This window comes from Halomonas sp. NO4 (genome assembly GCF_010994375.1).
Taxonomy (GTDB): Bacteria; Pseudomonadota; Gammaproteobacteria; order Pseudomonadales; family Halomonadaceae; genus Halomonas.
This window is the reverse complement of the sequence record NZ_WHMA01000001.1, coordinates 252281-309951: the sequence shown is the minus strand read 5'-3', so window position 1 is coordinate 309951 and position 57671 is coordinate 252281. Positions and strand designations below refer to the sequence as shown.

The following is a 57671-nucleotide window of genomic DNA, read 5'->3' as shown; positions in this document are numbered from 1 at the left end:
AAGCGTCCCGCGGGGCGCCATTCGCCGGTAAGCCGCAGGCGGGACGGCACTTCGTGGTGGACAAGCCGCCCCTGACGGTCCAGCACGGGGTAGTGTGCGAGCTGTACGCCTTGCTGCAGGGCCGCGTCGAGCGCGGCTCGCCAGTCGCTGTGGCTGGTGAAGAGGGCATCCTGCTCCGCGCTTTCGATGATGACTTGCCCCTGGTCGCCCTGATCCTCGGCGCTGGCCAGGGCGCCATCGAGGCTGGCCAGCAGTTCCTGGCGGCTCCGGCCCTGGTGATACTCGGTGATCGCCGAGGGCAGGGCGAGGGTGTTGTCTTCATAGCGGCTGGCGAGATCCTGGAGGCGCGACTGGATCTCGGCTCCCACGGCTTCCAGATCGTGGGCGCGGGGAATCACCATGGCGAAGTCGCTGCCGTTGAGGCGAGCCACGCGACCGTCGCCGTTGAGGGTGTTGAGCTGTTCGAGTTCCTGGGTGAGCGCCACCAGCAGAGCGTCGGTCTGCTGGTGGCCCAGCCGTTCGTTGAGCCCGGCGAGGTCGGTAACGCGTACTAGAGCCAGCAGGCCGCTGGCGTCATAGCCATCGCTCTGCAGGTGCGCTTCCAGCCGAGCCAGGAATGGCTCGCGCCGCAGTACGTCGGTGACGGGGTCGTGTTCCAGCCGGCGCCGCAGCTGATCGAGTTTTTCCCCCTCCTGGCTGAGCATGTCGCGCACCGCGGATGAGAGGCGGTTCATGGCCTGCACCGCCTGGCGAAGCTCTAGGGTGCGCGGCTCGGGCGAGGTGACGAAGCGCCGCTCGCCGATGGCCTCGGCTTGCGCCACCACATGGCGCAGCGGACGTCTGACGGTGCGCACGATCCAGGCAGCCAGCAGCAGGCTGATGAGGCCCGCGACAGCGAACCAGCCGGCCAGGTTGAGCGTGTTGCGCCACAGCGAGCGATAGGCGTAGCTGTGGTGGCTCTCCAGGGTCAGGGTCCCGAACTGGCGCCAGCCGTCTTGGATCACGGCCTGGCCGGGTGGTACCTCGAACGCCACCAGGTCGACGAACCAGCCGGGGACTCCCTCGATGGCCACGTCGTCCACGCGTCGGTCGATGAGCTCGCCCTCGGCGTCGCGCAGTTCGATGCGCCGATAGTGGCCGGTGTCGAACTGAGCGGCGAGCAGCAGTTCCAGGGTCACGGGCTCCTTGTCCAGCTGGCTCATCGACAGGGCCAGCGCATTGGCGTTGTCGCTGTTCTTGATGCGCACTTCCTGTTCAATGTAGTGGCGGCTGGTACTCACACCCACCAGCAGGCTGCCCGCGAAGGCCAGCAGCAGGACTACCACGACGGTCAGCCATAGCTGTTTGATCAGTGACATCTCGGTGCTCCCTGGGGCAAGCCTGCCCGTGTTCTTGTAACCTTCAGATGAATCCCTGCTCCTGCATGCGGCTGATGGCGTTGCGCCAGCGTGACAGGCGAGCCACGGGGTCGGCGCGCGACTGCGTCGAGCTGCCGGTCCACAGGCCGCTGCTGTTGAAACTGAAGACCGGGTCCAGGTCGCTGCGCTGCGAACCTGGGCGTATCGACTTGACGAGGTTGTCGAGGATGCGCGGATCGGCGCTCGGCGTTGCGTAGTAGCCCACCACCATATGCGCCTGAGTGATCCCCCCGCGTCCGAGGCGGGCCCGCACGTAAATCATACGCAGTTGGTCACCCGGCACGCCGAGTTCCTTTAGCGTCACGTACTTGGCGATGGAGTAATCCTCGCAGTCTCCCTCGCGCCGGCCCATTGTCTCCAGTGGCGTGGCCCAGTAATCCTCCTGCCCCCAGATCTCGATGTCGTCCAGCCAGCGTACCCGCTGGTTGAAGAAGTCGTTGACGTCGCGCAGCTGGCTTTCCAGATCGGCACCGGCCAGTCGGTCGAGCAGGGCAAACCACTCTTCCAGAATACTCAGCCCGTTCGAGCCGTACAGGCGCTGCATGCTCTGGCGGAGGCGAGCCCGGTCGATGCCGGCTTGAAGTGGCCTGGGCGAGAGCCCCAGTCCGGCCACTAACAGCAGGCCTCCCAGCCCCGCCAGGAAACGGCGGCGGCCGAGAAGCGCAACAGACTGGGCCGGTGCTGGGGGCATATGGGCTCGTCGGCTGAATGAGCGTTTGCTGAAGTTTAGAAGCCCTGATGCTCGAAGGCGAGACCCCCTCAGTCGCAGGGGGTCAGGCTTCGATACGGCCTGCCCGGTTGCGGACCGGATTGGCGTACTGGGCGAGCCACCACGTGCGGAGCTCTTCGGGCACGTCCGCGAGTCGCGCCTGGAAGCGGCTGCGGTCAGCATCGGTGACCTCGCTCAGGTCGACCAGTTCGGGGGCGTCGCCCAGGGCCTCCAGGGCGAGGTAGTGGCTGGGGAAGAGATGGTAGCCGGCGATGATCTGGCGGTTGATCTCCTCGGCGACGGCCTCGGGAGTGTCGAAGCCGCTGTCCAGCGGGTCGCCGAAACGCAGGTGCACACGCCCCTTGTGGCCGGTGATGCCGGTAACGATCGACTGGATGTCCTCGAATTCGCGCTTCTCGTAGCGGCCCTCGGTATGGACTGCATGCAGCTCGCGGGCCTTCTGCAGGTCGCAAGGGTCGTACTCGTAGCTGATCGAGACGGGCACGATGCGCAGTTCGGCAATGGCCTCGCCGATCAGGGCGTTACGTTCTTCGCGGCGGCGTGCCATGGTCAGCATCTTGATGATGGCGGGGTCGGTGCGGTCGATGCCATCCTTGGCGCGCCCTTCACGCTGGGCCATCCAGATGGAGTGGTTATCCGTCGTGATGGAGTGGCGGATGTAGTCCGAGAGCATCTGGTAGGCAGCCAGCATGGCGCGCTTGCCGCGTAGCGCCCGGGGCACGATGAAGCTCTTGTTGAGCCGCATCAGGTCGGTGACATAGGGCTTCTTGAGCAGGTTGTCGCCGATGGCGATGCGTACGGTGTCGCGCCCGGCGGAGTGCAGGGCGTAGTTGACGAAAGCCGGGTCCAGAGCGATGTCGCGATGGTTGCCGATGAAGAGGTAGGCGCTGTCCGGTGCCAGGTGCTCCAGGCCGTCGATACGGAAGTCGTCGGTGGAGGTGCGGATCATGTGCGCCATGTAGTGAGCCACGCGCTGCTGGAAGTCGCGCACGCTGTTCACCCCGCGCGTCTGGCGGCGAATGGCGTAGGCAGCCAGGGTGCGCGCCAGCGGGGGCGCCAGGCGGCTGAGCCGCGGCAGGCGGTAGCGGGTCAGGGCATCCAGCAGCTCGCGGTTGGCGGCCAGTCGTGCCAGTACCTCGGCCACTTCGTCGTCCTGGTAGGGGCGTATGTCGGCCCAGGGGTCCTTGGAGTCGATAGCCATCGCGGTGTCGGTCATTGCGTGTCGGGGTTGCCTGGGTCGGTCACGGAGACGTGGGTTGAGGGGCGGTGTCGGCCTCGCCGTCGAGCCAGCCTACCAGCTGTTCGATCTGCTCGCGCAGGGCCTGGGCCATGAGCAGAAAATCGGCCTCCAGGCGCACCAGGGCGTCGCCGTCGTCCTCGATGTCGTTGGCCTGGTCGATCAGCGCATCGTCGAAGCGTAGCGATTTCAGCGCCAGATCGTCGTGCAGGACGAAGCCGAGACGCCCCTCCATGGCCATGGCCAGCTTGCTGGCCTGGCGGCCCTTCTCCAGCAGCTGCTGGATCTCGTCGCTGTCCAGGTCGACCTGGCGCGCACGCAACACGCCGTCGTCGCCCTTGGCTTTGAGCTCCACCTGGTCGCCCAGCTGCAGGTCGGCGGGACGACTGTCGGCGTCGGTCAGCCACTGCGTCATGGCGCGCATCGGCAGCGTGCGGGTCGCCAGCGGGGTGACCTTGAGGCTGCCCAGGGTGTCGCGCAGCAGGTCGAGCACTTCCTCGGCACGCTGTCGTGAACTGGCATTGACGGCGATCAGGTCGCGGTGCGTGTCCCACCACAGGTCGAGACGCTGACGGCGCACGAAGGCTTGGGGCAGAAGCTCCTCGAGCACCTGCTCCTTGATGCCCTGTTTCTCCTGACGGCGCAGCTTGCGGCCTTCCCGCGCCTCGAGGTCGGCGCTGCGCTCCTCCACCTCCTCGCGCACCACGGACGCCGGCAGCAGGCGCTCCTGGCGCAGGGCGGTGAGCAGGCGGTGGCCTTCCAGTTCGTGGAGCAGATCCGTGCCGGCACGACCGGCCGGTGGGCACCAGCCCAGGCGCCGCGCCTCGTTGCCACCTGGCGAGCGAGCGGCTCGCTCGGCGAGGGCCGCCGCCAGGTCCTCAGCGGCGAGGCGCGGCGCCCCGTGCAGGCGGTAGAGGTGCAAGTGTTTGAACCACATGAGGCATTCCCGAGCAAAAAGGAGGCATATTATGGCCAAGCGAGCGATCGGGTTCCAGTGGCGTGACGCGGAGACTCGGTTTGCCACAGATTCAAACTTGCGTTTGAATTTTTCCCAGCGGCCGACCTAGAATCAGGCCTTCCCCTTGTGCGACCTGGAGCCTGCCATGGATTCTCGCCAGTCCCGTACCACCTTGCGCGTTCGCGGCTATCACCTGGACGGCTACGGTCACGTCAACAACGCTCGCTATCTGGAGTTCCTCGAGGAGGGACGCTGGAGCTACTTCGACGACCGTCCCAGAGTGGCGGCGCTGTTCGCTTCGGGCAAGCATGCCTTCGTCGCCGTCAATCTCAACATCGACTTTCGGCGTGCGGCCGTGGCCGGCGACGATCTGGAGGTAATCACCCAACTGGCCGAGCTGGGCACGCGTAGCGCCCGCATGCACCAGGTGATTCGCCGCTGCCGCGACGGCAAGAGCGTGGCCGATGCCGACCTCATCTTCGTGCTGCTCGACGTGGCCGCCAACCAGGCCGTGACCATCGACGGCGAGATCCGCCAGGCTCTGGCTCCGCTGGTGATGCCGGCCGAGTGACTCTCCCTGCCTTTGCACGCCTCGCAGTGGTATGATGGCAGGCTGTTGCGGCGAGCCATGCGCCCTGCGTGGTGACACGCCAACCTGCTGCAGTGCAAAGGATTCGACGACCCATGGGTGACATCGCCAGAGAGATTCTGCCAGTCAACATCGAGGACGAACTCAAGCAGTCGTATCTCGACTACGCGATGAGCGTGATTATCGGCCGTGCGCTGCCCGACGTGCGTGACGGCTTGAAGCCGGTGCATCGGCGCGTGCTGTTCGCCATGCACGAGCTGGGCAATGACTGGAACAAGCCCTACAAGAAGTCCGCCCGCGTGGTGGGCGATGTCATCGGTAAGTATCACCCTCACGGTGACAGTGCCGTCTACGACACCATCGTGCGCATGGCCCAGGACTTCTCAATGCGCCACGTGCTGGTCGACGGCCAGGGCAACTTCGGTTCGATCGACGGCGACAACGCCGCGGCCATGCGCTACACCGAGGTGCGCATGGCGCGGCTCGCCCATGAGCTGCTCGCCGATCTTGAAAAGGACACCGTCGACTGGGTCGACAACTACGACGGCACCGAGCGCATTCCCGACGTGCTGCCCACCAAGGTGCCCAACCTGCTGATCAACGGCTCCTCGGGCATCGCCGTGGGCATGGCGACCAACATCCCGCCCCACAACATGGGCGAGATCATCAATGGCTGCCTGGCGCTGATCGACGACTACACTCTCTCCGTCGACGACCTGATGGAGTACATCCCGGGGCCGGACTTCCCCACCGGCGGGATCATCAACGGCCGGGCGGGCATCCTCGAGGCCTACCGTACCGGTCGCGGACGCATCTACGTACGTGCCTGCCACACCATCGAGCATGACGACAAGTCCGGCCGCGACCATATCATCGTCACCGAGCTCCCCTACCAGGTGAACAAGGCGCGGCTGATCGAGAAAATCGCCGAACTGGTGAAAGAGAAGAAGATCGACGGCATCGCCGAGCTGCGCGACGAGTCCGACAAGGAAGGCCTGCGCGTGGTGATCGAGGTGAAGCGCGGCGAGTCCGGCGAGGTGGTGGTCAACAACCTCTTCGCCCAGACCCAGCTGCAGAACGTCTTCGGCATCAACATGGTGGCGCTGGAAGACGGTCAGCCGAAGATCCTCAACCTCAAGGAGGTGCTCGAGGCCTTCATCCGTCACCGTCGCGAGGTGGTCACCCGCCGCACCCTCTACGAGCTCAAGAAGGCCCGCGAACGCGGCCATATCCTCGAAGGCCTGGCCGTCGCCATCTCCAACATCGACGAGGTGATCGAGCTCATCAAGGCCTCGCCGAATGCCACCGAGGCCAAGGAGAAGCTGCTGGCCCGCAACTGGCAACCGGGGCAGGTCACCGGCATGCTGGAGCGCGCCGGGGCGACCTCCTGCAAACCCGAGGACCTGGAGGAGGGCTTCGGCCTGAACCCCAGCGGCAGTGAGTATCGCCTCTCGCCGGCGCAGGCCCAGGCGATTCTCGAGCTGCGCCTGCATCGCCTCACCGGTCTGGAGACCGAGAAGCTTCTCGACGAGTACCTTGGCATCCTCGAGAAGATCGCCGAACTCTCCGCCATTCTCGCCTCGGCCGACCGACTGCTCGAAGTGATCCGCGAGGAGCTGATCGCCGTGCGTGACCAGTTCGGTAACCCTCGCAAGACCGAGATCCAGGCCAGCCACCTCGATCTCTCCATCGAAGACCTGATCGCCGAAGAGGACATGGTGGTGACGGTCTCGCGGACCGGCTACGCCAAGACCCAGCCGCTCTCCGACTACCAGGCCCAGCGTCGCGGCGGGCGCGGCAAGTCGGCCACCTCCATGAAGGACGAGGACGTCATCGAGCACCTGCTGGTAGCCTCGACCCACGATACCGTCCTGCTCTTCTCCAACCGCGGCAAGGTCTACTGGCTCAAGGTCTATGAGATGCCGGCGGCCAGTCGCGGTTCGCGCGGCAAGCCGCTGGTCAACCTGCTGCCGCTGGACGAGGGCGAGGCGATCAACGCCATCCTGCCGGTGCGCGACTACGACGCGGACAGCTACATCTTCTTCGCCACCGCCAAGGGCACCGTCAAGCGCACCAGCCTCGAACAGTTCTCGCGGCCGCGCAGCGTGGGCCTGATCGCCATCGATCTGGAAGAGGACGACCGCCTGGTCGGCGCCGCCATCACCTCCGGTTCCGATCACGTCATGCTGCTCTCCTCCAACGGCAAGGCGATCCGCTTCGAGGAGACCGACGTGCGCGCCATGGGGCGGACCGCCCGCGGTGTGCGCGGCATGCGCCTGCTGGGCAAGGCCGAGGTGATCAGCCTGATCATTCCCCAGAGCCAGCAGATCGACGCCGAGGACGACGCCGAGACGGTGGGCGAAGACGGTACCCTGATCGAGAACGGCAACGGCGGCCAGATCTACATCCTCACCGCCAGCGAGAACGGCTACGGCAAGCGCACCCGGCTCGAGGAGTTCCCGCTGCGCGGCCGCGGTGGCCAGGGCGTCATCGCCATGCAGACCAGCGAGCGTAACGGTGCCCTGGTGGCCGCGATGCAGGTCTACTCGAGCGACGAGATGATGCTGATCACCGACAAGGGTACCTTGGTGCGCACCCGCGTCGACGAAGTCTCGATCACCTCGCGCAACACCCAGGGCGTGATGCTGATACGCCTGGGCAACGACGAGAAGCTGGTCAAGACGGTGCGCATCGACGAGCCGGGCGACGACTCGCCAGTCGACGCCTCGCCGGGCGACGCCTCGCTGGATGACAGCGCCGTGGAAGAGGCCTCCTCGGACGAGGCCGGTTCGAACGATACGCCGGATGCGAACGACGAAAACTGATTCGGAAGCCAACGCTGATGACACGTCACTTCAATTTCTGCGCCGGGCCGGCGGCGCTGCCGACGGCCGTGCTGGAGCGGGCACGCGAGGAGTTGCTCGACTACCAGGGGCGCGGCCTCTCGGTGATGGAGATGAGCCATCGCAGCCCCGAGTTCGTGGCCATCGCCCGGCGAGCGGAAGCCGACCTGCGCGAGCTGCTGGCGATTCCCGACAATTACCGGGTGCTCTTCCTGCAGGGCGGGGCGAGCCTGCAGTTCGCCATGGTGCCCATGAACCTGCTGGGGCGCGGGGGGGCGGCGAATTTCCTGCATACCGGCATCTGGGCCAAGAAGGCCATTGCCGAAGCGAAGCGTCTCGGCTACCCGGTGCACCTGGCGGCGAGCGGCGAGGCCAATGGCCACACCCGGGTGCCGAGCCAGGCGGAGATCGTGCTCTCCGACGACGCGGCCTACCTGCACTACACCGCCAACGAGACTATCGGCGGGCTCGCCTTCGACTACATTCCCGAGGCCCGACGGCCCGACGGCAGCAAAGTGCCGCTGGTCTGCGACATGTCCTCGTCGATCCTCTCCGGGCCGCTGGATGTCAGCCGCTTCGGCCTGATCTACGCCGGGGCGCAAAAGAACGTCGGGCCGGCGGGGCTGACGCTGGTCATCGTGCGCGAGGATCTGCTGGGGCAGGCCGTGGCCGGCACACCGACCCTCTTCGACTACCGGGCCCTGGCCGACGCCGACTCCATGGTCAATACCCCGCCTACCTTCGCCTGGTACCTGGCGGGGCTCGTCTTTCAATGGCTCAAGCACGACATCGGTGGCCTCGAGGCGATGGCGGACATCAACGCGCGCAAGGCCGAGGCCCTGTATGCGGCGATCGACGCCAGTGGCTTCTACAGCAATCCCATCGCCGGGCCCAATCGCTCGCGCATGAACGTGCCCTTCGTGCTCGGTGACGAGCGTCACGACAAGGCGTTCCTGGCCGAGGCAGAGGCGGCGGGGCTGCTCAATCTCAAGGGGCATCGCAGCGTCGGCGGCATGCGCGCGAGCCTCTACAACGCCGTGCCGGCATCGGGGGTGCGCGCCCTGATCGACTTCATGGGCGACTTCGCGCGACGCCACGCTTGACCACACGGCTTAACGACACGAGAGGCAGGGGACAACCGCATGACCGACACCCCCAAGAACCTGGATGCGCTGCGTGAGCGCATCGACAGCCTGGACAATGACATCCTGCGCCTGATCAGCGAGCGGGCCAACTGTGCCAAGCAGGTGGCCGATGTAAAGAGCGAGAGCGATCCCGGCGCTGTCTTCTACCGTCCGGAGCGCGAGGCCCAGGTGCTGCGTCGCATCATGGAGCTCAACCCCGGGCCGCTGAACAGCGAAGAGATGGCACGGCTGTTCCGCGAGATCATGTCCGCCTGTCTGGCGCTGGAGCAGCCGATCAAGGTGGCATACCTGGGGCCGGAGGGCACCTTCACCCAGCAGGCGGCCCTCAAGCACTTCGGCGAGAGCGCGGTGAGCCTGCCCATGGCCGCCATCGACGAGGTGTTCCGCGAGGTCGAGGCCGGCGCCGTCAACTACGGCGTGGTGCCCGTGGAGAACTCCACCGAGGGCGTGATCAGCCACACGCTGGACTCCTTCATCGACTCCTCGATCCGTATCTGCGGCGAGGTGGTGCTGCGCATTCACCACCATCTGCTGGTCGCCGACACCACCCTGCGTGACAAGGTCTCGCGCATCTACTCCCACCCGCAGTCCTTCGCCCAGTGCCGCAAGTGGCTCGATGCCCACTTCCCTCGGGCGGAGCGCGTTCCGGTGTCGTCGAACGCCGAAGCGGCGCGCCTGGTCAAGGGCGAGTGGCACAGCGCGGCCATCGCCGGTGACATGGCGGCCAAGCTTTATGGCCTGGACCGCGTGGCGGAAAAGATCGAGGACCGTCCCGACAACTCGACCCGTTTCCTGATCATCGGCAGCCAGCACGTGCCCATGTCGGGTGAGGACAAGACCTCCGTGGTGGTGGCCATGCGCAACCAGCCCGGCGCGCTCCACGAACTGCTGGAGCCTTTCCACCGCCACCAGATCGACTTGACGCGCCTGGAGACGCGCCCGTCGCGCAGCGGCGTATGGAATTACGTCTTTTTCATCGACTTCAAGGGCCACGTCGATGAGCCCAAGGTCGCGGCGGTGCTCGAGGAAGTTCGCCTGCGCGCCTCCGAGCTCAAGGTGCTTGGCTCTTATCCCATCGGCGTGCTGTAGGCCATGGCGGCAGGCAAGGTGACGGAGTCACGCATCCTGATCGTCGGCCTGGGCCTGATCGGCGGCTCGCTCGCCGCCGCGCTGCGAGCCGCCGGCTACGGGGCGGACGGCGAGGGCGAGATCCTCGCCTGCGACCCAGACGAGCGGGAAATCGAGCGCGGCATCGAGATGGGGCTGATCGACCGCGGTGGCACCCGGCTCGCGCCCCTGGTCGAGGATGCCGGACTCGTGGTGCTGGCCGTGCCCGTGCTGGCCATGGAGTCGGTGATGACCGAGTTGGCCGAGGCTTTGCCGCAAGCGGCATCAGACGTCGTCATCACCGATGTGGGCAGCACCAAGGCGGCGATTCGCGATGCGGCGGTGGGCGTGTTCGGTGGGTTGCCCGCCAACCTGGTGCTGGGTCATCCCATCGCCGGTTCGGAGAAGAGCGGCGTGGCGGCGGCCAACCCCGAGCTTTACGTACGCCACAAGGTAATCCTGACGCCCACCGTAGACACCGACCCGGTCGCTGTGGCGCGCGTTCAGGCGCTCTGGGCCGCCTGCGGGGCCGAAGTGCTGGAGATGACGGTAGAACGTCACGACCAGGTGCTGGCCAGGACCAGCCATCTGCCGCATCTGCTCGCCTTCTCGCTGGTCGATACCCTGGCGCGCCAGGACGAACGGCTCGAGATTTTTCGCTACGCGGCAGGGGGATTTCGCGACTTCACGCGCATTGCCGGCAGCGACCCGGTGATGTGGCGCGACATCTTCTTGGCCAACCGTGAGGCCGTGCTTGCCTCGCTGGATGACTTCGAGGCCGGCGTGGCGCGGCTGCGCCGGGCGGTGGCGCACGGCGACGGTGACGACCTGCTGGCCACCTTCGACCGCGCTAGCCATGCGCGCCACTATTTCGAATCCCTGCTCAACCAGACTAGCTATCAGGCGGAATACCAGATGCAACAGCAAGGCAAGCTGACCTTCCGGGCGAGCCCCGGAGGGCGCGTGGCCGGGCGCATCCGCGTGCCCGGCGACAAGTCGATCTCCCATCGTTCCATCATGCTCGGGGCGCTGGCCGAGGGCATTACCGAGATCACGGGTTTTCTCGAAGGGGAGGACAGCCTGGCCACCCTCCAGGCCTTCCGCGAGATGGGCGTGGCCATCGAAGGCCCACACCAGGGGCGGGTGACCGTCCACAGCGTGGGTCTGCACGGCCTCAAGGCGCCGAGCGGGCCACTCTACGTGGGCAATGCCGGTACCGCTATGCGCCTTTTCGCCGGGCTGCTGGCGGGCCAGGCTTTCGACACCGAGCTCACCGGCGATGCCTCGCTCACCAAGCGACCCATGGGGCGGGTCGCCGACCCGCTGCGCCTCATGGGTGCCGAGATCGACACCGCCGAGGGAGGCCGACCGCCGCTGCACCTTCACGGTGGCAAGGCGCTCCGGGGGATCACCTACGACATGCCCATGGCCAGCGCCCAGGTGAAGTCCTGCCTGTTGCTCGCCGGCCTCTACGCCGAGGGTGAGACCCGGGTGCGCGAACCGGCGCCGACCCGCGACCACACCGAGCGCATGCTCCAGGGGTTCGGCTATGAGGTGCAGCGCCAGGGCGACACTTGCTGGCTCCGGGGCGGGGGCCGGCTGACCGCGGCGCCCATCGACGTCCCCGCCGATATCTCCTCCGCCGCGTTTTTCCTGGTTGCCGCCGCCATCACGCCGGGCGCCGATCTCGTGCTCGAGCACGTGGGCATCAATCCCACGCGGATCGGGGTGATCAACATACTTCAGCAGATGGGCGCCGACCTGCGCCTCGAGAACGAGCGCGAGGTGGGGGGCGAGCCCGTGGGCGACCTGCACGTCCGCTATGCGCCCCTCAGGGGGATCGATATCCCCGTGGATCAGGTGCCGCTGGCCATCGACGAGTTTCCGGCGCTGTTCGTTGCCGCGGCCAATGCCACCGGCACCACGCGGCTGCGGGAGGCCGCCGAGCTGCGTGTCAAGGAGTCCGATCGCCTGCAGGCCATGGCCGACGGCCTGGCGGCGCTGGGGGTCGACAATCGCCTGCACCCCGACGGCATCGATATCGTCGGCAGCGGCCGGAGCGAGGGGGCGAGCTACGCCGGCGGGCGCATCGACAGCCTTGGCGATCACCGAATCGCCATGGCCTTCGTGGTGGCCTCGCTGCGTGCCAGCGAGGCCATCGTCATCGACGACTGCGCCAACGTGGCTACCTCCTTCCCGGGGTTCGTGGAACTGGCCAACAAGGTCGGGCTGAGCGTGTCACAGGGCAGCGAGGAGGAGGCATGAGCGAAACGCCGGTCGTGACACTCGACGGCCCTGGCGGGGCTGGTAAGGGCACCATCAGCCGCCTGATCGCCGAGCGGCTGGGCTGGCACCTGCTCGACAGCGGTGCGCTGTATCGCCTCACGGCGCTGGCGGCGCTGCGCCACGGCGTGGCCCTGGACGATGCCGCGGGGCTGGCCGAGCTGGCCAGGAACCTCGATGTGGCTTTCCTTGCCGAAGGGGAAACGACGCGGGTGCTGCTCGAAGGCGACGACGTCAGTCGCGCGATTCGCACCGAGCAGGCCGGGGATGCCGCCTCCCAGGTGGCGGCGGTGCCGGCGGTGCGCGAGGCGCTGCTCAAGCGCCAGCGCGACTTTCTCCAGCCGCCCGGCTTGGTCGCCGATGGCCGAGACATGGGCACCGTGGTATTCCCGGAAGCCCCGCTCAAGGTCTTCCTCACGGCCACGGCCGAGGAGCGCGCCCGGCGGCGTTACCTTCAGTTGCAGGAAGGGGGTGTGGATGCTAGTCTATCGAGTCTTTTAAAGGAGATTCAGGCGCGCGATGCACGCGACATGCAACGCAGCGTGGCTCCGCTCAAGCCGGCCGATGACGCCATCATGCTTGACACCACGCGCCTGACGATACCGGAAGTGGTGGATCGGCTGACGGAGTGGCTGACCGAGCGCGGTCTGGCTTCCGCCACCTGAAACTCCCTTGCGGCGCTCTCGACCGGATGTCATGGCATGGCCGGGCCACACTTGGAAAGCCCGACCAGGTCCAACCAGCGTTAACATCCCCGAGGGCTTGGTAAATAAGGCCCGCACTTGCTGGTGGTGCGGAGAAGGCGGCGACGCCTCTAACCGTTGATCACGTAGGAACATCATGAGCGAAAGCTTTGCTGAACTTTTCGAACAATCGCTTCAGGACATCAACATGGAGCCGGGCGCCATCGTTATGGCGACCGTCGTCGACATCGAGGGTGACTGGGTCACCGTCAATGCCGGCCTGAAGTCCGAAGGGCAGATTCCCGCGGCGCAGTTCCGCGATGAGAACGGCGAACTGACCATCGCCGTGGGCGACGAAGTCAAGGTCGCTCTGGAAGCCGTCGAGGACGGTTTCGGTGAGACGCGTCTGTCTCGCGAGAAGGCCAAGCGCGCCGAGGCCTGGAAGGTACTGGAAGCGGCCTTCGAGAAGGAAGAGATCGTCAAGGGCGTGATCAACGGCAAGGTCAAGGGCGGTTTCACCGTCGATATCGACTCGATCCGCGCATTCCTGCCGGGCTCGCTGGTCGACGTGCGTCCGGTGCGCGACACCACGCATCTCGAGAACAAGGAACTCGACTTCAAGGTCATCAAGCTCGACCCGAAGCGCAACAACGTCGTCGTGTCGCGTCGCGCCGTGCTCGAGGCCGAGAACAGCGCCGAGCGTGAAGCGTTGCTCGCCACCCTTCAGGAAGGCCAGCAGATCGTCGGTATCGTCAAGAACCTCACCGACTACGGCGCCTTCGTCGACCTGGGCGGCGTCGATGGCCTGCTGCACATCACCGACATGGCCTGGAAGCGCATCAAGCATCCCAGCGAGATCGTGGCCGTCGGCGACGAGATCACCGTCAAGGTGCTGAAGTTCGACCGCGAGCGCAACCGCGTCTCCCTCGGCCTCAAGCAGCTGGGTGAGGATCCGTGGGTCAACATCAAGGATCGCTACCCCGAGGGTACCGTGGTCACTGCCCAGGTCACCAACCTCACCGACTACGGCTGCTTCGCTGAGCTGGAAGAGGGTGTCGAGGGTCTGGTCCACGTCTCCGAAATGGACTGGACCAACAAGAACATCCACCCCTCCAAGGTCGTGCAGATCGGCGATGATGTGGATGTCATGGTGCTCGACATCGACGAGGAGCGTCGTCGTATCTCCCTGGGCATCAAGCAGTGTACCCCGAACCCCTGGGAGACCTTCAGCGCCACGTACAACAAGGGCGACCGTGTTTCCGGCACTATCAAGTCGATCACCGACTTCGGCATCTTCATCGGCCTGGAAGGCGGCATCGATGGCTTGGTTCACCTCTCCGACCTCTCCTGGACCGAGACCGGCGAAGAGGCCGTGCGCCGCTACAAGAAGGGTGACGAGGCCGAGGCCGTGATCCTCTCCATCGATCCGGAGCGCGAGCGCATCTCGCTGGGCATCAAGCAGCTCGACACCGATCCGGTCGCCGAGTACCTGGCCGTCAACGACAAGGGCTCCATCGTCACCGGCCGCGTGGTCGAGGTCGATGCCAAGGAAGCTCAGGTCGAGTTGGCCACCGATGTCATCGCCGTGCTCAAGGCCTCCGAGATCAGCGCCGACCGCGTCGAGGACGCCCGCAACGTGCTCAGCGAGGGTGATACGGTCGAGGCACGCATCATCGGCGTCGATCGCAAGAACCGCCAGATCAGCCTCTCCATCAAGGCCAAGGAGCAGGATGACACCCGCCAGAACCTGAAGAAACTGCGCGAGCAGGACGTCGACACCGGTGGTCCGACCACCATCGGCGACCTTATCAAGCAGCAGATGGGTCAGGACTGATCCGCACTCTGGTGAACGCCGGGTGAGATGACCCCAGTACCAACGCCGTCCCGTTCCGGGGCGGCGTTGTTGTTTGTCGGTCCGTTATGCGAAGCTGATGTACGAAGCAGATCGCCTGGGGACCATGGAGAGCGGAGCGCGAGCATGGCTACCATCGAACACAGTGCCATCGTCAAGGCGTCCCCGGAGCGAGTCTTCGCCCTGCTGGAACGAGTCGAGGACTTCGTCGACTACTCCGACATGATCCAGTCGATCGAATCGCTCGGGGATGCCCGCTACCGCTGGCACGTGCACGCCGTGGGCATGGACTGGACTTTCGACGTGGCGATCACCGAGCGCCAGCCGCCGGAAGTGCTGGCCTGGGAGTCCCTGGACGGGGTGCACAACCAAGGCTGCTATCGTCTGACCCCGGTCGAGGAGGGTACCGAGGTGGCGCTCACCCTCACCTATGCGATCCGCAACCGCTTGGTGGAGAAGGCCGTCACTCGGGCCGCGAGGCCGCTGGTGGGCAAGGTCAGCCAGCAGATACTCGAGCGGGTCGAGGCCCGGCTGTGAAAGGCTCCGTTTACCGGCGTTGGGTCGCCATTGCCGCGGCGGCGATGATGGCGGGCTACCTGTGGGTCTGGTACACCCCGGATCTCGCCGATGTGCAGCGCTGGGCGCAGCAGACCTCTGAGCACCCTGCGACGATACTGGGCGTCATGGCGATCATGGCCATTACTCTGGCCCTGGGGCTTCCCGCCAGCATCGGGCTGTGGCTGATTGCACCGTTCTACCCCCCTGCCGTGGCAGTACCCATGCTGGTGCTGGGTAGTCTCGGCGGTGCCCTGGGAGGGTATGTGATCGCCCGGCGGGTGGGCTTGCGCTGGCGGCCGGGCCGCTTGACCCGTCGCGTGGTGCGTCTGCTGGAGAGGCGCTGCGATGTGCTCACCCAGTGTGCGCTGCGTGTGCTGCCCGGATTTCCCCATGCCGTGATCAACTATGCCGCCGGGTTGCGTCAGTTGCCGCTACATGGCTTCATTTTTGCTGCCGTGGTCGGGCTGGGCATCAAGTGGGCCGTGTATGCCAATGCGATCTATCACACCTTGTCGGCAGCCGAGCGACAACGCGTCCTGACTCTTGAACTGCTGGCCCCGCTGGTGGCGCTGTCGATGTTGCTGCTGATCGGAGCCTGGGCTCGGCGCTTCTTCGTTCGAGGTTTCGACGAGCGGTGAGACGCCAATTCACTGCCGGTAGTGGTTGATGCCGTCGCGTCCGCTATGTTTGACGCCATACATCGCCTGGTCGGCGGCGTCGATGAGTTCGCTGGGTTCCGCGAAGTCGGCATCCTCCAGGCTGGCAATGCCGATCGACGCCGTGACGTGGATCGGCTCGCCCTGGGAGTGGGCTAGCGGCTCGGTGGCTAGGGTGGTGCGAATCCGGTCGGCCAGGACGCCAGCCTGGCCGCGCCGCGTCTGGGGCATCAGCACCAGGAATTCCTCGCCGCCGTAGCGTCCGGCCACGTCGTTCTCGCGAACCATGCCCTTGAGAGCGCTGGCGAAGTGGATCAGCACCCGGTCACCGAAGCGGTGGCCATGGTGATCATTGAGGCGCTTGAAGTGATCCAGGTCGATGAACATCACGGAGAGCGCCTGTCGCGTCGTCTGTGCCTTGCGGAAATGCAGGGCGAGCAGGGTCTCCAGCCAGGAGCGGTTGGCAAGCCCGGTTAGGTAGTCGGTGCGTCGCTGCTCGTCGAGGTCGGAGTGGCTGGCCTGCAACGCCTCCAGTTCCCGTTGCTGCGCGGCCAGGCGCTGGCTCAAGCGAAAGTTCTGCGCAAACAGCAGCTGCTTGGCTTCCTGGACGAGGCTGTGGTGGTCGATGTCGGGTGGGCAGGTGATCTCGAAAAGCGAGGCGGCCGAAGGGAGCTGGGCCTGGAGCTCTTCCAGCAGCCGCTCCAGGCGCTGGGCATCGATGGTGTCGAGCTCGAGCAGCTGACGGAGCAGGCCGCTGAAGGCCAGCGTGGGGTCGTCGGCCAGCCAGCAGTCGGCGATACGGCAGGAGAGGCGCACGCAGAGCTGAGGCGGATCCTCGTCTTCCAGCGGTCCATGGCTTTCGGCAATGGCCGCCGTCAGGCGATCGGGCAGCCGCCAGCGGGCGGCGAGCCAGGCGCCGACGCGGGCGTGGTCGCATCCATAGAAGCGTTGCTCGGCCAGGCACAGGGCGCTGTGCTCCGTCAGATCGGGAATCCGCGAGCGGTAGATCTCACCGTCCAGCGCGTCCAGGACCAGGATGCCGATGTCCTGGATCAGGGCCGCCGTGAAGACCAGGCCGGCATGCTCGGGGCAGAGTTGCCTGGCCAGGTGCTGGGCTGCCAGGGCGGCGATGATGGCGCGTTGCCAGAGACGCTCCAGGTCCAGCGGTTGGCCGGGACCTGGTCGGGGAAGGCCGAAACTCATGGCGGCGGCGAGGGTGGCGTCGAGTCCCAGGCGCGACACTGCTTCCAGACAGGTGGTGACGCGCGCGCTGCTGCGGGCGTAGAGGGCGCTGTTGGCCAGCGACAGCAGCCGCAAGGTGAGAGCCGGGTCCTTCTCGATGATCCGGGCAAAGTCGGCCAGGCGCGGTTCGTCCGCGCGTGCCAGGCGAACCACTTCGGCGGCCGCCGCGGGCAGGCTCGGCAACGCCGGGTCGTCGGCTAGGCGTTCACGCAGGGTGTCGGGGAGCGGGGCTGGCGACGGTATCGTCGATGGGGGCTCGTCATCGAGCAAATCGGCTGACGTCCTGTCGAGCGTCATGACGACTCCTGAGTAAAACGCTTGGTTGAATGTTACCTATCATAACCAACTTTACTCAGGGTTTACGCCCCCGTCCTTCGTCGAATAGCGCTTTGATCAACCTTTTCTTAACGACGCATCGAGGTGGTCGACCACCTCCGCCCAGTCGGCATCATCGTCCAGCGCTTCGTGGAGGAATTCGGCCTGGGCCTCGTTCCAGAAGGGCGCTTCGTGAAGGGGCATCGATTCCGGAAGGGGGGCGTGGCGCTCTATGAAAGCCTTGATTGAGGCTTCGTCGGCGGGCAGGCCCAGCTGTTCGAAGAGCTCGGTGAAGTGGTGCACGGGCTGTTCCATGGTGTGCCTCCTTGGCGTGGACGGGTCTGTCTTCAACCTAGACGCTCAGCTCGGCCCCTGCCCGCGCCGACCTGGCGGGTCGGCGGTGAAGCCTTCACGGCGCGTCAACGCTCGCCGACCAGTGGCGTGAGGAAACGCCGACGGCGCTCAGCGTCGTCGAGCGGCAGGGCGAGCAGGTGCACGAGCTTGGTGTAGGCGGCTTCCGGCGTCATGGTGTCCCCCGACAGCACGTCGGCGTCCGCCAGGCCGCGCCCGGCGGCATAGCGGCCCAGCGTCACGCCGCCGGTGGGACATTGGCTGACCGCAGCGAGCAGCTTGCCTTCTCCGCTGGCTTGGGCGAGGACGCCGAGCAGCGCCGGGTCGTCCGGGGCGTTACCGCCGCCCCACACCTCCAGCAGCGCTCCCTTGACGCGGTCATCCCTCAGCCAGGCGTCGAGCTGCCAGGCCTGGATGCCCGGCCACAGGGCGATGCGTGCAACGCTGCCGTGGGCCAGGCCACCGGCATAGTCGGCCAGTTCGAAGCGTGGCGCGCCCCGCTGCTGGCTGACCAGGGTGCGAGAGGCAAAGAGCACGGCGTCATCTCCCACCCGTTCACCCAGCAGGGGGTAGTGGGGCGTGGTGAAGGCTTCCTGGGCGCCCACCTTGCGGCTGCGCACTCCGCGCAGGAGGCGGCCACCAAAGGCCACGCCCACCTCCTGCAGCAGCGGCTGAGCGGCAAAGCGCAGGGCCAGCTCGATGTTGTCCCGAGCGTCGCTGCCGTCGGCATCCAGAGGACGCATGGCGCCGGTCACCACCACAGGACGGTCGAGACCCTGCAGCTGGAAGGCGAGGCTAGAGGCGCTCCACGCCAGGGTATCGGTGCCGTGCAGCACTACCACGCCGGCATGCTCGGGCAGGGCTGCAGCGATCTCGCGGCCCAGGCGCTGCCAGTCGGCCGGGGTGGCGCCGCTGGAGTCGATGGGGTGGGGGCTCTCGCGCACCACGAAATCGGGCAGGCTGGCATGGCTCGAGGGTGGCAGGGTGGCCAGGGTCTGGTGCAGGCGCCGGGTGAAGTCGGGGCCGGGGGCGAGGCCATGCGGCGTCTCGACCATACCGATGGTGCCGCCCACGTAGAGCAGCAGGACGGGGCGGTCGGAAGCGGGGAAGGCGGACATGGCGACTCCTGGCAGTGGGAGGGAGAAGGGCGTCGGCGGCCATCATAGCGCCTTGCGCTTCGCGACTCACGGCGCCGGCCGGGAGGTGGGGGCCTCTCAGCGGGTGATCAGCCGGCCGGTTTCATCGACATCGAGTCGGCGGTTGCGTCCGGCCAGCAAGGCAAAGCCGGCGGCCAGAGCGACGATCAGCAGCAGCACCGTGGTCACCGCGGTCAGGGAGACCGCGAACTGCAGCAGCAGCCCCACGGCCAGCGGTCCCATGGCGGCCAGGGTATAGCCGCCACCCTGGGCGAGGCCGGAGAGCTTGCCCGCCAGGCGGGGCGTCGCGGTGCGCAGCACGATCAGGCTGAGTGCCAAGCTGAAACAGCCGCCCTGGCCGAGGCCCAGGAGGACGACGCCGCCCCAGCGCCAAGCAAGCGGGCCCAGCAGCAGCAGCCACAACCCGGCGGCGACGCTGCCGAGCACCAGCAGCAGCGCCGGACGCTGGTCGCGGCCCAGGCGTGCCAGCCAGGGGGCCCCCAGGGCGGACACGAGCTGCACCATGACCGAGGCGGCCATCATCCAGCCGGCCTGGACATCGCTGTAACCGCGCGCCTGCAGCAGGGTGGGCAACCAACCGAACACGATGTAGGCCAGCGAGGACTGGGTGCCCATGAGCAGCATGACCTGCCAGGCCAGCGGCTGGGTGAGGAGTTGACGCAGCGAGCCGCCTGCAGCCGAGGGCGGCGGCGGTTCTCGGCGCGGCATGAGGCGCAGCCAGGCGGCCATTGCCACCCCGGCGAGCAGTGCCCAGCTGACCAGGCTGGCCCGCCAGCCGCCGAGCCACTCGGCAAGGGGGATGCTGAGTCCGGCGCCCAGTGCGCCACCCAGGCACAGCGCCATGGTGTAGACGCCGGTCATCAGGTCGGCGCCTCCCGGAATCTCGCGCTTGACCAGCGCCGGGAGCAGGGTGCCGGCCACGCCGATGGCGGCGCCCACCAGGAGGGTGCCGAGAAAGAGCAGGGCGCTGGGGGGCAGGCCGCGCAGGGCCAGACCGACGACCAGAACCCCGAGGGCCAGACCCAGCGCGCGCTCGGCACCCAGTCGCTTGCTCAGCCAGGGAGCCAGAGGGGCAAACAGCCCCAGGCAGAGCACCGGCAAGGTGGTCAGAGCACCGATGGCCAGCGGCGGGAGGCCGGTGTCCTGCTGCACGCGAACCAGCATCGGAGCCAGGGAAGACAGGGCCGGGCGGAGGTTGAGGCCCACCAGCACCATCAGCACGAGAAAAAGGCCGAGGCGCTGGCGGTCCCCGCTAGCGCTTGTTGTCATCGTTTCGCCACTCCCTTCCCTGGCGAATCCGCGAGGGTGGCTGGGTTTTGTCGTCCTTGGGGGTCAGCAGTGGATCCTCGTCGGCGCCGTAGACGCCGAACTTCACCACCCCCGGGTCGGCACTGGAGCGGACCTGGCGACGAATGGCCGAGACATCCTCAGTGCTCACCAGCAGGGTTTGGCCGCCCTGAACCTGCCGCTGCACGGTCAGGTGGCCATCAAAGGTCCAGCAGCGTTGGGGCACCTGGGCCACGTCCCAGACGCGGCCCTGCCAGTAGGCTCGCCCCTGGGCATCGAGGCCGAGCGCCTCGATGGGCACCAGTGCCGCGAAGAGCCTGGCGTTGAGGACCAGCCCGATGCCGCTCATCTTGACGGCGCCCTCGAAGCGGCCGGCCGGGAGCTGGGCCAGCACCTCGCTGCGTTTGCCCATCGGCTCGACGCTGCCCTGCCCGCACAGGTGCAGGAGGCCATCGTCGATCTGCTTGATGACCCACACCGGCACCGGCTTCCTGCCGGTTAACCACCTCAGCATGGCAAGGCGGCCTCTCTGAAGGCGGGTTGGTCAGCGATCATGGCGGGGCGGGACTCCTAGGCTCGCCAGTGGATAAAACGCCTACATTGGCACATTTTTCCGGCGCCTGTCATGCGCTGGATCAGGCCTGACGGGCGCGTGTGCGCCGCCGGCGACGCGGTGCTCGGCTCTCGCCATCGCTCTCGCTCCGGCGCGGGGGAGCTTGGCGTCCGCGCGTCTCCTGGGCGCCGCGCGGCTGGCCGCGTCGGCCGTTCTCGATGGGTTCGGGCCTGGCGTTGGGGTCGGGCTCGAAGCCGGGTTCGATGCGTTTCTCCAGGTCGCGCTTGATCAAGCGCTCGATGCCCTTGAGCAATCCGTGCTCGTCGACGCAGACCAGGGACACCGCCTGGCCGTCGCTGCCGGCACGACCGGTACGCCCGATGCGGTGCACGTAGTCCTCGGCCACGTTGGGCAGTTCGAAGTTGACCACGTGGGGCAGTTCGTTGATGTCCAGGCCGCGCGCGGCGATGTCGGTGGCTACCAGCACCTGCAGCTCGCCGCTCTTGAAGGCGGCCAGTGCCCGGGTGCGTGCCGACTGGCTCTTGTTGCCGTGGATCGCCATGGCGGGGATCGCCTGTTTGGAGAGTTGCTCCGCCAGGCGGTTGGCGCCGTGCTTGGTGCGAGTGAACACCAGCACCTGATACCACTGGTGGCGGGTGATCAGGTGGGCGAGCAGGTCGCGCTTCTTGTCGCGATCGACCCGGTAGATCGCCTGGTCGACGGTCTCGGCAGTGGTGTTACGCCGGGCGACCTCGATCTTGGCCGGGTTGTCGAGCAGCTTGCCGGCCAGTGCCTGGATCTCGTCGGAGAAGGTGGCTGAGAAGAGCAGGTTCTGGCGCTTGGCGGGCAGCACGCGCAGGATCTTCTTGATGTCGTGGATGAAGCCCATGTCGAGCATGCGGTCGGCTTCATCGAGCACCAGGGTCTCGACCCGCGAGAGGTCGACATGGCCCTGCTGGTGCAGGTCGAGCAGGCGGCCGGGGGTCGCCACTAGTACGTCCAGGCCGGGGCGAAGGGCGTCCACCTGGGGCTGCTGGCCGACGCCGCCGAAGATCACGTGGCTGCGCAGGGTCAGGTGGCGGCCGTAGTCGGCCACGCTCTCGCCCACCTGAGCGGCCAGTTCGCGGGTCGGTGTCAGCACCAGGGCGCGCACTTGGCGCTTGCCGGGACGCGGTCCCGTGGCCAGGCGTTGCAGCATGGGCAGGGTGAAACCGGCAGTCTTGCCGGTGCCGGTCTGGGCGCTGGCCAACAGGTCCCCGCCCTCGAGCACGGCGGGTATCGCCTGGCGTTGGATCGGGGTCGGGGTGGTGTAGCCTTGTGCCTCGACGGCACGCAGCAGTTCGGCCCGCAGGCCGAGTTCGGAAAAGGTCATGCGTTCTCCGCAGGAACGTCACGGCCACGCCATGCGGCGGCGCGCATGGCCAGTCCCGGGCCGGGGCGTGAGGAAGTCGGAATAGGATGCGGCAGGAGGGACTACGTTGTGCCGCGGCGGGCAGTATGCCACAGCCTGGCGCCCGGCGCAGCCTTTACCGCATTCCGCCTGGGCGGGGGGTTACTCTCGACGGCGAAGGGCCGTGCTGATGGCATCGGCGACCTGCTTCCAGCTCTCGCCCAGGGCGCGCACCAGGGCTGGGTAGCCGTCGCTGGCCAGTTCGGTGGTGGCGCGGAAGTCTTCGACGATCAGGGACTCGCCGTCGCTGTCTCGCAGCTGCCACTGCCCGGCGACATGGGCCGTGCCGTCGTAGTGGCCCTGGAAGCGGTCGACATCGAGCGCCAGGGTCAGGACGGGACCGGGAGAAGTATCGTCACTGCGCAGCACGCGCGTATCGGGGAGGTTGGCGGCCAGGCGAGCGCGCAGGGTGCGCTCCAACTGGAGTGGGAGCGGCTCGGCCCAGACATGGCTGCGCGCTTCGTTGAGGGTGATGTCGTCCAGCTGCAGGACGATGCCTTCGACGTCCAGGTAGCGAGCCAGGCGCGGCGTCTGAACCCGCAGCAGCTGCGCGGGCGAGGCGGGCGGTGGCGACACCGCCGCGAGGTCCGCCGGCAGCGTATAGCGCTGCGCCGGCGGGGAGGAGGTGGCACAGCCCCCCAGCCACAGCAGGGGAGCCAGGGCGGCGACCAGGATAAGGGCTCTTTTTGCGGTATCCATCCTTGCCTGTCTCCTTGTTCACGGCTGGCGCGGCGCGCGGGGCAGCGGGTCGCTGGTTTCCAGGCTGTCGAAGAGCAGGGCGCGCGGGTTCTCGTTGAGGGTGCGGGCCACCGGCTGGAGATCGCGCAGCAGCCGCTCGAGTCGTCCCAAAACGCCGGTCAGTTCGCGATAGGCGGTGGAGTCGGGGTTCAGCCCCTGCAGCGTATCGCGGAGTTCCTCCAGGGTGGTGTTGAGGTTGCCTGCAACCTGGCGCGTCGCCGGATCCTCGAGCAGCGATTGCAGCGAGCGAGATACCTCGCGCACTTCGGCGAGCATCGCCTCGGAGGCTGCCAGGTTGCGGTCGAGACCGGTCAGCAGGGGTTCGACCTCGAGGGCGTTGAGCTTGTCCAGCAGTGCCGTGACCTGGGCCTCGATGCGGGCGAATCCCCCTGTGGTGGTGGGGAAGACCTGGCGCTCGGAAAAGGTCTTGGGTGTGTGCTCGCCGGCCAGGTCTTGCTGGAAATTGATGTCGACGAAGAGCGCGCCGGTCAGCAGGTTGCCGCTCTTCAGCGAGGCGCGCAGCCCCCGGTCGAAGAGCCGGTCGAAGCGCTCGCGCCACTCCTCCAGGTCGATCTCCTGGTTCTCGATGCCCAGCCGCTGTGGCTCGATGCGTACCAGTACCGGGATCGAGAAACTGCTGCGCGAGTCGGGCTGGGTGGCGGTGAAATTCCACGGCACGGCGGCCACGGTGCCGATGCGCACACCGCGGAACTCCACCGGGGCGCCGCGGGACAGGCCGCGGACCGTGTCCTCGATCAGCAGCACGTACTCCAGGTAGCGGCTGAAGGTCCCCTGGCGGGCGCTCTCCTCGTCGACATAGAGGGTGAAGGTGGCATCGGGCTCCACCGGCCGGCCGCGCGGCAGCTCTTCGGGTACGCCGAAGGTGATGCCGCCGCCCAGCAGCGCCTCCAGGGACTCGACGTTGACGCGTACGCCGTCGGCATCCAGCCGCAGGTCGATACCGCTGGCCGACCAGAAACGCGTGCTGTCGGTGACCAGCTCGTCGTAAGGGCTCTCGATGAACACGCGGTGGTGCATGCGCTGGCTCTGCGGATCGAAGCGTGCTTCCTCCACTCGGCCTACCGTGTACCCTTGGTAGGTGACCGGATCGCCGGTGCTCAGCGAGTTGCCGAGCTGGCTGACCAGGTTGAGGCGGAGCCCGGCGGCGTCCGCTGGGGCCACGGGGGGCTGGTCGCTGACTTCGAATTCCTGCGCCTCGCTCTCGGCCGTGCCAGGCTCGAGCTGGATGTAGGCGCCGGAAAGCACGGTGTTCAGGCCGCTGATGCCCTCACGCCCGATGCGCGGCTTGACCACCCAGAAGCGGCTGTCCGCCTTGAGCATGTCGTCGGTCTCCGGTTCCATGCGCGCCGTGATCACGGCGTGAGAGAGGTCGTCGGCCAGCTGCACCTTCTCGACGCGGCCCACTTCCACGTTACGTGTCTTGATCAGGGTGCTGCCGGCCTCGATGCCCTCGGCGTTGCTCATGATCAGGGTGATCTGGGGGCCGCGGCTGCGATAGTTGTCATAGACCAGCCACAGGCCGATCAGGATGGCCACCAGGGGGACGATCCAGATCGGCGATAGGCGCGACTGGGGCGTGGGGCGGGCGCGGTGCATGTTGTCGGGTGTGTCGGCATCGCGGCGTGAATCGTTCATTGGACGCCTCCTTGCTGCGGGTCCAGTCGAGGCGTGGACCGACGGGGTAGGGGCGGATCCCAGATCAGGCGGGGATCGAAGGTCATGGCGGCGAGCATGGTCAGCACCACCACGCCACCGAAGGCCAGGGCCGCCGGCCCCGGGGTGATGGACATCAAGGTGCCGGCGCGGATCAGGGCCACCAGGATCGCCACCACGAAGACGTCCACCATGGACCAGCGGCCGATGAATTCGGTCAGTCGGTAGAGCCGGGTTCGGGCCACGCCATTGAGTTCGTCACTGCGCGACACCACCAGGCACAGCCAGGCCAGGGCCACCAGCTTGCCGACCGGCACGATGACACTGGCCACAAAGATCACCGTGGCCACCGGCCAGGAGCCCATCTGGACCAGTTCCACCACGCCGCCAATGATGGTCGAGGGCGAGGCGTGGCCGAGGCTGGTGGTGGTCATGATGGGATAGAGGTTGGCCGGCAGGTACAGGATGCTGGCGGCAGCAAGCAGTGCCCAGGTGCGCTGCAGGCTGTAGGGGTGGCGCGCGTGCAACCGTTCGCCGCAGCGTACGCAGTGTCCGTGCCCTTCACGCGATAGGCGATTGACCAGCCCACAGGTCGGGCAACCGGTGAGCCCCTGGGGCGCCGCCGTGGTGCCGGTACGCGCCCCGCCAGGAGCGCGCGGTTCGCCGGCCAGCGAGAACCACAGCCAATCGGAATCCACCGACTGGGTGGTTACCAGCAGCAGCAGCGCGAAGGTGCAGAAGGCCCAGAAGGCGATGCCCAGCTCCACCTGGGCCATGCCGGAAATCTTGATCAGGCTGACCAGGGCACCAACGATGAAGACGTCGGCCATCATCCAGGGGTGCAGATGGGCCAGCGATCGGGCGATACTGCGCCCGGCTGGTAGCGGAGTGCCCCGCAGCAGTCCGAACTGCAGCCAGATGACGCCGATCAGGTAGACCGCCGGCAGCACCACGATGGAGAGAATTACTGCAATGGCGACCACCGGCTGCTGAAAGCCGATCAGGGTGGTGGCGGTCTCGGTCAATTCGATGCGATTGCCGATGCCTCTCACCGTGAAGCTGACGAACGGAAAAGACACGGCGACGACCAGGGCCACCATGGCCGCGATCGCCAGCGCCATGCTGCGCTGGGCCGGATAGCGGTGGCGAGTCACCAGGGTGTGTCCGCAGCGCGGGCAGTCGGCCTGTTCGCCCGGTCGCAGTGCTGGCAGAGCGACCAGCCAGTCGCATTCGTGGCAGGCTCGCAGGCGTCGCCGAGCGCGGTTTGCCTCGGGCGGCGAGCGATCCACGAGCGGAGCACTGGGCGGCAATGAGGTGAGGGGGTGAGGTAGCCTGGGCACCGACAATGACGACCTGATGGTGAACGAAAGGCGCGAACCCGCGTCTGCCGGTCCGAGCGCGGCCGGTTGGGAAAGTGTGACACGTTGACGCGGGACGTACCATAGACAAACATTCGCGAGCGAATGTGAACAAGGAGATGACATGATCCTTCCCGCCATGGCGGTCGCCGCAGGCCTGATACTGCTGGTATGGAGTGCCGAACGCTTTGTGGACGGTGCGGCAGCAACCTCGCAGCGCCTGGGGCTCTCGCCGCTGTTGATCGGCATGCTGGTAATCGGCTTCGGCACCTCCGCCCCCGAGCTGACGGTCTCGGCCCTGGCCGCGGGGCAGGGCAATCCTGGCCTGGCCCTGGGCAACGCCTACGGTTCCAATATCGCCAATATCGGCCTGATCTTGGGGCTGGTGGCCTTGCTGTCGCCGCTGGCAGTGCATTCCAGCGTTGTTCGTCGCGAGTTGCCGGTACTGGGAGCCGTGACACTGCTCTCGGCACTGCTTATGGGGGGCGGGTTGATCGGGCGGCTTGAGGGGGTGCTGCTGCTGGCGCTGCTGGCCGCCTTCATCGGCTTCAGCATCTTTCAGGCTCGGCGCGGCGAGCGTGATCCCCTGGCTGATGACACGCAGGAGAGTCTGGCGTCGCACCCCATGTCGCTCAAGGCGAGCCTGACCTGGACGCTGGTCGGTCTGGTCTTGCTGATCGCCAGTTCGCGACTGCTGGTGTGGGGCGCGGTGGCTATCGCCGAGGGGTTCGGGGTCAGCGACCTGATCATCGGTCTCACTGTGGTCGCTGTGGGGACGTCACTGCCGGAACTGGCCTCGTCGATCAGCGCGCTGCGGCGCCGCGAGCACGATTTGGTGCTGGGCAACGTGGTGGGCTCCAACCTCTTCAATACCCTCGGCGTAGTGGGCGTGGCCGCGCTTATCACACCCATCGAGGTGGCGCGCGAGGTGTTGCTGCGCGACTGGACGCTGATGACGGCCATGACCGCCCTGATGGCGGTGTTCGCCATGGGCTGGCGAGGGCGCCCGGGGCGGATCAATCGCCTGGAGGGGGTCGCGCTGCTGACGCTGTTCGTTGCCTACACCCTGTTCATGATCCGACTGGTGGTGACGGGGCCCGGTTCTTGACACCCCCTCTGCGACAACCCGACACGTGGGGAAATGGAGAATCCCCCGTGTCGGGTTGTTGCGCATGGCCTAGACTGGGCGGGCGCAAGGCGCGTCGACGCTGACTCACCGCCGCTTGGCAAGAGGCAATCGTCATGGAATTAGACCCCCTCCTGCTGTCACGACTGCAGTTCGCATTCGTGGTCTCTTTTCACGCCATCTTCCCGGTGTTCACCATCGGGCTGGCCTCCTACATCGCCCTGCTCCACGGGCTCTTTTACCGCACCGAGAATCCCGTCTGGGACCGCCTGGCCCAGTTCTGGACCCAGGTCTTCGCCGTGGTGTTCGGCATGGGGGTGGTGTCAGGCATCGTCATGTCCTTCCAGTTCGGCACCAACTGGAGTCATTTCTCCCAGGCAGCCGCCAATTTCCTGGGGCCGGTGCTCAGTTATGAGGTGGTGACCGCCTTCTTCCTCGAGGCGGCGTTTCTGGGGGTGCTGCTGTTCGGTCGTGGCAAGGTGCCCCAGGGCGTGCACCTCTTCGCGGCGGTCATGGTGGCGCTGGGGACCTTTGTCTCATCGTTCTGGATCCTCTCCGCCAACAGTTGGATGCAGACCCCGGCCGGCACAGTACTCGCCGATGGCCACTTCCGCGTGACCGACTGGGGCGAGGCGATTTTCAATCCCTCCTTTCCTTGGCGTTTCGCCCACATGGTGATGGCCTCCTTTCTCACCGGCGGCTTCGTGGTGGCCGGGGTGAGCGCCTGGTACCTGCTGATCGGGCGCGATGTGGCAGCCAATCGCCGCGCGCTCTCCATGTGCCTGTGGCTGCTGCTGGTACTGACGCCCGCCCAGGCGGTGATCGGCGATTTCCACGGCCTCAATACCCTGGAGCACCAGCCCACCAAAGTGGCCGCCATGGAGGGCAACTGGCAGACCCAGGCCAACGTGCCGCTACTGCTGTTCGCCTGGCCCGACCGGGCGGCGCAGACCAACCATTTCGAGGTGGGCATTCCCAGCCTGGCGAGCCTGATCCTGACCCATGAGGCCGACGGTGTGGTCCCCGGCATCGGCGAGGCACCGCCCGAAGAGCAGCCGCCGGTCTGGCTGGTGTTCTGGGCGTTTCGCGTGATGGTGGGGCTCGGCTTTCTAATGATCGGCGTCGCGCTGGCCGGGCTGTGGCTGCGCCGTGGCGGTCGGGTCTACGCCCATCGCGGCTTCCTGCAACTGCTGAGGGTGATGAGTGTGACGCCGTTCATCGCGGTGCTGGCGGGGTGGATCGTCACCGAAACGGGGCGTGCGCCGTGGCTGGTCTACGGCCTGATGAGCCACGCCGAGGGGCTGACTCCGTCGCTCACCGGTGGCATGGCGCTCTTCACCCTGGTGGGCTACGTGCTGGTCTATGCCGTGGTCTTCTGGTCCGGCCTCTATTACCTGACCCGTGTGGTGCGCCAGGGCATGCTGCCCGAATCTGAGCCCCATCCCGAGGAGGTCGAGCATGCCAAGCGCCCCTTCTCGGCGGCCCATGCCCCCTTCGATCGCGATGCCGCGCCGACCTGGAAGGAGTGAGCCATGGAACTCTTCGATCTCTCGCTGATCTGGGCGCTGATCATCGGCTTTGGCGTGATCATGTACGTGCTGATGGATGGCTTCGACCTGGGCCTGGGCATCCTCTATCCCTTTGCCCCCGACGAGCACGCCCGCGATGTGATGATGAACTCGGTGGCCCCGGTCTGGGACGGCAACGAGACCTGGCTGGTGCTGGGCGGCGCCGGCCTGCTGGGTGCCTTTCCGCTGGTCTATTCGGTGTTCCTGCCGGCGCTCTACATCGGCGTCTTCCTGATGCTGGCGGGGCTGATCTTCCGCGGTATCGCCTTCGAGTTCCGCTTCAAGGCCCAGCGCAGTCGTCGCTGGTGGAATCGTGCCTTCTGCTGGGGCTCCGCCGTGGCCGCCTTTGCCCAGGGCGCCGTGGTGGGGGCCTATATCCAGGGTTTTGCCGTGCAGGATTTCGCCTACGTGGGCGGGCCCCTGGACTGGCTGACGCCCTTCACGGTCGTGACGGGGATCGGCTTGATGATCGGCTATGCCCTGCTGGGAGCCACCTGGCTGATCCTCAAGAGCGAGGGGCACGTCCAGGCGTGGGCCTATCGCATCACGCCACGGCTGCTCGCGGCGGTGCTGGCGATCTTCGTGGTGATCAGCCTGTGGACGCCCTTCATCGACCCGGCGGTGCGCAGCCGCTGGTTCGACCACCTCCAGCTGATCTGGATCCTGCCGGCCCTGGCGCTGGCCTGTGCAGTCTGGCTGTGGCGTGCCGTGCGTCGCCGCCAGGAAGGTCAGCCCTTCGTGGCGACCCTGGGGCTGTTCGTCTTCACCTACCTGGGGCTGGTGGCCAGCAAGTGGCCGGTGATCGTGCCGCCGGATCACACGATCTGGGATGCCGCTTCGGCGCCGGAATCGCAGCTCTTCCTGCTGATCGGGGTGCTGTTCGTCATCCCCATCGTGCTGGCCTACACGGCCTGGACCTACTGGGTGTTCCGCGGCAAGGTCCGCGCCGACGAGGGCTATCACTGAGCCATGGCCGGTGACGGTGAGTCGCGTCGCTGGCTGGCAGCCCAGGCGGCCGCCCAGCGGGGCTGGCTGCGGCTCGCCGTGCTCTCGGGCCTGCTGGCCAGCCTGCTGACCATTGCCCAACTGGGCCTTTTGGCGTGGATTCTCAGTCAGCTGCTGGTGGAAGGGTCGGCGCTCGACTCGCTTGGTGGCGCCTTTCTCGCGGTGGCGGGCTGTCTGGCGCTGCGTGCCCTGGCGCAGTGGGGCCAGGAGATGGCCGGGCAAGAGGCGAGCGAGCGTGTCCGTCGTCGCGTGCGGACCGAGTTGCTCGACCATTTGGCGGCGCTCGGTCCGGTGCGGGCGGGAGCGCATCACCCGGGCGGGGTGGCGAGCCAACTGGTCGAGCAGGTCGATGCCTTGGACGGCTACGTCGCCCGGTTCCTGCCGCACTGCTACCTGGCGCTCGCCGGCCCGCTGACGATCCTGGCCGTGGTGGCGTGGCTCGACTGGCTGGCGGCGGCCTTCCTGCTGCTCGCGGCCCCCTTGATTCCCCTCTTCATGGCGCTGGTCGGTGCCGGGGCGGAGCGCGTCAACCGCGAGCAGTTCGCTGCCGTGACCCGACTGTCGAGCCACTTCCTGGATCGCGTGCGCGGCATGACCACGCTGCAGCTGTTCGGTCGCACCGCCGATGCAACCCGGGAGGTGTACACCGCGGCCGACCACTACCGGCGACTCAGCCTGCGCCCGCTGCGCCTGGCCTTTCTCTCCTCGGCGGTGCTGGAGTTCTTCGCGTCGGTGGCGATTGCCGTGGTGGCCATCTATGTGGGGTTTGGCCTGCTTGGCTACATCGACTATGGCCCCTCGCCCGAGCTCACCCTCTTTTCGGGGCTGCTGGTGCTGCTGCTGGCGCCGGAGTTCTTCCAGCCCCTGCGCAGCCTGGCCCAGCACTACCACGATCGTGCCGCGGCGATCGGTGCAGCCCAGGGCATGCTGGCACTGCTGGCCGAGCCCGCCCGCCCCCGGCATCAGCGACAGGGGCCCGCGCCCCGTGGCGATGCCCGGGTCGAGCTGGTCGGTGTGGCGCTGAACCATCCGGGCAGGGGGCGGGTACTCGGCCCGCTGGACATCCGGGTGGCGCCAGGCGAGACGCTGGTGATCACCGGCCCCTCGGGGGCCGGCAAGTCATCACTGCTGCAGTTGCTGGCCGGCTTCGTTGCCCCGGACTCGGGGGTGCGCCGTGCGCTGCCCGGCCTGCGCCTGGCCTGGCTGGATCAGCGCCCCTGGCTCGTGCAGGGCAGTCTGGCGGAAAATCTCCGCCTGACGGCCCCCTCTGCCAGCGATGCCCAGCTGGTCGTGGCGCTCGAGCGGGTGGGGCTGGGCGAGATGCTGGCCGGCCTGCCGGAGGGGCTGGCGACGCCGCTGGGCGAGCGAGGGGTGGGGCTCTCCGGCGGCCAGGCACAGCGACTGGCGGTGGCTCGCCTCTTCCTGAGTGATGCCGACCTGGTGCTGCTCGACGAGCCCACGGCGAGCCTGGACGAGGCAAGCGAAGCGAAAGTGGTGGCGGCCCTGCAGGCACTGGCTGTAGACGGGCCTAGTCTGGTCATTGCCACTCACCATCCCGCCCTCATGCGTCTGGCGACGCGGCATCGGGTCATCGAGGCGGGGCACTTCGTCGCCGCGCCCGCCGGGGAGGCGAGCGATGCGTGATCCGCTGGGTGTGCAGGCGTTGCGCCCCTGGCTGCGATTGCTGGGAGAGCACCGGCGGCGTCTCTGGGGCGGCGCTGGCCTGCTGGCGCTTACGCTGGGCGCCGCCATCGGTCTGCTGGCGCTCGCCGGCTGGTTCATCACCGCCAGCGCCTTGACGGGCCTTGCCATGGCGGCTGGCCTGGCAGCGAGTCTCGATGTGCACCTGCCCGGGGGCGGGATTCGCGCCTTCGCCATCACCCGTACCGTGGCGCGCTACCTGGAGCGGCTCTACAACCACGATACCGTGCTGCGTCTGCTGGCCGACCTGCGAGGCCGCCTGTTTGCCGTGCTGTCGCGCCTGGATGCTCGCACCCTGGCACAGCAACGGGCCAGCGACTGGCTGACCCGCCTGATCGCCGATATCGACACCCTGGATGGTCTCTATCTGCGGCTGCTGGCGCCGCCGCTGGTGGCCCTGGGGCTGATCGGCCTGCTGGCGGCCTTTGTGGCGTTGTGGGTGCCCGCCGCGGGGGGACTCCTGGGTGCTGGCCTGCTGCTGGCCTGGCTATGGCTGACCGCCGGGCAGGCCAGGCTCGGCCTGGCGGCGAGCCGAGGCCGGGTGGCGCAACGCCAGCGGCTGCGTAGCCTGGCCGTCGAGCACCTGCAGGGTCTGGCCGAGCTCGAGGCACACGGTGTGACCGGGCGCCATCGTCAGCGCCTGGCCGCCTGCGAAGCCCGGCTGCAGGCGGACCAGCGTCGCCTCGCCCGATACACGGCCCTGGGCACGTCGCTGGTGGGTTTGGGGGTCGGCCTGGCCATGCTGGCGACCCTGTGGCTGGCCGCGGCGGCCTGGCAACGCGGTGAAATCGCAGGGGCCGTGATGGTGATGCTGCCGCTTGCCGTGCTCGCCCTTGGCGAGGCGCTGGCCCTGCTGCCCGGCGCCTTCACCCAGCTGGGCGCGACCCGTGCCGCCGCCGAACGTCTCAATGGCCTGGCGGAAGCCGGAAAGGGCGCAGCCACGGGCGGCACTGAGCCGCTGCCCGGCGGTGCCCCGTCGCTGACGCTGGGCGGGGTGTGCCTGCACTACCCGGGGGCATTACAGCCGGCGCTGGAAGCGGTGTCGCTGAGCCTGGGTGCGGGGGAGCGGCTGGCCGTGACGGGGGCTTCGGGCGCCGGCAAGAGCAGCCTTGCTGCGCTGCTGTCACGCCAGCTTGCGCCCGATGCGGGCACCATCCACTTTAACGAAGTGGCCTTGCCGGCGATCGACGAGGGCGCGCTGCGTACGCAGGTGGCGCTGCTGGGGCAGCGGGTCGATCTCTTCCAGGGGAGTCTCGCCGAGAACCTGCGGATTGCCGACCCTGGCGCGGATGACGCCAGCCTTGGACGGGCGCTCGACTGGGTGGGACTGGGCGAATGGGGCGAGTCCCTGCCGCATGGAATGGCGACCCCGGTGGGCGAGGGCGGTCGGGCGCTTTCCGGCGGCCAGGCACGGCGCCTGGCCCTGGCGCGGCTGTGGCTGCGCGATCCGGGGCTGGTGCTCCTCGACGAACCCTTTGCCGACCTCGATACGGCGACCGTCGAGCGGCTCGTCCCGCGGCTGGACACCTGGCTGGCCGGGCGCACGGTGGTCTATCTCCTCCATCGCCTCGACGACGGCCCCGCCTCGCCCCCCGGAGTCACCCATCGGGCACATCTGGTGGCGGGACAGCTGACGCACTTTGCGCCAGGTTGCACGATCGGTCAGGATGAGGGGTAGGCAACAACAACGCGAAACGAGGTGCGCAATGGATGACTTTCTCAGGCGGCTGCCCAAGGCCGAGCTTCACCTGCACATCGAAGGGACTCTGGAGCCGGAGCTGATGTTCGCGCTGGCCCGTCGCAACGGGGTTTCGCTGCCGTATGCCTCGGTTGAGGCGGTGCGTGCCGCCTATGACTTCACCGACCTGCAATCCTTTCTCGACCTCTACTACCAGGGCATGAGCGTACTGCGCACCGCCGAGGACTTCCATGACCTGGCCATGGACTATTTTCGGCGTGCCCATGCCGAGGGGGTGGTGCATGTGGAGATGCACTTCGACCCTCAGGCGCACCTGGCGCGCGGCGTCGAACTCGCCACGGTCATGGAGGGCCTGGGTCAGGCGCGCCGACAGGCCGAGCGCGAGCTGGGGCTCTCCACGGCGCTGATCATGGCTTTTCTGCGCGACCGCTCCCCCGAGGAGGCGATGCAGCTGCTCGAAAAGGCCTCTCCCTACTGGGAGACCTTGGATGCCGTTGGTCTCGACAGCGCTGAGCGCGACCATCCGCCGGCCAAGTTCCAGGCGGTCTTCGAGCGCGCGCGCCGCCTGGGGATACCGCGGGTGGCGCATGCCGGCGAGGAGGGCCCCCCCGAGTACATCCGCGAGGCCCTGGACCTGCTCGATGTGTGCCGCATCGACCATGGCGTACGCTGTCTCGAGGACCCGGCGCTGGTCGAGCGGCTGCGTGATCAGGGTGTGGTGCTCACGGTCTGCCCGCTCTCCAATGTCCGGCTCAAGGTGGTCGAGCGCATCGAGGCGCACCCCTTGCCGCGCCTGCTCGACGCCGGCCTGCGGCTCACCCTCAACTCCGACGATCCGGCCTATTTCGGCGGCGGCATGCTGGCCAACTTCCGCGCCTGCCAGCGCGCCTTCGACTGGTCGAAGTCGACCTTCATTCAGCTGGCCGGTATCGCCATCGAAGCGGCCTTCATGGACGAGACGCGACGACTGTCTCTGCATCGCCGGCTGGCGGAGTGCAGCTGACGGCAGAACCCCACTGACGAAACGCCCCCGGCATTGCCGAGGGCGGGAGGCGTCCTGCGCTGGAAGTGTCGTGATTACGGCAGGGCCGGCACCTCGAAGTCCGGCATCTCGCCGGTGAGGCTGTGCAGGAAGGCGGTGATGTCGGCGACGGTCTCCTCTTCGAGATCGCGATTCAGCATCTCCTGGCCCATGATGCTCACGGCTTCCTCGAGGGTTTCGGTGGCGCCGTTGTTCATGTAGGGGTAGGTGACGGCCACGTTGCGCAATGTCGGAGTGCGGAACTTGTGGCGGTCGCTCTCCTCGCCGGTCACGTCGTAGCGGCCCACGTCGGTGGAGCCTGGCACCTGGATGGCGTGGAAATTGCTGTCAGTGAGCGCCGGGCCGCTATGGCAGGCGATACAGCCGTTGTCCACGAAGGCCACCATGCCGTCCTTCTGCTGCTGGGTCAGGGCTTCCAGGTCGCCGCGAAGGTAGCGGTCGAACGGTGAGTCGGGTGTGTTCAGCGTGCGCTCGAAACTGGCGATGGCCATGGCCAGGTTATTGGCGTTGATCGGATTCTCGTCGTCCGGGTAGGCCTCGGCGAACTTGGTTTGGTACTGCTCGAAGCCTTCCAGCCGCTCCAGGGCCTGCTCGAGATCCATGGCCATTTCGACGTCGGCTTCGATGGGGCCCAACGCCTGGCCTTCCAGGTCGGGTTCACGACCATCCCAGAACTGGGAGCCGAGGAAGCCCGAATTGAGCACCGTCGGGGTGTTGCGCTCGCCGATCTGGCCGTCGTGGCCGGTAGCGCGCGGGATACGGTCGCTCCAGCCCAGTGCCGGGTTGTGGCAGGTGGCGCAGCTGATCACACCGCTGGAGGAGATACGCGGCTCGAAGAACAGCATGTTGCCGAGCTCGATCTTTTCCTGGGTCAGCGAGTTGTCGGCGGGAATCGGCGGCAGATGGGGCAGCGGCTCGAAACGGTCGCGGTAGTCACCCAGACCGTCGTCGGCGGTGGCGGTACCGGCAACGGCGAGGGCACTGCCGAGTGCCACAGCGGCGGCAAGGCGGGCCGGCTTCAGCTTGGCGGCATGGATCATGGTTTTTCTCCCTGATGGACGATGGTCACGGCTCTGCATCGTGTTCCGCTCTCAGCTTATTGGCCGCTCTTGACCATTATCAACCAAGCGTAATACTCGGATAAGTCGCCTCCTTGTCCTGGATCAAATTTTTCATGCCGCCGTTGGTAAGGTTCTGGACAATGTTTGTACTGGATGTCATCACTGCGCCTTCGAGGTGCTCTCAGGAGGTTTCATGGCCCGTTATCGCTATCCGGCCCTGCCCGCATCCGAAGTGACCCCCAAGGCGCTGTTCGAGGCACGCCGTCGCTTCTTGCGCCGAGGCGTCGCCCTGGGGGCAGCGGCGGCCGCGCCGGGATTGCTGTGGCCGCAGGGGGCATCAGCCTGGCAGGAAGCGCTCAAGAGCGAGCTGGACGGAGAGCTGCCCACCCGTCGGATGGCCGGCGGCGAAGCGCTGACCGACTACGAGGATGTCACCACCTACAACAACTTCTACGAGCTCGGCACGCGCAAGAGCGACCCCGAGGTGTTCGCCCACAAGCTCGTTACCGACCCCTGGTCGCTGACTATCGAAGGCGAGGTGGAAAAGCCCGGCACCCTGGCGCTGGAGGATGTGCTGTCACGGGAGGCACTGGAAGAGCGCATCTACCGTCTGCGCTGCGTGGAAGCCTGGTCCATGGTGATTCCCTGGATCGGCTTCCCGCTGCGCGATCTGCTCCAGCGCCATGACCCGACCTCGCGGGCCAAGTACGTGCTTTTCGAGTCGATCCTCGATCCGGACAACCTGCGCGGGCAGCGTCGCTCGATCCTTGACTGGCCCTATCGCGAGGCGTTGCGGATGGACGAGGCGATGCACCCGCTGACGCTTCTCGCCGTGGGCATGTACGGCGAGATGATGCCCAACCAGAACGGTGCCCCGATTCGGCTGGTGGTGCCCTGGAAGTACGGCTTCAAGAGCATCAAGTCGGTGGTGCGCATCGCCTTGACGGAAGAGCGTCCCACCCCCTCCTGGGTGGCGCAGAATCCCGAGGAGTACGGGTTTTACGCCAATGTCAACCCCGAGGTCGACCATCCCCGCTGGTCCCAGGCGCGGGAGCGACGCATCGGTGAGCGGGGCTACCGCGAGACGCTGATGTTCAACGGCTACGGTGACGAGGTGGCCGAGCTCTACGCCGGCATGGACCTGAATCGCCATTACTGACGCGGTGTTGCACCGCCTGACGCAAGGAGAAGGGATGCTCAGCGCGCGAACCCGGATTACCGCCTTTCGCCTGCTGGTGCTGGTGGCCTGTGCCACGCCGGCTCTCTATATTACCTGGCAGTGGTTCTACGGCGATCTGGGGGCAGTGCCCAGCGAGGCGGTGGTGCATTTCACCGGCCGTACGGGGCTCATCCTGCTGCTTACGACCATCGCCTTCGGGCCGGCCTTTCGCCTCACCGGTTGGGTGGGTTTCATGATCGCGCGCCGTCAGATCGGCCTGTGGGCCTTCTTCTGGTTGCTTGCCCACATGCTCAGCTGGATGGGGCTGGACCAGTACTGGGACTGGCCGTGGATCGCCAAGGAAATGGTCGACTTGCCGTATGTTCGCTATGGCGCGGCGGGGCTGGTGTTGCTGGTCCCCCTTGCTGTCACCTCCTTCAAACGGGTTCGCCAGGCCATGGGCGAGCGCGCCTGGCACTGGCTGCACCGCCTGGTCTACGTGTCGGCAGCGCTGGGTGTCACCCACCTGTGGATCCTGACCCGCGCCGACTACCGCATGGCCAGCCTCTTTCTGGGCGTGCTGCTGTTCCTCGTCGTCTTTCGCGTGGGGGACGCCATCGTCCACCGCCGGTGAGACGGCGCTGTCCGAGTCCTCATGGATGTAATCCTCGGCCTGTTGCGGTTTAATGCGTTACACGATGTGACGTAGCGCAGCCGACCAGGGAGGGTTGCCCCTTGAGCCTCAAGACCCGTTTCCTGCTGCTGGCCGCCGGCCTGGTGATCCTGGCCTCGGCGGCTGCCTGGAATGTCTTCCACCGTGTCACCGAGGCGATCATCGCGCAGTGGGGCGAGCGTGTGGCGGCCATTCAGGTCCAGTACGACAGCGGGCGGCTGCTACAGCCGCTGGAACGCGAAATCGCCCTGGCGCAGCAGATGGCCGACTCGCGGGTGCTGCAGCGCTGGGCCAAGGAGCCGGACAACCCGCAGCGACGTGCCCAGGCCTATGCCGAGATGGAGAGCTTTCGGCGCAACTTCCGCGATCGCAGCTATTTCGTCGCCCTAGAAGCGAACGGCGCCTACTACCACAACAATGCGGCCAACGACTATGCCGAGGATCCCTTTCGCTATCACCTGCGCGAGGGGAGGCCGGCCGATGCCTGGTTCTACCGGCTGATCGAGGAGGGGCGCGACTTTCATCTCAACGTCAATCCCGACGTGGAGCTCGGCGTCACCAAGCTGTGGATCGACGTGCTGATGCGCGACGACAGCGGCGAGATCCTCGGGGTGGTAGGCACCGGCATGGAACTCGAGGGCTTTCTCGCGGAGATCGTCGACATCGAGCAGCCGGGCATCACCACGATGTTCGTGGACTACAGCGGCGCCATCCAGCTCTATCGCGACCGCCGCCTCATCGATTACGCCAGCTTCGTCAAGCCCGAGGGCCAGAAGCGTACCCTCGACCTGCTCATCGACCTGCCGGAGGATGCCGCCGCACTCGACGCCCTGATGCGCGAGTTGCGCGACACGCCGGATCAAGGCCCCAAGGTACGTACTGCCTTCGTTACCGTGGAAGGCGAGCGGCAGCTGGCCGGTGTGGCCTATTTGCCCAGCATCGGCTGGTTCGAGGTGACGCTGCTCGACCTGGGAACGCTGATGCCGTTGTCGAGCTTCACGCCGGTGGCGGTGGTCTTCGTGCTGACCTTGCTGGTCACGCTGCTGGTTTTTCACCTGGCCCTGCGTCGCCAGTTGCTGGCGCCGATGGCGGCGCTGGAGCGTGCCATGACCCGGGTGCGGGAGGGAGATTTCACCGTCACGCCGCTGCCGCGGGCCCGCGGGGAGATGGCGCGCCTCATGCAACACTTCCAGGCCATGGCCAAGGCGATTGGCAGCCATACCGAGGAGCTGGAGCAGCGGGTGCGCGAGCGCACCGAGGAGCTCGAGCGGGTGGCGATCCGCGATCCGCTCACTGGACTGATGAACCGTCGCGGCATGCAGGCGCTATTGGAGGAGGAACTCGAGCGCGCCCAGCGCGAGGCCTCCGTGTTCGGCCTGCTGTGGCTCGATCTCGACCATTTCAAGCAGGTCAACGACACTCGGGGCCATGCCGCCGGTGACCATGCCCTCAAGGCCGTGGCGGACGTGCTGCGTGCCGGCCTGCGCCCCTACGACAAGGCTTCCCGCTGGGGCGGTGACGAGTTCCTTGTGCTGCTCTCGCCTTGCGATGCGACCGTGCTGGATCGCATCGCCGAGCGCCTGCGCCGGGATGTCGCCGCCTCAGTGGGAGACGGCAGCCCGATCACCATCAGCATCGGTGCCTGCCTGGGCGAACCCGGCGAGCGCCTCGAGGGGCTGTTGAAGCGTGCCGACGAGGCGCTCTATCGGGCCAAGGACGAGGGGCGCAATGCTGCCCATGTGGTCGTTTGAGCCGTACTCTTTTGATCCGTACTCTTTTAGCCGTACTTTGAAGCGTGGGGCTACTGGGTCGTCACCAACAGCACCACGCTGAGCGCCGCCGAGACCCACATCGCCGGTTTGATGGCCGCCAGCCGCCCGGTGCACAGCTGGATCATCACGAAGCTCAGAAAGCCGAAGGCAATGCCCAGCGTGATCGAGTAGGTCAGCGGCATCAGGATGATGGCCAGGAAGGCCGGGAAGGCCTGCTCGAAGCGTGACCAGTCGATCTTGCCGATGGGCGCCATCATGAACAGCCCCACCAGCACCAGGGCCGGCGCCGTGGCGATGCCGGGCACCAGCGACAGCAGCGGCGACAGGAACAGAAACGGCAGGAACAGCAGGGCGATGGTCACCGCCACCAGGCCGGTGCGTCCGCCCTGGGCCACGCCGGCGCCGGACTCGATGAAGGTCTGCGCCGCGCTGGTGCCGAGCGGCGCGGCGATCATCGAGGCGAAGGCGTCCACGGTCATGGAGCGCTTGAGGTTGCGCGGGTTGCCATCCTTGTCCTTGAGGTCGGCCGACTCCGAGAGTGCCATGAAGCAGGAGAGCGCATCGAAGAAGTTGGTGAACAGCATGACGAAGATGAACGGCAGGTAGGCCACCTTCAGCGCGCCCCAGATATCCACCTGCATCACCGCGCTGAAGTCGGGCCAGGCGGCAAGGCCGCTCCACTCCACCACGACGTCACCGCCCCACAGCCGACCCATGGGCGTCGCCAGCAGCGTTGTCAGCGCGATGCCCAGGATCAGCGCCCCGTTGAAGCGCATGATCACCATGATGGCGGTGGCCATCATGCCGATGAAGAAGGTGATCAGTGAAGGCTCGAAGCTGCCGAGCGTGACCAGGGTGGCGTCGCTGCCGACGATGAAGCCGGCATTCTTGAAGCCGATGAAGGTGATGAAGAGGCCGATCCCGCAGGTGATCGCGTAGCGCAGGGAGTCGGGAATCGCCTCGATGATCGCCTTGCGCACGTTGAATACGGCGAGCAGAGCGAACATCACGCCGGACCAGAAGACGCAGCCCAGCGCCACCTCCCAGGAGAGCCCCGCGCCAAGCACCAGCGTGTAGGTGAAGAGCGCGTTCATGCCCATGCCCGGTGCCACCAGGATCGGGTTGCGTGCATAGAGGCCCATGGCCAGGCTGCTCATGAAGCTGATCAGCACGGTAGCGGAGAGCGCCGCCGAGAAGGGGATGCCGGCATCGGAGAGGATCGCCGGGTTGACCACGATGATATACATCGAGGCCAAGAAGGTGGCGATGCCCGCCAGAACCTCCGTGCGCAGGGATGAGCCGCGTCGGGTCACACCGAAGTAGCGATCCAGCCAGTGGGTGTCGGTGGGGCGGGAGGCCGCGCCCTGATCGGCAAAGGGAGTTGAGGTCGGTTCCATAGCGGGGATCCCTTGTTGTTGGAGTGGGAGTGCCGTGCGCGCCTTGCGTTGACCGAATGGTCAGAAGGCTTGGCCACAGCCTAGCTGGGTATTGACCGTTTGGACAGGTGTGTTGCGACCAATGGGGTATACGCGACTTCAACGCCAGGGATACAGAAGGGTTCTTGACGATTGTTCCATTCTGTGTGGATTTAGAGTGGGTTAACCGCACTCTAGGCACAGAAAGCCGAGTCGCCGCTTGCCAAAGAGCGGCGACTCGGTGGGTATCAGCTACCGTTGAAGAACTTCCTGTATACGAAACTTCCTCAGCCGTCGCGGCGGTGCTGGCAACGGCCACCGGCCCAAGTTTCGGCAACCGTGCGGTCGTCACCCAGCATCATCAGGGCAAAAAGGGTCTCGCCAAGCGTCCGGCAGCGCGAGGTGCGTCGCGCGAGCAGGGGTGTCGCATGCGGGTCGAGGACCACGAAGTCGGCCTCCATCCCCGGGGCGAGGCGCCCGATGCGCTCGTCGAGTGAGAGCGCCCGGGCATTGCCCAGAGTCAGCCCGTAGAAGCCCTGCCAGGCAGTGAGTGGCTGGTCGCGCAACTGGCCGACCTGGTAGGCCGTCTTGAGGGTAGCCAGCCCCGAGAGGTCGGTGCCGCCGCCCACGTCGCTGGCGTAGGTGACGTTGAGGCCGGCCTCGCGGGCGGCCAGGCGATCGAAGAGCCCGCTGCCGAGGAAGAGGTTGGAGCTGGGGCAGAAGGCGAGGTTGGCGCCGCGATCGGCGAGTCGGCCGCGCATCGCCTGGTCGAGATGGATGCCGTGGGCGAAGGTGCTGCGCGGCCCCACCAGGCCGGACTGCTCGTAGACCGCGAGGTAGTCGCGGCTGCCGGGAAAGAGCTCGGCCACCCAGTCCAGCTCGCCGGTGTTCTCGGCCAGGTGGGTCTGCAGCCACAGGCTCGGGTCATTGCGCAGGAGCCCCCCGGCGGCGTCGAGCTGCTCGCGCGTCGAAGTGGGGGCGAAGCGCGGCGTCACGCTGTAGCCGAGGCGTTCCCGGCCGTGCCAGTCGGCAATCAGCCGTTCGCTGTCGCGGATGCCGCCCAGGGTGTCGTCGGTGAGGGCCTCGGGCGCGTGGCGGTCCATGAGCACCTTGCCGGCGATCATGCACAGGCCGCGGCGCTGGCTGGCGGTGAAGAAGGCGTCCACCGAGACCGGGTGGCTGGAACAGAATACCTGGGCGGTGGTGGTGCCGACGCGCAGCATCTCGTCGAGAAAGGCGTCGGCGAGCGCTTCGGCGTGCTCGCGCTCGGCGAAGCGGCACTCCTCGGGGAAGGTGTACTCGTTCAACCAGTCGAGCAGCTGGCGGCCGTAGGAGGCCATGATCTCCAACTGCACGTAGTGCACGTGGCTGTCGATAAAGCCGGGCATGACCAGCTTGTCTCGATGGTCGAGGATCTCGACGCCCTCGGGGAGTTCGGGGGCCAGGCGAGTGTAGTCGTCCATGGCGCGGATGCGGCCGTTCTCGATCCAGAGGACACCGTCCTCAAAGTGGCGAACGCTGCCCTCGGCCGGGGTATCGCCCTCGCCGGGGTCGTCTTCGAAGCTCAGCAGTTCGGCGCGCAGCACGCGCGTATCGTTGGTCGTCATGAGGTCAGGAGCTCTTCCGTGTCAGCGGTTGTCGGAGCTGATCCGGCGGCAGGCCTGCAAGGAGGCGCTGTAAACCCGTCCCTGGGCGCTACATTCTTCATCCCTGAAGAATGACCTCCCCTTCGGCCTGCCCCCGGCGTCCGATGCTATCGATGTCGAAATCCAGGCTAGTCGTCAGATGGCATGTGGCTTGAACAGCGGGCGCAAGTCAGCCGGATCCAGACCGCGCTGGTCGGCGCGTTCCTCCTGGCCCACCAGCGGCAGCAGCTCGGCGACGGCGGCCAGCGCGATGGCGTAGGGGGTCTTGTCGCCGCCAGTGCCCCCGGCGGCTGTGCCGATGGGGCAGCGCACCGTTGCCAGGGCGGTCGCGTCGTGGCCTGCATCCGCCAGCCGCGAGCGGAAGCTCGCCCACTTGCTCTTGGAGCCGATCAGCCCGATCGAGGCCATGTCGCCGCGGGCGAGCAGGGCATCGATCAGGGTGCGATCCTCGCCGTGGTCGTGGGTCAGCACCAGGGCGTGGCTGCCAGCCGGCAGGGCGGCCACGGCGTTCTGCGAGTCCGGCGCAGGGTGGCACTCGAGCCGCGGCTGGTTGGCGGCCCAGTCGGGAAAGGCGCCCTCACGGCTGTCGTGCCACAGCACACGCCACGGTAGCGGCTCGGCAAGGCGCACGATCTCGCGCCCCACGTGGCCGGCGCCGAACAGGGCCAGGGTCGCGTGACTGCCGGGGAAGACTTCCAGCAGCACGTTGACGAAGCCGCCGCAGCACTGGCCGCTGCGCCCACCCAGCGAGAAGGCCTCCAGGCTCATGCCCGCTTGACCGTCGGTCAGGCGCTGGCGGGCGGCTTCGATGGTCTGCCACTCGAAGGTGCCGCCGCCCAAAGTATCGTAGACGGCGTCTTCGGTAATCACCATGCGCGCCCCGGGCTCGCGGGGCGTGGAGCCGGCGCTGGTCACTTGAGTGGCCAGCACGTGGGGGCGTCCCTCGCCCTGCAGGCGATGCAGGGCGGCGTGCCAGCTCTCGGGGCGGGTGGCGGTCATGGCGTGTCACTCCTCCCGACAGGCGGCCAATCGCTGTGCCGCGCGCGCAGTGCCTCGGCGGCCAGCAGCACCCGCTCCGGCGTGGCCGGGGTGTCGAGGCGTGGCGCCTCGCGGTAGTCGGCCAGGCTCGCCAGGGCGTCGCGCAGCGCCGACCAAACCGCCATACCGAGCATGAAGGGCGGTTCGCCCACCGCCTTGGAACGGTAGATGCTGGCCATGGAGTTGGGGTGGCCTTCCAACAGTTGGACGTTGAACACCGGCGGCAGGTCGCCGAAGGTGGGGATCTTGTACGTCGCCGGGCCGTCGGAGAGCAGGCGCCCGGCCTCGTTCCACTTCAACTCCTCACTGGTCAGCCATCCCATGCCTTGGATGAAGCCGCCTTCCACCTGGCCCAGGTCGATGGCCGGGTTCAGGGAGTCGCCCACGTCGTGCAGGATATCGACCCGATCGACCTGGTACTCGCCGGTCAGGGTGTCGACGGAGACCTCCGCCACGGCGGCGCCGAAGGCGTAGTAGTAGAAGGGGCGGCCCTGGCCGGTGGCGCGGTCGTAGTGGATCAGCGGCGTGGCGTAGAAGCCCTTCTCGGAGAGCGAGATTCGATTGAGGTAGGCGGCCTGCACCAGTTCGCCCCAGGGGATGCGCCGCTCGCTCTCGCCGTGGCCCGCCACCAGATGACCGGCTTCCAGGCGCATGTCCTCGCGATCCAGACCCTGGTCGGTGTAGAGGTGCTCATGGGCGAAGTCGAACAGGCGCTGCTTGAGCCTGACGCAGGCATCGCGGGCCGCCTGGCCGTTCAAGTCGGCGCCGCTCGAGGCGGCGGTGGGGGAGGTGTTGGGCACCTTGTCGGTGCGCGTGGCGGTGATACGCACCGTGGCGAGGTCAAGCCCCAGTTCGCGGGCCACCACCTGGCAGATCTTGGTGTGCAGGCCCTGACCCATCTCGGTGCCGCCGTGGTTGATCTGTACGCTGCCGTCGGTATAGACGTGCAGCAAGGCGCCGGCCTGGTTGAGGTGTTTGGCGGTGAAGGAGATGCCGAACTTCACCGGGGTGAGCGCCAGGCCGCGCTTGATGACGGGGCTCTCGGCGTTGAACGCGGTGATCGTCTGGCGCCGCGCCCAGTAGTCGCTGCTCGCCTCGAGTTGCTCGACGAGTTCCTCGAGCAGGGCGATCTGATCCACCTGCTGCCCGTAGTGGGTGGTCTGGCGGCCGGGGCGGTAGAAGTTGCGCTTGCGCACCGTCAGCGGGTCTTCGCCGATGCGCCGGGCGATTTCGTCCATCGCCGCCTCGATCACCATCATGCCCTGGGGGCCGCCGAAGCCGCGGAAGGCGGTGTTGGAGGCGGTGTGGGTGCGCGCTCGATGACCGGTGACCCGTGCCGCGCCCAGCGAGTAGACGTTGTCGCTGTGGAACATGGCGCGGTCGACGATGGCCTCGGAGAGGTCCGGTGAGTAGCCGCAGTCGCCGATCACGGTGATCTCCCCGCCCTGGATCACGCCCGCCGCGTCGATACCCAGCCGGTAGCGGTTGTGGAAGGGGTGACGCTTGCCGGTGACGCGCATGTCCTCGGCGCGGGGTAGGCGAACGCGGGTGGCGCGCCCGGTGCGCCGGGCCACCAGCGCGGCGATGCACGCCCAGGGCGAGGCCTGGGTCTCCTTGCCGCCGAAGCCGCCGCCCATGCGCCGCACTTCCACCGTCACCGCATGGAAGGGAATGCCCAGCACCTCGGCGACCAGCTTCTGAGTCTCGCTGGGGTGCTGGTTCGACGTGTGGACGATGACGCCCTCATCCTCGGTGGGCTGTACCAGGCATGCCTGGCCTTCCAGGTAGAAGTGCTCCTGGCCGCCGACGAACTGCTCGGCTTCGATGACATGGGCAGCCTCGGCCAGCGCCTGCTCCAAGTCGCCGCTCTGCTGGACATGGGTGGGGCGCACGAACTCGCCGCGCTCGGCGGCCGCGACGGGGTCGAGGCTCGCCGGTTGCTCGTCGATTTCCACGACGGCGGCCTGGACCGCCTCGCGGGCGGCGCGATGGCTCTCGGCGGCCACGGCGAACAGCACTTGGCCGGCGTAGCTGATCGCCTCGTCGACGAAGATCGGGTCGCCGGGGAACACCGGGCCGATGTCGGTGTGGCCCGGCACGTCATGGAAGCCGACCACGTCGACCACGCCGGGTATGGCACGGACCTTGTCCAGGTCCAGCCGGGTCAGGCGGCCGTGGGCCACCGGCGACAGCCCCAGCGCCAGGTGGAGGCAGTCCGCCGGGGCCTTGAGGTCGTCGATGTAGGCGGCGCGCCCCGTCACGTGCTTGACCGCGCTCTCGTGCGCCTGGGCATGCTGGTGTGAGACGGCAGTGTGCGGCTGCGCGTCCCGGGCCAGCGGACCGTCGCCCTTGATGCGGCCCCGCTGCTCTTCTCGGACCCGTGTCGTGGCGTCATCGAGGTCGGTCGTCTCCCTGGACGGAGCGTCCAGCTTAGTGAGCGTACGCATGGAGCATCACCTCCCGGGGCGAGTCGGTCGTCTCCTGTGCCATGACCAGGCGCAGGCGTTCGAGCAGGTTGGCGGCCGACAGCTGCCGATAGTGGGCGCTGCCGCGAACGTCGGACATCGGCTGGTAGTCGTCGCCCAGGGCGAGGCGGGCGGCCTGGAAAGCGGCCGGCGTCGGGGGCTGGCCTTCCAGGGCGGCCTCGGCGGCGTGGGCACGTTTGGGAATCGCCGCCATGCCGCCGAAGGCCAGGCGCACGTCGCGCAGCACGCCGTCGTCGAGTGTCCAGGCAAAAGCGCCGAGCACCGCGGAGATGTCGTCTTCTCGCCGCTTTGACAGCTTCCACACCTTGAGGGTCCGCTCCGTGTCGGGGCGCGGCAGGAAGACGGCGCGAATGGTTTCGCCCTTGCGCAGCGCGGTCTGCTTGTAGTCAACGAAAAAGTCGTCGAGGGGCAGTTCGCGTTCGCCGTCGGGGCCCGTCAGCCACAGGCGCGCGCCGAGCGCCAGCAGCACCGGCGGGGTGTCGCCGATGGGCGAGGCGTTGGCGATGTTGCCGCCCAGGGTGCCGCGGTTGCGGATCTGCGCGGAACCCAGCCGGTGCAGCAGGTGGGCGAAGGGTTCGTACTGGGCTTCGAGCCAGGGCTCCAGGCGCGAGTAGGTGACGGCGCCGCCGATCCACCAGCCCTCGCGGCCGTCATCCAGGGTGGTCACCTCGATACGGTTGAGCTCGGTGACGCGCGTCACGTCGATCAGTCGTTCGAAACGCTCGAGGCGCTGGGTGACCTCGAGCCAGAGGTCGGTGGCACCGGCCACCAGACGCGCCTCGGGGTGGCGGCGCCGCAGTTCGACCAGTTCGGCGAGGGTCTTGGGCTGGGCAAAGGGGGCATCGGGGGCCGGAGCGGTCGGCTTGGGTGCTGCGGCGTCCAGCCACTGGTGCTGGACGTCGGGATGTTCGCTCATGGTCAGGGCGGCGTCGCGGATTGGCCGATAGCCGGTACAGCGGCACAGGTTGCCGCCGAGCGCCGCTTCGAGCCGCTGCGGAGTGAGCGGAGTCGGCAACTGGCGTTCATCGCCGCGCTGTGCCTCGTGCAACGTGAACAGCGACATCACGATGCCTGGCGTGCAGAAGCCGCACTGGCTGCCGTGACAGGCGACCATGGCCGCCTGGGCGGGATGCAGGGTGTCGCGATCGGCCAGCCCCTCCACGGTCACCAGGTGGCGACCGTGCAGCTGATGGGCCGGGGTGATGCAGGCATTGGCGCTGTGGTAGTGAAGGCGGCCATCGGCATCGGTCTCGCCGATGGCGACGGTGCAGGCACCGCAGTCGCCGGAAGCGCAGCCCTCCTTAGTGCCGGTCTGGCCGAGTGTCTCGCGCAGCAGCTCCAGCACGCTGGTATCGGGAGTGACCTCGCAATGGCGAGGCTGCCCGTTGAGCAGGAAGTCGATCATCAGCGTCTCTTCTTGTCAGGCTTGTCGTGGATCGTCACGGGTCGACGGGGTCAGGGTCTGGCGGTCGTGATTTGTTGACCGAACGGTCAGGATGTTTTCAGCATGGGTCAGATTGCCGCACTTTGCAAGGGCAGGATGGTGGCAGGGCAACGGCCGCGAGGCGACGTTTGCAGGAAGGCCGTCGCTCAGGCACTCTCTTGCCTTCCAAGCAGGCGGGGTATGTCGATGTCGGAGCTGCCAGAAGCAGACAGCGTGAGTTGGCCGCGGACGATGGCCGCGAGCAACGGCGCCACTCGTGAACGCAACGAGCGCGAGATTCTTGCCGCTGCCGAGCGGGTCTTCGCCCGTCACGGCTATCGCGGGGCCAGCGTGCAGGCCATTGCCGAGGCGGCGGGGCTGCCCAAGTCCAACGTCCTCTACTACATGGGCAGCAAGCGGGGGCTCTACGTCCGGTTGCTCGAGCGCATGATGGCGCGCTGGAACGCCCTGCTCGACGACATCTCGGTGGAGGACGACCCGGCCGACGTGCTGGAGGCCTTCATCCGCAGCAAGATGCAGCTCTCGCGTCGACATCCGGAGGGGTCGCGGCTGTTCGCGGCGGAGATCCTCGGTGGCGCCCCTTTTCTGCAGGATTACCTGAGTGGCGAACTGCGCGACTGGGTGCAGGCGCGGGCGCGCATCTTCGAGCAGTGGGCCGAGCGCGGTCTGATGGACCCCGTCGATCCCGTCTGGTTGATCTTTTTGATCTGGTCGGCTACCCAACATTACGCCGACTTCGAAGCCCAGGTGCTCGGCATAACCGGCAAGGATGAACTCAGCGATGCCGACGTCGAGGAGATCACCACCTTTCTGACCCGGGTGATCCTCAAGGGCTGCGGGGTCCGGTCGCGCGAGGCTGAGGCATGATAGAGTAGTAATGGTCCTGTCCGAGCTGAGAGGTGATAGGCAATGAGTACCGCCAAGCAGGATGTCCGCCAGATGCTGGATTGGTTGCCGGAAGATTGTTCTCTGGAGGACATCCAGTATCACCTCTATGTGGCCGAGAAGGTCCAGCGGGGAAGTCGGCGAGCCGAGACAGAAGGGACTTTGAGCCAGACACAGGTGGAAAGGAAGCTTGCCAAGTGGCTCGACAGGTAGAGTGGTCACCCGAGGCGTTGGAAGACCTGGAGCTCATCGCGGAATACATTGAGCGAGACTCTCCGTTTTATGCCTCGGCGGTGGTTTCGAAGCTTGTCGACACGGCTCGTGGCTTGCCCGACCTGCCGGAAATGGGGCGCGTCGTGCCCGAACTCGGCGTGGTTTTTTTGCGCGAATGCTTCGTCTACAGCTATCGCCTGATCTATCGGGTCGATCCTGAGCGTATCCTGGTCCTTGCCGTCATCCACGGTAAGCGCCTGCTGGAAAATACCGGTCGCTTCGACTGACGTGGTTTGAAAGTGCTTCCCATCGATTCCCGTTTGTCCGCCATCCGTGAGGTGCTGGCCGCGCAGTCCCGCGCGCTGCTGGTCGCCGAACCCGGGGCCGGCAAGACCACCCGTGTGCCGCTGGCGCTGCTCGATGAGCCCTGGTGCCGCGGCGGCAAGCTGCTGCTGCTCGAGCCCCGTCGTGTCGCCGCTCGCCTGGCCGCCGGCTTCATGGCGGAAAGCCTGGGGGAGGCGGTCGGGGAGACCGTCGGCTACCGGATGCGTGGTGAAAGTCGCGTCGGGCTCGATACTCGCCTCGAGGTGGTCACCCAAGGTGTGCTGACGCGAATGCTGCAGGAGGACCCGCTGCTCGAGGGCGTGGCTGGGGTTATCTTCGACGAGTTCCACGAGCGCAGCCTGGAGGCCGACCTGGGTCTGGCCCTGGCGCTCGATGCCCAGTCGGTGCGCGACGACCTCCGCCTGCTTGTCATGTCGGCGACTCTGGAGATCGATGCGCTGCTCGGTGTGCTGGGCGCCAATACCCCTGTGATCGATTGCCCCGGACGCAGCTTTCCCGTCGCGACCCGTCACTGGCCGTTGAACAGCCGGGAACCCGTCGCACCCCAGCAGGCTCGTGCCGTACTGGCGGCGCTCGAGGCGCAGGCGGGCGACGCTCTGGTGATCCTACCCGGCGTCGCCGAGATCCACCGACTGGCGCGGGAACTGACCCAGCGGAGGCCCGACCTGGCGATCCGCGAGCTGCATGGCCGATTGCCGCTCGAGCGACAGCGCCAGGCGCTGCGTCCGGAGCCGGCTGGGCAGCGCCGGGTGGTACTGGCCACCGCCATTGCCGAGTCGAGCGTCACCGTCGACGGGGTACGCCTCGTCGTCGACGGCGGTCAGGAGCGGGTGCCGGTCTTTCAGCCACGCACCGGGCTCACGCGTCTGGAAACGCGACGGGTCAACCGCGCCAGCGCCGACCAGCGGCGTGGCCGCGCCGGCCGCCAGGGTCCGGGGCTCTGCGTGAGACTGTGGGCGGAGGAGCAGCCGCTCGTGCCCCACGGCGAGCCCGAGATTCGTCAGGCCGACCTGGCACCGCTGGCCTTCGAGCTGGCGCGCTGGGGGATCAGTGATCCCGGGCAGCTCGATTGGGTGACTTCGCCGCCGTCCGCGCCTCTTTCCGCGGGTCGTGATCTGCTGATCCGTCTGGGTGCGCTGGACGCGGCCTGCCGCCTGACCGAGCTAGGGCGTGCCTGCACCCGCTGGCCCACCCATCCGCGTCTGGCCGTGATGCTCGAGCGGGCGGTCGAGTTCGATGCGCGTCCGCTGGCTTGCGCGCTGGTCGCCCTGCTGGAAGGGCGTGATCTCGACGAAGAGCGCGATCTGGAAGCCTCGCTTCACGCGCGGCTGGCATCGCCGCGCGACTATCGCCAGTGGCAGCGTGATGCCCGGCGTCTGGCCCGCCTTGCAGGCTGCCAGCTGGAAGTGGCAAGCCTGGCGCCGCTGGGTGAGCTGCTGGCGCTGGCCTATCCGGAGCGCATTGCACAGCTTATCGAACCCGGCCGCTTTCGATTGGTGAGCGGCGGGTTGGCGACGCTGCCGGAACACCACCCTCTGGCCCATGCCGAGCTGCTGGTCGCCGTTGAGCTCGACGGCCAGGCCAGCGGGGCGCGAATCTATCGTGGTGTGATGCTCTTGGCCGAGCGCCTTGAAGCGCTCTATCTCGAGAGCTGCGAGTGGCGAGCGAGTATCCAGTGGTCGGAGTCCCAGGGACGGCTCATCGGGGAGGAGGTCCGCGGTCTGGGTGCTGTGGTGCTGGCGCGACGGCCGCTGGCCCGGTTGCCGGCAGAGGCGGTGCGTGAGGCGCTGATCGAGGCCCTGCGGCGTCGTGAAACCCTCTCTTTCGACGAGGCGGCCCTACAGCTTCGCGGCAGGGTGGCGATGCTGCGCCGCGAGTTCGGCGACGCCTGGCCGGACTGGTCCCAGTCCGCGCTACTCGAGCAGCTCGATGACTGGCTGAGCCCCTACCTGGAGGGCAGCACCCGGCTCGAGGCCGTCGACCGGCTGCCGTTGGGGCAGGTTCTCGCTGACTCCCTGGACTGGTCGCTGCGCTCCCGGCTCGACGAGCTGGCCCCCGAGCGTCTCGCCGTGCCCAGCGGTTCACGTCTGCGTCTCGACTACTCACCCTGCCTGGAAGGGGGCGAGCCGGTGCTGGCCGTCAAGCTGCAGGAGGTGTTCGGCTGGCGCGTCTCGCCGCGCGTGGCCGGCGGCCGGGTGGCGGTGCTGCTGCACCTGCTCTCGCCGGCGCGCCGGCCGCTGCAGGTCACGGCCGACCTGGAGAGCTTCTGGATGGGCGGCTACCCGGAAGTGCGCAAGGAGATGCGCGGCCGCTATCCCAAGCACCCCTGGCCCGAGGATCCGCTCACTGCCGAGGCCACCGCACGGACGAAGCGGCGGAGATAGGGCGGCGGCTGGTCATCAGCCGGTCCTGACGTGCTCGCCATCGGCACCGCGCGGCACGGCCGCTCTGCCTCTGGCAGGAGCGCGCCCCCGCAGCACTCGCTTTTCCAGCTCCACGATCAGGAAAATCGCCACGCTGCCGGCCAGGATCACCAGCCAGTGGTCGAGGCCCAGAGCGGCGCTGCCGAAGATGAGCTGCATGAAAGGCAGGTAGGTCCAGCCGAGCTGCAGGGCCATCACCAGGCCGATGGCGATCCACACCGGTCGGCTGCCGAACAGGCCGTCAAGCGAGAGCGCGCTGTTGAGCAGAAAGCGGCTGTTGATCAGATAGGCGGCGCTGCCCGTCACCAGCATGTTTACCGCGCCGGCACGGGCGAGCGCTTCGCTGCCCTGCTGGTAGACAAGGATCCAGGTGAAGAGACCGAAGACACCGGCGAGCAGCAGCACCGAGACAAAGACCACCCGCCACAGCAGGAAGAGGTCGAGCAGGGCGGCCTCGGGGTCGCGGGGGCGGCGCTGCATGATGTCAGTCTCGGCCTTCTCGAAGGCCAGCGCCAGGCCCAGCGTCACCGCCACGACCATGTTCACCCATAGCGCCTGCAGCGGGGTGACCGGCAGCAGGAAACCGCCGAGCACGGCGAGCATGATGGCGAGCCCCTGGCCACCGTTGGTAGGCAGGATGAAGGTGATGGTCTTGCGGATGTTGTCGTAAACCTTACGGCCTTCCTCGACGGCGCCGACGATGGTGGCGAAGTTGTCGTCGGCGAGCACCATCTCGGCAGCCTCCTTGGCGGCCTCGGTGCCCTGAATGCCCATCGCCACGCCGACATCGGCGCGTTTGAGCGCGGGTCCATCGTTGACGCCGTCACCGGTCATGGCGCAGATGCCACCCTTGGCCTGCATGGCCGTGACCAGTCGCAGCTTGTGTTCCGGCGCGGCGCGGGCGAAGACGTCCACCTCGAGAATGCAGGCCTCCAGTTCGGCATCGCTCATCGCTTCGATCTCGCGGCCGGTGAGGGCGCGTTCGGTGTTCGCGAAGCCGAGCTGTTGGGCGATGGCGCGCGCCGTCACGGCATGGTCACCGGTCACCATCACCGGCCGTATACCGGCGGCCAGGCACTGCTTGACCGCTTCGATGGCCTCCTCGCGGGGCGGGTCGAGCAGGCCCACCAGGCCCAGCAACACCAGGCCGTCCTCGACGTGCTCGTCGGCCAGTTCATCGACGCCCTGGGCATCCCGTTCCGCCAGGGCCAGCACGCGCAGCCCGCGTGACGACAGCGCATGGATGCGCGCTTCCCAGGTCTGATGAGCCAGGGTCTCCACGCCGTTCCCGGTGCGCACATGGCGGCACATCTCGAGCAGGCGGTCCGGGGCGCCCTTGACCAGAAGGCAGGCGTTGCCGTCGAGCTGGTGGAGGGTGGCCATGTACTTTCGCTCGGACTCGAAGGGGATGGCGTCTTGACGCGAGTGGTCGCCGCGTAGCCGTCGGGCCTCAAGGCCCCCCTTGGCGGCAGCCACCACCAGGGCGCCCTCGGTGGGGTCGCCATGGATGCGCCAGTGGTTGTCCTCGTGGGCCAGTTCGGCGTCGTTGCACAGCACGCCCACATTGAGGAAGTGGCGCAGGGCAGGGTAGTCGTCCAGGTCGAGCGCATCGGCCAGCGGCGCGTCATCCTCGACCCGGTGGAAGTCGCCCTCGGGGGCGAAGCCCACGCCGTCGATGCGGACTTCGCCTTCCGGCAGCCAGATCGCCTGGGCGGTCATCTCGTTACGAGTCAGGGTGCCGGTCTTGTCGGAGAAGATCGTCGAGATCGAGCCCAGCGTCTCCACGGCGGGGAGACGGCGGATGATGGCGTTGCGATCGGCCATGGCCTGGACGCCCAGCGCCAGGCCGATGGTGACGATGGCCGGCAGTCCCTCGGGGATGGCCGCCACGGCCAGGCCCACCGCGGCCATGAACATGTCGCCCAGCGGCTGGTCGTGCACCAGGTAGCCGAACAGGGCGGTGAGTGCCGCGGCACCCAGGATGCAGATCGCCAGCACCCTACCGGCACGGTCGAGCTGGCGCAGCAGCGGGGTCTTGAGCTGCTCCACACTGCGCAGCATCTCCGAGATGCGGCCGATCTCGGTGTGCGTGCCGGTTTCCACCACCAGCCCCCTGGCGGTGCCCTGGACCACGATGGTGCCGGCATAGGCCATGCTGGCGCGGTCGCCGAGCTCGGTATCGCTCGCCACCGCCTCGCTGTGCTTGTCGACGGGTGTGGATTCCCCGGTGAGGGCGGCTTCCTCGGCGCGCAGGCGCCTGGTCTCGAGCAGGCGCAGGTCGGCCGGCACCCGGTCGCCGCTTTCCACCAGCACGATGTCGCCGGGCACCAGGGCCTCGGCGTCGAGAGTCTGGCGCTTGCCGTCGCGCAGCACACTGGCCCGGGGGGAGAGCATGTTGCGGATGCTGTCCAGCGCCTGTTCGGCCTTGCCCTCCTGGAAGAAACCGATCAAGGCGATGATCACCACCACACCGAGAATCGCGCCGGCATCCAGCGCATGGCCGAGGGCCAGGCTTGCCGCCGCGGCCACGAGCAGGATCGACATCAGGATATTGTTGAACTGAGCAAGCAGGCGCTTCCATGCGGGTCGCGCCTGCTCTTGCTGCAATCGGTTGGGGCCGTACTCCTCCAGCCGCGATGCGACCTGTGCTGCGGAGAGCCCGTCCCGGCAGCTTTCCAGCCGCTCGAGGGCATCGTCGCCTGAGAGGACGTGCCAGGCGGTACGGGTGGAATCGTGGCGTTCAGGCATCCCTTGTCTCCAGTGACTGTGCTCAGCGGCTTGCGGTATCCGCCACTATGCTGCAGCGCAGTGTGCCAGGGCAAGGCATCGCCGTTGATCACCGTCAAGGCATGGAGAGACCGGTGTGGCCGGGGTGAGGGTGGGCGTGGCGAAGAGACTCGCCCACCCCGGGGTGGTGTGACGGGACTACAGGATCATGGCTGCGATCCAGCCGAAAACGATCAGCGGGATGTTGTAGTGCAGGAAGGTGGGCACCACGCTGTCCCAGATATGGTCATGCTGGCCATCGGCGTTCAGGCCCGCGGTGGGCCCGAGGGTCGAGTCGGAGGCCGGGGAGCCGGCATCGCCCAGCGCCGCGGCGGTGCCCACCAGGGCAATGGTGGCCATGGGCGAGAAACCGAAGTTGATCGCCAGGGGCACGTAGAGGGAGGCGATGATGGGGATGGTCGAGAACGACGAGCCGATGCCCATGGTGATGAAGAGCCCCACCAGCAGCATGATCAGTGCCGCCAGGCCGCGGTTATCGCCGATCAGCTCGGTGGAGGAGGCCACCAGGCTCTCGACCTCGCCGCTGGCCTGCATGACGCTGGCAAAGCCCGCGGCGGTGATCATGATGAAGCCCACCAGCGCCATCATGCGCATGCCCTCGGTGAAGATGTCGTCTTGTTCGTGCCAGCGGAAGACGCCGCTGACCGAGAGCAGGGCGAAACCGAACAGCCCGCCGAGCACCATGGAGCCGGAGAGCAGCTGCACGGTCACCGTGCCGACCAGCGCCGCGCCGAGGACGACCTTCTGCCAGGTGGCGAGGTGCCGGGCGGCCTGGGCGGGGGACTCCTCGCCATGGGCCAGGTCGCGGTCCTCGTAGCGGCGCGGTCGCCGGTAGCTCCACAGCACCGCGACCGCAAGGCCCAGCAGCATGCCGACAATGGGAATCACCATGGCCAGGGGCACCATGCCGCGGGTCACTTCCAGGCCGAGTTCGGCACCGCTCTGGTTGAGGTTGGCCAGCAGGATGTCGTTGAGAAAGATCGACCCGAAGCCCACCGGCAGGAGCATGTAGGGGGCGGTGATGCCGAAGGTGATCACGCAGGCCACCACACGGCGATCGAGGGTGAGGTGATTCATCAGCTTGAGCAGGGGCGGCACCAGCACGGGGATGAAGGCGATATGCACCGGGACCAGGTTCTGGGAGCTGACCGCGGCGGCCAGCAGAGCGCCGAGCAGGGTATAAACGACCAGGCGATGGCTCTCGCCGCCGTCGTCGAGGCCCAGGCGGTTGATGGCGCGAGTGGCCAGCAGCTCGGTGACACCCGAGCGGGCCAGCGCCACGGCGAAGGCGCCGAGCACGGCGTAGGAGAGGGCGATGGTGGCCCCGTTGCCGAGCCCCTCGTTGAAGGCATCGAGGATCTCGCCGAGGGACATGCCGGCGTAGAGCCCGCCGACCAGGCTGGCAGCGATCAGGGCAAAGACCACGGAAACACGGGCAAGACTCAAGGTAACCATCACCAGGATGGCCAGAACGACGGGATTCATAGCAGACTCTGGTCGTTGGGTGGAAAGGGGCGGGGCCCCCACACAGGGTTCGAAAGCGCGCCATGGTACCTCAAGGCCAGTGCCTCGTCAGCGACGCGACCGGTGTTCGCTGGCGGCGCGACGCCCTATGCTGGTCCCTGGCACGCCACGAGGAGTAGTGCGATGACCGAGGTGCGTTTGAAGAGCGGAGCTGCCGCGCGCAATCGCCAGCCGATTCTCGAAGTGCTTCGGCAGCTGTTGCCGGCACAGGCCCATGTGCTGGAAGTGGCCAGCGGCAGCGGCGAGCACGCCGTGCACTGTGCCGCCGCCATGCCCGGGTGGGAGTGGCAGCCCACGGATGTCGAGCCGGGCGCGCTGGCGTCCATCGCCGCCTGGCGTCGACACGAGGCCCTGCCCAACCTGCTCGAGCCCATCCTGCTTGACGTGACCGGGGCGTGGCCGGCACGAGAGGTTGACGCCGTCGTCGCCATCAACCTGATCCATATCTCCCCGTGGCGGGTCACCGAGGCACTGGTTGCCGGAGCCGCCGAGCGTCTCGTGCCGGGCGGGGTGCTCTACCTGTACGGGCCCTATCGCCGCGGTGGCGAGCACACGGCGCTCAGCAATGCTGCCTTCGATGCCGATCTGCGGGCGCGGGATCCACACTGGGGGGTGCGCGACCTGGAAGCGGTGGTGGCCGAGGGCGAGTGCCATGGCTTCCACCTGGACCGGGTGGTGGCCATGCCGGCCAACAATCTCAGCGTGATCCTCCGGTGTCGTTGATGTTTCGTTGGCCAATTGCTAATTCAATGGCTACGCTGAGGTCATGTAACGGGTAGATGAGGGAAACCTCAATCATCCTCCACCGAATGCGACGGAGGAGGATGATATCGGTGGCACCGGCCACGCTTCGGAACCGACGCCGTCACACCGAAGCCAGGCAGGCGGTACCGTTTCGGTGTCGCATGGCTGGCATCCCGGCGAGTTCGAAGACGTTTCAGGGATCTACTCATCGGCGAGGCGCGCGCGGGCGTGCAAGGGGTGGTTGCCAATGGCGATAGCGATTGCGTTGATCGTACTGGCGGTGGGCTCGGTGGCGTTCTACCTGTTCAGTCCCTGGCACCTCACTCCCCTCGCTTCCAACTGGGAAGCCATCGACCTGACCGTGAGCATCTCCTTCTGGGTCACGGGCTTTGTCTTCGTGGCAGTGACGCTGTTCATGGTCATTGCCCTGATCCGCTTTCGTTACCGGGGCGACCGGCGCTCCTACTATGAGCCGGAAAACAAGAAGCTCGAAGCCTGGCTCACCGGGGTCACCACGGTGGGCATCGTGGCCTTGCTGGCGCCGGGCCTGTTCGTCTGGGGCTCCTTCGTCTCGGTGCCCGAGGATGCCCACGAAGTCGAGGTGGTTGGCCAGCAGTGGCACTGGAGCTTCCGCTTCCCCGGTGAGGACGGCACGCTGGGGGCGGCCCGGTCGGGGCTGGTCGACGACGACAACCCCTTCGGCATCGACCCCGAGGATCCCCGTGGCCAGGATGACGTCCTGGTGGAGAGCCCGCGGGTGATGCTGCCCGTGGATCGGCCCGTCAAGATGAGCCTGCGTTCCAAGGACGTCATCCACAATTTCAAGGTGGCGCCGTTTCGCACCAAGATGGATGTCGTTCCCGGCCAGACCTCCTATTTCTGGTTCACCCCGACGCAGACCGGCGAATTCGAGGCGGTCTGCGCCGAACTGTGCGGTATCGCCCACTTTGCCATGCGCGGCAAGGTGGAGGTGGTGGAGCAGGCGACCTTCGACGAGTGGCTCGCCGAGCAGCCCACCTTCGCGGAACTGGCCGGGCGATCTCCCGGTGATCCCGAAGCCGGTGCCGAACAGTTTGCTGTCTGTGTCACCTGTCATGGTGGCCAGGGACAGGGGCAGTTGGAGAACAACGCGCCGCGCCTGGCCGGTCTGGACAGCGACTACCTCAAGCGCCAGCTGCGCAACTTCCGGACCGGGGCGCGTGGCGAGAGCGAAGCCGATCCGTTCGGCCAGCAGATGCGACCCTTTGCGGTCTCGCTGACCGACGCTCAGGCCATCCGCGACCTGGCCGCCTTTATCGAGACCCTGCCGGTCGAGCCCACCCGCAAGACGATCGTTGGTGATGCCCAGCGTGGCGCCCGGCTCTATCGCACCTGTGCCAGCTGTCATGGCGCCGAGGGGCAGGGGATGCCTCAGTTCAAGGCACCGCGCCTGGCCGGGATGAACGACTGGTACCTGGTGCGCCAGCTGCAGAACTTCCGCGAGGGCGTTCGCGGGCGTCATCCCGACGATCTCTACGGCAACCAGATGGTCGACATGGCGCAGATCCTGGTCGACGACGCCGCGCTACGCGATGTGACTGCCTATATCGCCACCTTGGACGGGAACTCGACGGTGGCGGCTGCCGATGGGCAGAGCACGGAGGAGTGAACCATGGGCGAACGGGAATACGATGCCAGCTACCAGGCGCCGCCGGCGGAAACCGGCGAGATGGAGCTGGTCCATGCCGAGAC

46 protein-coding genes (2 of these 46 running past the window's edge) are annotated in these 57671 nt (G+C 67.3%); 25 read left to right on the top strand and 21 right to left on the bottom strand.

The features are described 5' to 3' along the window. From FEF15_RS01500 to FEF15_RS01485, 4 genes are all read right to left on the bottom strand, one after another. Positions 1 to 1358, bottom strand: the 5' portion of a protein-coding gene (locus FEF15_RS01500) for a LapD/MoxY N-terminal periplasmic domain-containing protein (RefSeq protein WP_163557310.1). Its footprint begins 562 nt before the window's first position; only the first 1358 of its 1920 coding nucleotides appear in the window; the start codon lies at positions 1356 to 1358; its stop codon lies beyond the left edge, outside the window. A gap of 43 nt (positions 1359 to 1401) precedes the next feature. Next, positions 1402 to 2109: a transglutaminase-like cysteine peptidase gene (locus FEF15_RS01495; protein WP_163557309.1), complete on the bottom strand. Its 708-nt coding sequence runs from the start codon at positions 2107 to 2109 to the stop codon at positions 1402 to 1404. Between the two features lie 82 nt (positions 2110 to 2191). Then, positions 2192 to 3364: a 1-acyl-sn-glycerol-3-phosphate acyltransferase gene (locus FEF15_RS01490; protein WP_163557308.1), complete on the bottom strand. Its 1173-nt coding sequence runs from the start codon at positions 3362 to 3364 to the stop codon at positions 2192 to 2194. Positions 3365 to 3389: 25 nt separating this feature from the next. Continuing rightward, a complete protein-coding gene (locus FEF15_RS01485; RefSeq protein WP_163557307.1) occupies positions 3390 to 4322 on the bottom strand; it encodes a recombination-associated protein RdgC in 933 nt (310 codons plus the stop codon). A 166-nt stretch (positions 4323 to 4488) separates the two neighbouring features. Here FEF15_RS01485 and FEF15_RS01480 point away from each other — a divergent pair, with 166 nt between their 5' ends. From FEF15_RS01480 to FEF15_RS01440, 9 genes are all read left to right on the top strand, one after another. Continuing rightward, on the top strand, positions 4489 to 4914 hold the full coding sequence (locus FEF15_RS01480) for a thioesterase family protein (protein WP_163557306.1): 426 nt from the start codon (positions 4489 to 4491) through the stop codon (positions 4912 to 4914). 113 nt (positions 4915 to 5027) lie between these two features. Then, the gene (gene gyrA, locus FEF15_RS01475) at positions 5028 to 7757 is read left to right on the top strand and encodes a DNA gyrase subunit A (protein WP_163557305.1); all 2730 of its coding nucleotides are present in this window, start codon (positions 5028 to 5030) and stop codon (positions 7755 to 7757) included. Between the two features lie 17 nt (positions 7758 to 7774). Further along, positions 7775 to 8878 carry a 3-phosphoserine/phosphohydroxythreonine transaminase gene (serC, locus tag FEF15_RS01470; RefSeq protein ID WP_163557304.1) on the top strand — a complete coding sequence of 368 codons (1104 nt, stop codon included), beginning with the start codon at positions 7775 to 7777 and terminating at the stop codon, positions 8876 to 8878. Positions 8879 to 8917: 39 nt separating this feature from the next. Further along, the gene (gene pheA, locus FEF15_RS01465; protein WP_163557303.1) at positions 8918 to 10009 is read left to right on the top strand and encodes a prephenate dehydratase; all 1092 of its coding nucleotides are present in this window, start codon (positions 8918 to 8920) and stop codon (positions 10007 to 10009) included. Positions 10010 to 10012: 3 nt separating this feature from the next. Next, positions 10013 to 12292, top strand: coding sequence for a bifunctional prephenate dehydrogenase/3-phosphoshikimate 1-carboxyvinyltransferase (locus FEF15_RS01460; RefSeq protein WP_163557302.1), 2280 nt, complete (start codon positions 10013 to 10015; stop codon positions 12290 to 12292). Continuing rightward, positions 12289 to 12975, top strand: a complete 687-nt coding sequence (cmk, locus tag FEF15_RS01455) for a (d)CMP kinase (protein ID WP_163557301.1) — start codon at positions 12289 to 12291, stop codon at positions 12973 to 12975. The genes FEF15_RS01460 and cmk overlap by 4 nt, the downstream gene beginning before the upstream one ends. A 175-nt stretch (positions 12976 to 13150) precedes the next feature. Beyond that, positions 13151 to 14827 carry a 30S ribosomal protein S1 gene (rpsA, locus tag FEF15_RS01450; RefSeq protein WP_163557300.1) on the top strand — a complete coding sequence of 559 codons (1677 nt, stop codon included), beginning with the start codon at positions 13151 to 13153 and terminating at the stop codon, positions 14825 to 14827. A 144-nt stretch (positions 14828 to 14971) separates the two neighbouring features. Then, positions 14972 to 15382 (top strand): SRPBCC family protein, encoded by a 411-nt coding sequence (locus FEF15_RS01445; protein ID WP_163557299.1) that lies wholly within the window; start codon positions 14972 to 14974, stop codon positions 15380 to 15382. Further along, a complete protein-coding gene (locus tag FEF15_RS01440; protein ID WP_240454036.1) occupies positions 15379 to 16041 on the top strand; it encodes a VTT domain-containing protein in 663 nt (220 codons plus the stop codon). The genes FEF15_RS01445 and FEF15_RS01440 overlap by 4 nt, the downstream gene beginning before the upstream one ends. A gap of 9 nt (positions 16042 to 16050) precedes the next feature. Here FEF15_RS01440 and FEF15_RS01435 read toward each other — a convergent pair whose 3' ends face one another. From FEF15_RS01435 to FEF15_RS01395, 9 genes are all read right to left on the bottom strand, one after another. Next, the gene (locus FEF15_RS01435; protein WP_163557298.1) at positions 16051 to 17598 is read right to left on the bottom strand and encodes a diguanylate cyclase; all 1548 of its coding nucleotides are present in this window, start codon (positions 17596 to 17598) and stop codon (positions 16051 to 16053) included. 96 nt (positions 17599 to 17694) lie between these two features. After that, positions 17695 to 17931 carry a DUF2789 domain-containing protein gene (locus FEF15_RS01430; protein ID WP_163557297.1) on the bottom strand — a complete coding sequence of 79 codons (237 nt, stop codon included), beginning with the start codon at positions 17929 to 17931 and terminating at the stop codon, positions 17695 to 17697. A 104-nt stretch (positions 17932 to 18035) separates the two neighbouring features. Further along, the gene (locus FEF15_RS01425) at positions 18036 to 19085 is read right to left on the bottom strand and encodes an asparaginase (RefSeq protein WP_163557296.1); all 1050 of its coding nucleotides are present in this window, start codon (positions 19083 to 19085) and stop codon (positions 18036 to 18038) included. Between the two features lie 96 nt (positions 19086 to 19181). Further along, entirely contained in the window at positions 19182 to 20393 is a 1212-nt protein-coding gene (locus FEF15_RS01420) for an MFS transporter (protein WP_163557295.1), read from the bottom strand. Next, positions 20377 to 20925, bottom strand: a complete 549-nt coding sequence (locus tag FEF15_RS01415) for a hypothetical protein (RefSeq protein ID WP_163557294.1) — start codon at positions 20923 to 20925, stop codon at positions 20377 to 20379. The genes FEF15_RS01420 and FEF15_RS01415 overlap by 17 nt, the downstream gene beginning before the upstream one ends. A 121-nt stretch (positions 20926 to 21046) precedes the next feature. Next, positions 21047 to 22336 carry a DEAD/DEAH box helicase gene (locus FEF15_RS01410; protein ID WP_163557293.1) on the bottom strand — a complete coding sequence of 430 codons (1290 nt, stop codon included), beginning with the start codon at positions 22334 to 22336 and terminating at the stop codon, positions 21047 to 21049. 180 nt (positions 22337 to 22516) lie between these two features. Then, positions 22517 to 23113, bottom strand: coding sequence for an ABC-type transport auxiliary lipoprotein family protein (locus tag FEF15_RS01405; RefSeq protein WP_163557292.1), 597 nt, complete (start codon positions 23111 to 23113; stop codon positions 22517 to 22519). Positions 23114 to 23131: 18 nt separating this feature from the next. Continuing rightward, positions 23132 to 24808, bottom strand: a complete 1677-nt coding sequence (gene pqiB / locus FEF15_RS01400) for an intermembrane transport protein PqiB (RefSeq protein WP_163557291.1) — start codon at positions 24806 to 24808, stop codon at positions 23132 to 23134. Next, positions 24805 to 26115, bottom strand: coding sequence for a paraquat-inducible protein A (locus tag FEF15_RS01395; RefSeq protein ID WP_240454035.1), 1311 nt, complete (start codon positions 26113 to 26115; stop codon positions 24805 to 24807). Before FEF15_RS01395 ends, pqiB begins: the two co-directional genes overlap by 4 nt. 193 nt (positions 26116 to 26308) lie before the next feature. Between FEF15_RS01395 and FEF15_RS01390 the strand changes: the two genes are divergently transcribed. From FEF15_RS01390 to FEF15_RS01365, 6 genes are all read left to right on the top strand, one after another. Continuing rightward, entirely contained in the window at positions 26309 to 27292 is a 984-nt protein-coding gene (locus FEF15_RS01390) for a calcium/sodium antiporter (protein ID WP_163557289.1), read from the top strand. A 134-nt stretch (positions 27293 to 27426) separates the two neighbouring features. Next, the gene (locus FEF15_RS01385; RefSeq protein WP_163557288.1) at positions 27427 to 28839 is read left to right on the top strand and encodes a cytochrome ubiquinol oxidase subunit I; all 1413 of its coding nucleotides are present in this window, start codon (positions 27427 to 27429) and stop codon (positions 28837 to 28839) included. 3 nt (positions 28840 to 28842) lie between these two features. After that, complete coding sequence (gene cydB / locus FEF15_RS01380) at positions 28843 to 29844, top strand: cytochrome d ubiquinol oxidase subunit II (protein WP_163557287.1); 1002 nt, start codon at positions 28843 to 28845, stop codon at positions 29842 to 29844. Between the two features lie 3 nt (positions 29845 to 29847). Then, complete coding sequence (gene cydD, locus FEF15_RS01375; RefSeq protein ID WP_163557286.1) at positions 29848 to 31527, top strand: thiol reductant ABC exporter subunit CydD; 1680 nt, start codon at positions 29848 to 29850, stop codon at positions 31525 to 31527. After that, positions 31520 to 33262, top strand: a complete 1743-nt coding sequence (cydC, locus tag FEF15_RS01370) for a thiol reductant ABC exporter subunit CydC (protein WP_163557285.1) — start codon at positions 31520 to 31522, stop codon at positions 33260 to 33262. The genes cydD and cydC overlap by 8 nt, the downstream gene beginning before the upstream one ends. 28 nt (positions 33263 to 33290) lie before the next feature. After that, on the top strand, positions 33291 to 34286 hold the full coding sequence (locus tag FEF15_RS01365; RefSeq protein WP_163557284.1) for an adenosine deaminase: 996 nt from the start codon (positions 33291 to 33293) through the stop codon (positions 34284 to 34286). A gap of 74 nt (positions 34287 to 34360) precedes the next feature. On the opposite strand, the gene FEF15_RS01360 is transcribed toward FEF15_RS01365, so the two are convergent. Next, the gene (locus FEF15_RS01360) at positions 34361 to 35365 is read right to left on the bottom strand and encodes a cytochrome c peroxidase (protein WP_163557283.1); all 1005 of its coding nucleotides are present in this window, start codon (positions 35363 to 35365) and stop codon (positions 34361 to 34363) included. 214 nt (positions 35366 to 35579) lie between these two features. On the opposite strand from FEF15_RS01360, the gene msrP reads away from it, so the two are divergent. The 3 genes from msrP to FEF15_RS01345 all read left to right on the top strand — a co-directional run bounded on the left by msrP (position 35580) and on the right by FEF15_RS01345 (position 38969). Then, positions 35580 to 36545 carry a protein-methionine-sulfoxide reductase catalytic subunit MsrP gene (gene msrP, locus FEF15_RS01355; RefSeq protein WP_163557282.1) on the top strand — a complete coding sequence of 322 codons (966 nt, stop codon included), beginning with the start codon at positions 35580 to 35582 and terminating at the stop codon, positions 36543 to 36545. A gap of 34 nt (positions 36546 to 36579) precedes the next feature. After that, positions 36580 to 37179 (top strand): protein-methionine-sulfoxide reductase heme-binding subunit MsrQ, encoded by a 600-nt coding sequence (locus tag FEF15_RS01350; protein WP_163557281.1) that lies wholly within the window; start codon positions 36580 to 36582, stop codon positions 37177 to 37179. 101 nt (positions 37180 to 37280) lie between these two features. Further along, positions 37281 to 38969, top strand: coding sequence for a sensor domain-containing diguanylate cyclase (locus FEF15_RS01345; protein ID WP_163557280.1), 1689 nt, complete (start codon positions 37281 to 37283; stop codon positions 38967 to 38969). A gap of 50 nt (positions 38970 to 39019) precedes the next feature. Here FEF15_RS01345 and FEF15_RS01340 read toward each other — a convergent pair whose 3' ends face one another. The 5 genes from FEF15_RS01340 to xdhA all read right to left on the bottom strand — a co-directional run bounded on the left by FEF15_RS01340 (position 39020) and on the right by xdhA (position 46980). Next, complete coding sequence (locus FEF15_RS01340) at positions 39020 to 40387, bottom strand: NCS2 family permease (RefSeq protein WP_163557279.1); 1368 nt, start codon at positions 40385 to 40387, stop codon at positions 39020 to 39022. Positions 40388 to 40692: 305 nt separating this feature from the next. Continuing rightward, positions 40693 to 42012, bottom strand: coding sequence for a guanine deaminase (gene guaD, locus FEF15_RS01335; protein WP_163557278.1), 1320 nt, complete (start codon positions 42010 to 42012; stop codon positions 40693 to 40695). 174 nt (positions 42013 to 42186) lie between these two features. Beyond that, on the bottom strand, positions 42187 to 43050 hold the full coding sequence (gene xdhC / locus FEF15_RS01330; protein ID WP_163557277.1) for a xanthine dehydrogenase accessory protein XdhC: 864 nt from the start codon (positions 43048 to 43050) through the stop codon (positions 42187 to 42189). Next, complete coding sequence (gene xdhB / locus FEF15_RS01325; protein WP_163557276.1) at positions 43047 to 45536, bottom strand: xanthine dehydrogenase molybdopterin binding subunit; 2490 nt, start codon at positions 45534 to 45536, stop codon at positions 43047 to 43049. The genes xdhC and xdhB overlap by 4 nt, the downstream gene beginning before the upstream one ends. Next, positions 45520 to 46980 (bottom strand): xanthine dehydrogenase small subunit, encoded by a 1461-nt coding sequence (gene xdhA, locus FEF15_RS01320; RefSeq protein ID WP_163557275.1) that lies wholly within the window; start codon positions 46978 to 46980, stop codon positions 45520 to 45522. Before xdhA ends, xdhB begins: the two co-directional genes overlap by 17 nt. A gap of 270 nt (positions 46981 to 47250) precedes the next feature. Between xdhA and FEF15_RS01315 the strand changes: the two genes are divergently transcribed. From FEF15_RS01315 to hrpB, 4 genes are read left to right on the top strand one after another with little or no spacing between them, the layout of a single operon-like run. Continuing rightward, the gene (locus tag FEF15_RS01315; protein WP_240454034.1) at positions 47251 to 47886 is read left to right on the top strand and encodes a TetR/AcrR family transcriptional regulator; all 636 of its coding nucleotides are present in this window, start codon (positions 47251 to 47253) and stop codon (positions 47884 to 47886) included. Between the two features lie 42 nt (positions 47887 to 47928). Then, the gene (locus FEF15_RS01310; protein ID WP_163557273.1) at positions 47929 to 48117 is read left to right on the top strand and encodes a hypothetical protein; all 189 of its coding nucleotides are present in this window, start codon (positions 47929 to 47931) and stop codon (positions 48115 to 48117) included. After that, positions 48102 to 48404 carry a type II toxin-antitoxin system RelE/ParE family toxin gene (locus FEF15_RS01305; protein WP_163557272.1) on the top strand — a complete coding sequence of 101 codons (303 nt, stop codon included), beginning with the start codon at positions 48102 to 48104 and terminating at the stop codon, positions 48402 to 48404. Before FEF15_RS01310 ends, FEF15_RS01305 begins: the two co-directional genes overlap by 16 nt. Before the next feature lie 12 nt (positions 48405 to 48416). Then, on the top strand, positions 48417 to 50846 hold the full coding sequence (hrpB, locus tag FEF15_RS01300; protein ID WP_346427852.1) for an ATP-dependent helicase HrpB: 2430 nt from the start codon (positions 48417 to 48419) through the stop codon (positions 50844 to 50846). A gap of 15 nt (positions 50847 to 50861) precedes the next feature. Here hrpB and FEF15_RS01295 read toward each other — a convergent pair whose 3' ends face one another. Both FEF15_RS01295 and FEF15_RS01290 read right to left on the bottom strand, forming a co-directional pair. Further along, positions 50862 to 53633 (bottom strand): HAD-IC family P-type ATPase, encoded by a 2772-nt coding sequence (locus FEF15_RS01295; RefSeq protein ID WP_163557270.1) that lies wholly within the window; start codon positions 53631 to 53633, stop codon positions 50862 to 50864. Between the two features lie 177 nt (positions 53634 to 53810). Continuing rightward, positions 53811 to 55157, bottom strand: a complete 1347-nt coding sequence (locus FEF15_RS01290) for a Na+/H+ antiporter family protein (RefSeq protein WP_163557269.1) — start codon at positions 55155 to 55157, stop codon at positions 53811 to 53813. Between the two features lie 162 nt (positions 55158 to 55319). On the opposite strand from FEF15_RS01290, the gene FEF15_RS01285 reads away from it, so the two are divergent. The 3 genes from FEF15_RS01285 to FEF15_RS01275 all read left to right on the top strand — a co-directional run. Further along, entirely contained in the window at positions 55320 to 55919 is a 600-nt protein-coding gene (locus FEF15_RS01285) for a DUF938 domain-containing protein (protein WP_163557268.1), read from the top strand. Between the two features lie 268 nt (positions 55920 to 56187). Next, complete coding sequence (locus FEF15_RS01280) at positions 56188 to 57588, top strand: c-type cytochrome (RefSeq protein ID WP_163557267.1); 1401 nt, start codon at positions 56188 to 56190, stop codon at positions 57586 to 57588. A 3-nt stretch (positions 57589 to 57591) separates the two neighbouring features. Next, on the top strand, positions 57592 to 57671 hold the beginning of the coding sequence (locus FEF15_RS01275) for a cbb3-type cytochrome c oxidase subunit I (RefSeq protein WP_163557266.1). The gene runs 1687 nt beyond the window's last position; only the first 80 of its 1767 coding nucleotides appear in the window; the start codon lies at positions 57592 to 57594; the stop codon falls past the right edge of the window.

Bases quoted from the DNA above. Each gene is read 5' to 3' on its own strand.
- FEF15_RS01495 (WP_163557309.1), bottom strand. From the start codon at position 2,109: ATGCCCCCAGCACCGGCCCAGTCTGTTGCGCTTCTCGGCCGCCGCCGT.
- FEF15_RS01490 (WP_163557308.1), bottom strand. From the start codon at position 3,364: ATGACCGACACCGCGATGGCTATCGACTCCAAGGACCCCTGGGCCGAC.
- FEF15_RS01485 (WP_163557307.1), bottom strand. From the start codon at position 4,322: ATGTGGTTCAAACACTTGCACCTCTACCGCCTGCACGGGGCGCCGCGC.
- FEF15_RS01480 (WP_163557306.1), top strand. From the start codon at position 4,489: ATGGATTCTCGCCAGTCCCGTACCACCTTGCGCGTTCGCGGCTATCAC.
- gyrA (WP_163557305.1), top strand. From the start codon at position 5,028: ATGGGTGACATCGCCAGAGAGATTCTGCCAGTCAACATCGAGGACGAA.
- serC (WP_163557304.1), top strand. From the start codon at position 7,775: ATGACACGTCACTTCAATTTCTGCGCCGGGCCGGCGGCGCTGCCGACG.
- pheA (WP_163557303.1), top strand. From the start codon at position 8,918: ATGACCGACACCCCCAAGAACCTGGATGCGCTGCGTGAGCGCATCGAC.
- FEF15_RS01460 (WP_163557302.1), top strand. From the start codon at position 10,013: ATGGCGGCAGGCAAGGTGACGGAGTCACGCATCCTGATCGTCGGCCTG.
- cmk (WP_163557301.1), top strand. From the start codon at position 12,289: ATGAGCGAAACGCCGGTCGTGACACTCGACGGCCCTGGCGGGGCTGGT.
- rpsA (WP_163557300.1), top strand. From the start codon at position 13,151: ATGAGCGAAAGCTTTGCTGAACTTTTCGAACAATCGCTTCAGGACATC.
- FEF15_RS01445 (WP_163557299.1), top strand. From the start codon at position 14,972: ATGGCTACCATCGAACACAGTGCCATCGTCAAGGCGTCCCCGGAGCGA.
- FEF15_RS01435 (WP_163557298.1), bottom strand. From the start codon at position 17,598: ATGACGCTCGACAGGACGTCAGCCGATTTGCTCGATGACGAGCCCCCA.
- FEF15_RS01430 (WP_163557297.1), bottom strand. From the start codon at position 17,931: ATGGAACAGCCCGTGCACCACTTCACCGAGCTCTTCGAACAGCTGGGC.
- FEF15_RS01425 (WP_163557296.1), bottom strand. From the start codon at position 19,085: ATGTCCGCCTTCCCCGCTTCCGACCGCCCCGTCCTGCTGCTCTACGTG.
- FEF15_RS01420 (WP_163557295.1), bottom strand. From the start codon at position 20,393: ATGACAACAAGCGCTAGCGGGGACCGCCAGCGCCTCGGCCTTTTTCTC.
- FEF15_RS01415 (WP_163557294.1), bottom strand. From the start codon at position 20,925: ATGCTGAGGTGGTTAACCGGCAGGAAGCCGGTGCCGGTGTGGGTCATC.
- FEF15_RS01410 (WP_163557293.1), bottom strand. From the start codon at position 22,336: ATGACCTTTTCCGAACTCGGCCTGCGGGCCGAACTGCTGCGTGCCGTC.
- FEF15_RS01405 (WP_163557292.1), bottom strand. From the start codon at position 23,113: ATGGATACCGCAAAAAGAGCCCTTATCCTGGTCGCCGCCCTGGCTCCC.
- pqiB (WP_163557291.1), bottom strand. From the start codon at position 24,808: ATGAACGATTCACGCCGCGATGCCGACACACCCGACAACATGCACCGC.
- FEF15_RS01390 (WP_163557289.1), top strand. From the start codon at position 26,309: ATGATCCTTCCCGCCATGGCGGTCGCCGCAGGCCTGATACTGCTGGTA.
- FEF15_RS01385 (WP_163557288.1), top strand. From the start codon at position 27,427: ATGGAATTAGACCCCCTCCTGCTGTCACGACTGCAGTTCGCATTCGTG.
- cydB (WP_163557287.1), top strand. From the start codon at position 28,843: ATGGAACTCTTCGATCTCTCGCTGATCTGGGCGCTGATCATCGGCTTT.
- cydD (WP_163557286.1), top strand. From the start codon at position 29,848: ATGGCCGGTGACGGTGAGTCGCGTCGCTGGCTGGCAGCCCAGGCGGCC.
- cydC (WP_163557285.1), top strand. From the start codon at position 31,520: ATGCGTGATCCGCTGGGTGTGCAGGCGTTGCGCCCCTGGCTGCGATTG.
- FEF15_RS01365 (WP_163557284.1), top strand. From the start codon at position 33,291: ATGGATGACTTTCTCAGGCGGCTGCCCAAGGCCGAGCTTCACCTGCAC.
- FEF15_RS01360 (WP_163557283.1), bottom strand. From the start codon at position 35,365: ATGATCCATGCCGCCAAGCTGAAGCCGGCCCGCCTTGCCGCCGCTGTG.
- msrP (WP_163557282.1), top strand. From the start codon at position 35,580: ATGGCCCGTTATCGCTATCCGGCCCTGCCCGCATCCGAAGTGACCCCC.
- FEF15_RS01350 (WP_163557281.1), top strand. From the start codon at position 36,580: ATGCTCAGCGCGCGAACCCGGATTACCGCCTTTCGCCTGCTGGTGCTG.
- FEF15_RS01340 (WP_163557279.1), bottom strand. From the start codon at position 40,387: ATGGAACCGACCTCAACTCCCTTTGCCGATCAGGGCGCGGCCTCCCGC.
- guaD (WP_163557278.1), bottom strand. From the start codon at position 42,012: ATGACGACCAACGATACGCGCGTGCTGCGCGCCGAACTGCTGAGCTTC.
- xdhC (WP_163557277.1), bottom strand. From the start codon at position 43,050: ATGACCGCCACCCGCCCCGAGAGCTGGCACGCCGCCCTGCATCGCCTG.
- xdhB (WP_163557276.1), bottom strand. From the start codon at position 45,536: ATGCGTACGCTCACTAAGCTGGACGCTCCGTCCAGGGAGACGACCGAC.
- xdhA (WP_163557275.1), bottom strand. From the start codon at position 46,980: ATGATCGACTTCCTGCTCAACGGGCAGCCTCGCCATTGCGAGGTCACT.
- FEF15_RS01315 (WP_240454034.1), top strand. From the start codon at position 47,251: ATGGCCGCGAGCAACGGCGCCACTCGTGAACGCAACGAGCGCGAGATT.
- FEF15_RS01310 (WP_163557273.1), top strand. From the start codon at position 47,929: ATGAGTACCGCCAAGCAGGATGTCCGCCAGATGCTGGATTGGTTGCCG.
- FEF15_RS01295 (WP_163557270.1), bottom strand. From the start codon at position 53,633: ATGCCTGAACGCCACGATTCCACCCGTACCGCCTGGCACGTCCTCTCA.
- FEF15_RS01290 (WP_163557269.1), bottom strand. From the start codon at position 55,157: ATGAATCCCGTCGTTCTGGCCATCCTGGTGATGGTTACCTTGAGTCTT.
- FEF15_RS01285 (WP_163557268.1), top strand. From the start codon at position 55,320: ATGACCGAGGTGCGTTTGAAGAGCGGAGCTGCCGCGCGCAATCGCCAG.
- FEF15_RS01280 (WP_163557267.1), top strand. From the start codon at position 56,188: ATGGCGATAGCGATTGCGTTGATCGTACTGGCGGTGGGCTCGGTGGCG.